The organism is Oceanisphaera arctica (assembly GCF_002936955.1).
Lineage (GTDB): Bacteria > Pseudomonadota > Gammaproteobacteria > Enterobacterales > Aeromonadaceae > Oceanimonas > Oceanimonas arctica.
This window is the reverse complement of record NZ_MPZM01000015.1, coordinates 1-57671: the sequence shown is the minus strand read 5'-3', so window position 1 is coordinate 57671 and position 57671 is coordinate 1. Positions and strand designations below refer to the sequence as shown.

The following is a 57671-nucleotide window of genomic DNA, read 5'->3' as shown; positions in this document are numbered from 1 at the left end:
ACGGCGGCGGCGCAGGAAACCCCCCAGGCGCTGTTGTCACAACTGGCTGATGGCGGGCGCATGGTGATCCCGGTGGGGCAGAGTCAGCAGTCACTGTGGCTCTATCAACGTCATGGTGATCAATTTTCTCGTACCGAGCTGGAATCGGTGCGTTTTGTACCTTTGGTGAAGGGTGATCTTGAGTGAAGATTTTTTCTCGGTTGTATCGGCAGGTCATGATGTGGGCCGTACACCGGCATGCGCCGGTTTATTTGTCTTTGAACAGTTTTGCCGAGTCCATTTTCTGGCCGGTGCCGGTGGATGTGATGCTGGCGCCCATGGCGTTGTCCAAGCCGGAGCGAGCCTGGCATTATGCCGCCCTCGCCACTTTCTTCTCGGTGCTGGGCGCGGCCTTCGGTTACCTGCTGGGTTATGCCCTGTGGGAGCCGGTGGTGCAGCCCTTTATCGCGACCATGGGTTATGAAGGCAAGATGGCGATCGCCCAGCAGTGGTTTGATGACTGGGGCATCTGGGTCATCTTCATTGCCAGCTTTACCCCTATTCCTTACAAGGTCTTTACGGTCACGGCTGGCCTGCTGCAGATGGCCTTCCTTCCCTTTCTGCTGATTTCCCTGGTAGGGCGGGGCCTGCGCTTCTTCCTGGTATCGGGCCTGATGGTCTGGGGCGGAGTCAGAATGGAAGCCAGGCTGATCCGATATATCGATATCCTCGGCTGGCTCTGCCTGGCGGCTGCGGTGGTGGCCTATCTGTTGCTGAAGCAGTGAAGCACTGATGCAACGGCGGAGCGATACATTCAGACTGGCGTGTTTCAACCTGATGTTGATCACCCTGTTGACGGCCTGCTCCGCCTCTCGTCCGGCGCCGGTGGTGGGGGTGCATGCCCGTGGCCAGATCAAGGCCGATGGCCGCCATTATGTGGTAGCCAAGGGCGATACCCTGTATTCCATCGCCTGGCAGGCCGGTACCGATGTGCCGACCCTGGCACGACATAACCGGATTCCGGCACCTTACTCTATTTATCCCGGTCAGACCCTACGGCTGGATGTTCCCGGCGCCACTCGTGTGGTATATCGGGTTCGCCGGGGTGATACCCTCAGTATCATTGCACACAACACCGGCCATTCGGTAGCCGACTTGGCGACGCTGAATGGCCTCAAACCCCCTTATCGTATTTATGTCGGTCAGCCGTTGAACCTGCGCGCGCACAGCGCCACCGCCGATGAAGGGCAAGTTTCATCCTCCGCCGTACCTCGTACGGGACCGGGAAAGACCCGGATAAACCCGAGCAGAACAGCTGGTACGAGCACTCCGGCAAAAGCAACCAAGCCACTTGCACCCGCTCCGGGAAAAGCATACGCTGGGTCTGGAGTACAAAAAAACGCCGCTGTCAATGCAACCATTGGCTGGCAATGGCCAACCGCAGGCCCGGTTATAACCGGGTTTTCGCTGGCCGAAACCGGTAATAAAGGAATTGATATCAGAGGCAGCAGGGGCCAGGCCATCAAGGCGGCCGCTGCGGGCAAGGTTGTTTACGCAGGGAATGCGCTACGTGGTTACGGCAATCTTATCATCATCAAACACAATGATGATTACTTGTCTGCCTACGCTCACAATGAAGTGCTCCGGGTAAAGGAGCAACAATCGGTGAGTGTCGGTCAGCACATAGCGGATATGGGCAGCAGTGATACCACAGATGTGCGATTGCATTTCGAAATCCGGTATCAGGGATCTTCGGTTAATCCGATGAAATATCTGCCAAAGCGATAGATTCCGGGAAACAGGTAGTACCCGGATTAAGGGAGAACTGCCATGAGCCATAGTAAAAAAGCAAGCCACCAGGATGAGGTGGATTTGAATACCGATGCTGAACAGGATGTGATCACCGGTAGCGATGAAAAGGAAAGTATTCAGGAAGAAGAAATCCTCAAGGTACCCAGCGCTCGCACGCTGGATGTTACCCAGCTTTATCTGGGAGAAATCGGCTTTTCCCCCCTGCTGACGGCAGAGGAAGAAGTGCTCTATTCTCGCCGCGCCCTGCGCGGTGATCTGATCGCTCGCAAGCGGATGATTGAGTCCAACCTGCGGCTAGTGGTCAAGATATCCCGCCGTTACAACAACAGGGGCCTGGCGCTGCTGGACTTGATTGAAGAGGGTAACCTCGGCCTGATCCGCGCCGTCGAGAAATTCGATCCCGAGCGGGGTTTCCGTTTCTCGACCTATGCCACCTGGTGGATCCGTCAGACCATAGAGCGGGCCATCATGAACCAGACCCGCACCATTCGTCTGCCCATTCATGTGGTCAAGGAACTCAACGTTTATCTGCGTACCGCCCGTGAGCTGGCCCATCGTCTCGATCATGAACCTACCGCCGAAGAAATAGCCGGAGCCCTCGACAAGCCGGTGGCAGACGTTTCTCGCATGCTCAAGCTGAACGAAAAAATCAGTTCGGTCGACACCCCCATCGGTGGTGATGGCGACAAGGCACTGCTTGATGTGATCACCGACGAAAATGATCTAGATCCGGAAACCGAAATTCAGGACGACGACATTCGTATGAGCCTGGTTCGCTGGCTGGAAGAACTCAATCCCAAGCAGCGGGAAGTGCTGGCCCGTCGTTTCGGCCTACTCGGCTACGAGGCTTCAACGCTGGAAGATGTGGGCAGAGAGATAGGTCTGACCCGGGAGCGGGTACGGCAGATACAGGTGGAAGCCCTGCGTCGGCTGAAGGAAGTGCTCACCCAGCAGGGGCTGTCGATAGACACCCTGTTCTACAGCGATTAATCACCGAAGAGCAGACGTAAGCCTGTCTCTTAGCCACAGATCAATTTGCGGAATAAAGAGGCAACAGGGTTGCCTCCTCCGACACGCTGCAAGCACATCCCTGTGACGCTCAGCAAATACCATCCCTGGCATTTGACGGTCGGCTGAGGCAATCCCTGTAGCCTTTTCTTGACTCCCGAGTTAGCTGTTGGCATCACAAACAGGCGACGTCGGAGCTTCAGGAGGACAAAGGGATCTGCTCAGCCGACCTTCCGTTTCAGGGACGAAACGGAGAGCGTACATGGATGTATTCATAGCGAGTCGGCAGAGCTGGCCCTTTGTCCGAAGTGCAACTGCTTACCGCTCTGTTTGACGCGCCTGTTTCAGTTGATACAGCAGTGCCAGTGCCTGGCGTGGGCTGAGTTCGTCCGGATCCAGTTCATCGAGCATCATCAGTGCAGGATCCGGCTCCGCTTCTGTTTCGAACAGGGGCAGCGACGGCTGCAGGGCTTCGTCATCCGGCTGCCGGGACAGGGCCTTTTTCACCTCTCTTGCCGGTAGCGTCTGCCCGCTTTCCAGCTCGGCCAGTTTCTGGCGGGCCAGGGTCAGTACCGCTTTCGGCACGCCCGCCAGGGCGGCCACCTGCAAGCCGTAAGAGCGGCTGGCCGCGCCTTCCTGTACCGCATGCATGAAGGCGATGGTGTCTTCATGCTCTACCGCATCCAGGTGCACGTTAACCACCTCGGACCACAAGCCCGCCAGCTCGGTCAGCTCGAAGTAATGAGTGGCGAACAGGGTGTAGGCATGCAGCCGATTGGCCAATGCGTCGGCGCAGGACCAGGCCAGGGCCAGACCGTCGTAGGTGCTGGTGCCCCGGCCAATTTCATCCATCAGCACCAGGCTGTGGCGGCTGGCGTTGTTGAGGATATTGGCGGTTTCGGTCATCTCCACCATGAAGGTCGAACGGCCCGAAGCCAGGTCGTCCGAGGCACCGATACGGGTGAAAATACGGTCAACCTTGCCGATACGGGCGCGCTGGGCCGGCACGAAAGAGCCGATGTAAGCCATCAGCACGATCAGCGCCGTTTGCCGCATATAGGTGGATTTACCCCCCATGTTCGGCCCGGTGATCACCAGCATCTTGCGCTGCTCCGACATCAGCAGCGGGTTGGCGATAAAGGGCTCGCTCATTACCTGCTCCACCACCGGATGGCGACCCTCTTCTATGTCGATCACCTCGTCGCCGGTCAGTTGTGGGCGGCAGTAATTCAGGCTTTCGGCCCGCTCGGCCAGGTTGGCGAACACATCCAGCTGGGCCAGGGCGATGGCGCTGTGTTGCAGCGGCTGTAGTTGTTCCAGCAAGCGGTCCAGCAGCGCCTCGTAGAGTTTTTTTTCCAGCGCCAAGCCCTTGCTTTGGGCGTTGAGCACCTTGTCTTCGTATTCCTTCAGCTCGGGAATAATGTAGCGTTCGTTGTTCTTCAGGGTCTGGCGGCGCACATAGTGCATCGGCACCAGATGGGCGCTGGCCCGGCTGACTTCGATATAAAAACCGTGCACCCGGTTGTAGGCCACCTTGAGAGTGCTGATACCGGTAGCGGCTTTTTCCCGGGCTTCCAGCTCCTCCAGATAACGGTGGGCACCGGCGGCCAGCTCGCGAAGCTCGTCCAGCTCTGGGCTGAAGCCATCGCGAATGACGCCGCCGTCGCGGATCAGTACCGGTGGGGTATCGACCACTGCCTGCTCCAGCAGCTCGGCCAGCTCCGGAAATTGGCCGATGCGAGCGGCCAGGGCGTCCAGGCAGGAAGGGGTAGTGTCACCCAGCTGTTGCTGGATCTCGGGCTGCGCTTGCAGCGCGGCGCGCAGCCGGCTCAGATCCCGGGGGCGGCCGAGCGCAGCGCCAGTCGCGCCAGCACCCGCTCCATATCCCCGACCTGACGCAGCAGCGGGCGCACGTCTTCATGGCGGCCCTGCTCCATCAGCAGGGCAATTACATCCTGACGCCGGTTGAGTTCTTCGATATCGCGGCTGGGCTGGTGGATCCAGCGCTTGAGCAGGCGGCTGCCCATGGGGGTGGTGGTGTTGTCCAGCACCTCTGCCAGGGTATTTTCCATGGTGCCGGACAGGTTCAGGGTCAGTTCCAGGTTGCGGCGGGTGGCGGCATCCATGATCACCATGTCCTGACTGCGCTCCAGACTCACGCTGCTTATATGGGGCAGGGCGGTGCGCTGGGTGTCTTTTACATATTGCAGCAGGCAACCGGCGGCGCAAAGTGCCGTGGTCGACTGTTCGACGCCGAAACCCACCAGATCCCGGGTGCCGAACTGCTGGCACAGCAGATGACGGGCGGTGCCCAGATCGAACTCCCATTCCGGCCGGCGACGCAGCCCCTTGCGTTGCTCGATAAGCGGATACCAGTGAAAGCCTTCCGGATACAGCAGTTCGGCGGGCTGGGTGCGCTGTAGCTCGGCGACCAGCGCCTCTTCGGTGTCGAACTGGTTAAGCACGAAGCGGCCGGTACTGACATCTATGATGCCGTAACCGAACTGCTGGCCATCGTGATACACAGCCGCCAGGCAGTTGTCCTGACGGTCGGCCAGCAGCGCCTCGTCTGACAGGGTGCCGGGGGTAATAATACGTACCACCTGGCGCTCCACCGGTCCCTTGCTGGTGGCCGGGTCGCCAATCTGTTCGCAAATGGCCACCGACTCGCCCATCTGTACCAGCCGCGCCAGATAGTTTTCCGCCGCATGATGGGGCACCCCCGCCATGGGAATGGCGTTGCCGCCGGACTTGCCGCGCTTGGTCAGGGAAATATCCAGCAGGCGCGAGGCCTTCCTGGCATCATCAAAGAACAGCTCATAAAAATCGCCCATGCGGTAGAACAGCAGTATGTCCGGATGCTGTGCCTTCAGTGCCAGATATTGCTGCATCATGGGGGTATGTTGGGTGTTGTCTTGATTCATAGCTAAATCAATACCTTATATCTTTATGAGACTGTTTCTGGAAACGGTGAGGCGAGCGAGGGCGGACCCGCTGCCGGGGCGGGATCATACCAGCATATTGCCCTGAACACATGACCCGGGAAGGCGATGGGGACGGATGGCGGTGACACCCCAAGGCATGGCTCAATGAGCTTGAAGGTCGGATTATCAGCTAGATAAAGAGTGACGCTATTGGCGCGGGTGATGAGGGGGGCGTGCTGAATTAGAAAAGGCGGCCCGAACGATGTTTTACCGGCGTTCAGGCTCCCTTCAGGTTTGCTGTTGTCAGATCAGAGCATCAACGAACAAGGGCGATGCTTTCTTTAGATGAAAGCGTAGTCCTTTAGAGCTGGATAAATCAGGGCTGGGCGGCGTAGGCCACGATTTCGCAGAGCATTTCTTCCCGGGCCAGACCGGCGACGATCATTGCCGCGCGGTTGGGGTAGGGGGCTTCAAAGTACTCGGCATAGACCTTGTTGAATACCGGCAGCTGGTCGCGGGCGGTGACGTAGATCAGCACCTGGGTCACGTCCGCCATGGTCAGGCCTGCTGCTTCCACCGTGTGTTTGAAGTTGTTCATGGTCTGGCGGGCCTGGGCCTCGATGCCGCCGTCAACCACCTTGCCTTCGGCATCGATGGGGATCTGGGCGGTATAAAACTGACCATTGGCCATTACGGCCCATTCCAGCGGCGCCTTGGAAGCGAAGAGTTCGGTTTTTACGGCTGTTTTCATCGATTGTTCCTTTACTTGATGCAGTGAAAAAAGAGCGGCTATTGCCGCTCAAAAGAGGTTGCACCGGACAATGCTCGGTGCCGGCAGCGGCTTAGAGCCCCTGTTCCGCCGCCATTTTTTTAATGATTTGCGGCGCCGTCCACAGAGTGGGCAGCAACACCAGCGACACAGGTACCGCCGTGACCACGATGAAGGACTGCAGGGCGGTGATACCGCCGGAGCCAATGGAAATCAGGATGGCGGCGACCACCCCCATCATGATGCCCCAGAACACCCGTACACCCGCATGAGGATGGTCGGAGCCGGTCATTACCATGGATACCGCAAAGGTCATGGAGTCACCGGTGGTGGCGACGAAGATAGTGGTCAGTATCATGAACAGTACCGAGATGATAAAGCCGAAGGGCAGTTGCTCGGTAATGGCCAGCAATGCCGCAGGCAGGTTGAAACCGGTGAAAGGACCGGAGACACTGCCGGGGTTGGACAGCTCGAAGGCCAGGCCGCTACCCCCCATGATGGTGAACCAGAAGCAGGTGATCATGGGTGCTACGAGGGAAATCAGCACTATCACCTGACGTACGGTGCGACCGCGGGAAATACGCGCCACAAACATCGCCATCAGCGGGCCATAACCCAGGAACCAGCCCCAGAAGAATACCGTCCACCAGTCCAGCCATGCAGGATCGGCGCGGAAGGTGGCCATCGGGATGAAGTTGTTCAGATAGATGCCAAAGGCATGCAGGTAGGTATTAACGATAAAGGCGGTCGGACCGAACAACAGGATAAACAGCATCAAAAAGGCGGCCAGCACCACATTGATGTTACTCAGGATCTGAATGCCGCGGGTTACACCACTTACCGCCGACAGGGTATAGATGCAGATCAGACCGACCAGAATGGCGACCTGGGTGCTGTAGACATCGGGAATGCCGAACAGTTTTTCCAGACCGAAGCTGACCTGCAGACCCAAGAAGCCGATGGGGCCCACGGTACCGGCGACCACCGCCAGTACGCAGCAGGCATCGACCAGGGATCCGAACCAGCCTTTCATCACCTTGTCGCCAAACACCGGATACAGCAGGGTGCGCGGCTTCAGCGGCAGTCCCTTGTCGTAATGCAGGTGCATGAACACGATGCCGGTCAGGCCGCCGAGAATGGCCCAGGCCAGAAAGCCCCAGTGCATGAAGCTCTGGGCCATGGCGTTGATGGCCATGTTCATCTTGTCGGTCTCGCCGGCATACATGGGAGGGGGTGACATGAAGTGTGCCATGGGCTCGGCGGCAGCCCAGAAGACCCCGCCTCCGGCCAGCAGGGTACACATGATGATCGACATCCACTGAAAGGTGGACATCTCGGGCTTGCTCAGATTACCCAGGCGAACATGGCCGCCACGGCCCACGGCCATGACCAGGCCTATCAGAAAGGTCATCAGCAGCAGCACCTGCCAGTAGGCGCCGAACAGTCGGGTCGAGACCGCAAAGGCGCTATTGACCCAGGTCGAGACCAGCTCGATGTCATACAGTGCCATTACCACGAACAGCAGCAGGGCGCCGCCGCTGAGCAGAAACACCGGTATATCGAGACCGGTGAAAAAGCCGGATGGGGCTTTGATGTCCTTATCTTTGTCCATGGCCAGGGTTGCCTCTGTTTTATTGCTCATGTTCGCCTCCATTATGGAACATCTGAACGGGGGAGCCATGGCTCCCCCGTCATCCTTATCGAGCGATGGCCTGCGGCTGCAGGCCATCATCCAGGAAGTTGAGCCAGTTCAGGCCCATGATTTTGGCCACGTCTTCCTGGCTGAAGCCCCGGGCAAGCAGACCCTGGGTCAGGTTGGGGAAGTCGCGGCTGTCGCGGAACCAGGACAGCGGGCGCGGCCAGTCGGCATTGGAGCTGGAGCCCTCACCGTAATCCATGGCCTTGGACCAGCGACCGTTGCGCATCCATTCCAGCACCGACAGCGGCTGGTTCTGACACAGGTCGGTGCCAATGCCCAGCCGGTCAACGCCCATCAGCTCGGCGGTGTCGGCAATCATGTCGCAGTACTCTTCCAGGGTACAGTCGGGGCCGTTCTTCAGGTGGAAGGGATAGGCACTGAAACCCAGCAGACCGCCGGACTCGGCCAGTGCCTTCAGCACCGCATCCGACTTGTTGCGCTTGGCGTCGTGAAAGCTCAGAGGGTTGGCGTGAGAGATCACTATGGGACGCTCGGAGATTTCGATCGCCTCCAGGGTGCTGCGCTCGGCGCTGTGGCTCATGTCCACCACCATGCCGACCCGGTTCATTTCCTTGATCACCTGACGACCGAAGCGGGTTACCCCGCTGTCGACCGCTTCGTAGCAGCCGCAGGCCAGCAGGCTCTGGTTATTATAGGTCAGCTGCATGATCATCAGGTTCAGATCACGCATCACCTCGACCATGCCGATATCATCTTCGATAGGGGAGCAGTTCTGCGCCCCGAACATGACACCGACCTTGCCTTCGGCCTTGGCACGCCGAATATCGGCGGCGCTGCGTACCGGCATGATGAGATCGCCGTGCTGCTCGAACTGACGATTCCACTCGGCAACGCGCATCAGGGTTTCGCGAATCTGTTCGTGGTAGACGATGGTGGCGTGCACCATGGTGACCCCGCCTTCGTGCAGCTGTTCGAAAATCTCACGGTTCCAGTTGGAATACTGGAGACCGTCGATCACTATCATGTCGTTATGCAATTCTCTGCTCATGGCCCCGTCCCCGTTACGCGCGGATGTAGGTGGTTTTCACGATGGTGTAGAATTCCTTGGCGTAGGTACCCTGTTCACGAGGGCCGAAGCTGGAATCTTTACGACCGCCGAACGGCACATGGTAATCGGTACCGGCCGTCGGCAGGTTGACCATGACACAGCCGGTCTTGGCGTTGCGTTTGAAGTCGGTGGCGTATTTCAGCGACTCGGTGCAGATGCCGCCGGTCAGGCCGAAGTTGGTGTCGTTCAGGGTCGCCAGTGCTTCGGCGTAATCCTTCACCTTGATGACGCAGGCGATGGGTGCGAAGGCTTCTTCCCGGTTGATGGTCATGTCGTTGGTGGTGTCGGTGAACAGCGCCGGCTGCATGTAGTAGCCTTCGGTGTCTTCGGTGATTACTTCACCGCCATAGACCAGCTTGCCGCCTTCGCTCTTGGCCAGTTCCAGGTATTTCAGGTTGGACTCCATCTGGCGGGCATCGGCCACGGCACCGATGTGCACGCCTTCCTTCAGCGGGTTACCGACTACCAGCTTCTTCATGCGTTCGATTACGGCGGCGACGAAGCGGTCGTGAATGCCTTCGGTGACGATCAGGCGGGAAGATGCAGTACACTTTTGACCGGTGCCGCCGTAGGCGCCGCCCACTGCACACTCGACCGCGTTGTCCAGATCCGCATCATCCAGCACCACCAGGGCGTTCTTGCTGCCCATTTCCAGCTGGCACTTGACCAGATTGACAGCGGTGGCCGCGGCAACCTTGCGACCGGTTTCCAGCGAGCCGGTAAAGGTCAGGGCATTGATATCGCGGGAGTTGATCAGCACATCACCGACCTCTGCACCGGGTCCCATGACCAGGTTGAAGGTACCGGCAGGCAGGTTCTGGCGCGAGATGATCTCGGTCAGCGCCCAGGCAGAGGCGGGCACCTGATTGGCCGGCTTCCACACCACGGCATTGCCGAAGGCCAGGGCCGGGGCAATTTTCCAGGCGCCGGTAGCGGTCGGGAAGTTCCAGGGAGTGATGATGCCGACCACACCGACGGGCTCGCGGCGGGTTTCGATTTCGACGCCGGGGCGCACGGAATCGGCGGTTTCGCCCATCTGGCGCAGCACTTCGGCGGCGTAGTAGTGGAAGAACTGACCGGAACGGTAGACTTCACCGGCGCCTTCGGCCAGGGTCTTGCCTTCTTCACGGGCGAGGATCCGGCCCAATTCGTCTTTGCGGGCGATGAGTTCGTCACCGATGGCCATCAGCACGGCGTAGCGCTGTTCCAGACCGCTTTTCTGCCATTCCAGCTGGCCGTTAACGGCGGCGGCGATGGCGGCTTTGGTCTGGGCGGCATCGGCCTGGGCGTAGTGACCTATTACATCGCTGAGGTCGGAAGGGCTGACGTTGGCAATTGAGCTTGAACCTTCAACCCACTCACCGGCAATGTAGTTGTGAAATACTGAAACAGACATAATAGATCTCCTATACCAAGTTGGATTCATGATAGGAGCTGTGATTTAATAATAAAAATTAATAAATAATATTGATTGATAAGGAAGACTTATCTTGTTGCCGGAGTTCAAGATCACACAGCTGCGTCACTTCGTCTGGGTTGCCGAGTTGAAAGGCTTTCACGTTGCTGCCGAAAAGGCACACCGGACCCAGCCGGCCATCTCTCTTTCTATTCGCGATCTGGAAAACAAGCTGGGCGAGTCGCTGTTCGAGAAACGCAACAGCCGAGCCGCCAAGACCGAACTGACGCCTTTTGGCAAGCATTTTCTGCCCAGGGCCAAAGAGCTGATTGCCCATCATGACCGCATTGCCGAAGACATGACGCTGCTGGCCGAGCACAAGACCGGTCATTTGCGGCTGGCCTCGGTGCCGTCCATCGCCAGTCGCTTTCTACCCGAGCTGTTGATGAACTTTATCGGCGATAGTGAACTGTACGTCAGTGTGTTCGACGATAACTCGGGCGCCGTGCTGAAGATGGTGGAAAACCAGCAGGTAGATTTCGGTATCGCCAGCCTGTTCGACGAGCATGACCAGAGTGAAAAGCACTTTACCCCGGTGTGGGAAGATAAATTAGGCGTGGTGTGTCCCCATGACCACCCATTGGCCAGCCACAGCGAGTTGCATTGGCAGGCGTTGCAGCAATATCGATTAATCAGTAATGGCACTTCTCGTTTGCTGGAGGGCAGTGAGGCGGAGTCGCTATTGGCCCACTCTCAATACTATATTTCCAACATGATCTCGTTGGTTGCCATGTTGGAGGCGGGCTTTGGCGTGACCACGCTACCCTGGTATGCCTTTCCAAAAGACAACTCTCGACTCACCTTTATTCCCCTGCACACTCCGGTGATCACGCGGCGCATCGGTATCATTCGGCTGAATAACAAGTCGTTGACCCCACCGGCTCAGGCGCTGGTCGATTTCATCCTGGCCAGTCGACCAGACTGAATCGCTAATCCCTGCCGGGCTCCCCGCCCTGCCGGGCTCCCCGCCCTGCCGGGCTCCCCGCCCGGCAGGAGAGCATCTTCATAACCAGCCAGCCTCTCATTTTTGTTAATTATTTTCACTGATAAAACAGTCGGCTATTTACATGATCATCAGGATTTATGCGCCCCGTTAGCACCTTGATAAACTTTTCTTATCAATTGATATATCCATTTAACTTGTCTGGTTTTATCGCTTTGTCCGATGATGCGCTCCATGAGGCAGGAAGTAGGCCGATCATTCGAAACAAAAATCCGATGCCGTCTTCTCTTCCAAACCCTGTGTCGTGTCGGGCTGCGTGTCCGATGAATGGCGCAATAAGGACATGTAGCAATAATCGAGGGTAGAAACATGATGAGGTTAGCTGCGATCAAAGCCTCCCTGCGGGGTCCGAATGCACTGCCGCTGCGACCCGTTGATCAGGTGATGGATCTGGAACGGCTGGGCGCTATGCACCAGAGTCGACTGAGTTTCATGCGTATACTGGTGCGTCGCATCATGCTGGAACGCTGGCAGATCGATACCGCCCGTCTGGACTTGTGTGCCGACGGTTACGGCACCGTTATTTATGAAATCAACACCCCCCAGGGTCTGTTCAGCTTCGTCATTTTTTCCGATTACCTGAGCCCGGATGAGCGTAACGACAGGGTGATCGCCAGCAAATGGGATCTGACCATGGCGCTGGTGGAAGGCCGGGTCGAAGACGATTATCTGGCGTTTTTGCGCCAGAATGTACCCCTGCAGGAGGCGGGTCGGGTGGACTCGCGGGTGTTCGTGTTGTCTCGTGCCAATCGCAGCGCCCGCAACTTCGATTATGTGGTCGATCAGCTGGCTAAAGGCGAGCAGCCCGATGTGGCCAAAATAGCCAAAGTCGGTTATCTCTATCGCACCACCGCCGTCTATGGCAGCGGCAAGTTGGGCATGGCCGACTGGGACAAGGTCAGCAGCCGCTATCCGGACTTTGCCCGTCCCTTTGCCGCCGAGATGTTTGCCTGTTTCATGCTGAGAAACTTCAGTCTGCTGCAGGTGGAGCATATCGCCCAAAGCCGCAATCCGCAGCAATACAATCCCATGCAGCCGGACATAAAACGTTACTTCGGCATCGGTAACTCCACCGGTCTCGGCATGGCGCCTTATCTGATCAACCACCCCATGCTGATCAACCGGTGGGTGGAGCTGCGCGAGCTGGCGCTGGCGCTGGTGCGTAGCCTGGGGCATATCGACGAGCCGGTGCGCCGTCAGTTCGATACCCTGCTGGCCCGCTGTGCCCGGCACATGGCTGAAACCCTGACCGAAGATCCCTGGCAGACCGAGAATAACAAAAGGGTGATCGAGGATCTGGTGGCCTTGCAGCAAGAGGCCAGTCGGTCTCTGAGCAACTGGAATGAACTGCTGGCCTGGAGCGAGCAACATTGCTCGCTGCAAGGGCAGGAGCTGCTGATTTCTGTGTTGCTGGAGCTGTACCCGCAACTGGTGGACGGGCTCGATGACTACTATTGCGTGGAAGAGTTTCTCGATCTGGATCCGCTGATGCCGCTGCAGAAGCTGAAAGAGGTGATCGAGCGGCGCTACGACTGGACGCTGAAAATCGACTTCAGCAAGGCGGGAGCCCGGGATATTTTCTGGTATCGCTCGGAAGAAAAAATGGAGCCTCGGCTGGGTGAAAGTGCCCTCGACAGTGGTAAGGAAAAACAGATGGCGCTGGGCGTGGGCTACGCGGTGTACAAGTGTTACGAGCAGCTGTGCCAGTACATTAAGGAATATCCCGAACACACCACGGCCCGCTTCATGGTGGCCCGGCCTAAGCTGCGCGGCATAGTGCGCCGCATCCAGAGCATGGACCGATGCGTGTACGGTGATATTCAGGCCAACCTGCTGGCGCGGGACATACTGCCCATGCACCTGCTGCGCTGCAAGCTGTCATTCTTCGGGGTCAGCAAGTTCGATCCGCGCTCCAAGCTGTGGGTACGCAATACCATGTATCAGGGCGCGCCCTTGCTGGAAGACATCGGCAACATCTATAACGACGACTGGTTTATGCCCCTGGCGCCCGTATCGCAAGGAGAAATCTGATGCAGGTCTCGATGAATGAGCTGAAGGCGGCCCTGCGTCGCTGTTTTGAAGCCTCCGGTTACTTCGTGGGCAATTACGAAGATGCCGCCAACATGGTGTTATGGCTGGAAAAACACGGCCTCAACGGGCTGGAAGAGCTGAAGCGGGCACTGCCCTATATCGGCCTGGATGCCGACAAACCGCTGAGCACTGTGGTCTATGAAGACAGCACCTCGGCCATTATCGACAGCAACGGCCGCAGTGCGCTGAACTGCATCGCCTCTTCGGTCGATCTGGCCCACGCCAAGGCGCTGGAAAGCGGCATCGCCACCATTACCGTGCATAACTGCCATAATCGCATGTTTGCACTCAAGGCCATGACCGACTGTGGCCGGCGCGGTATCAGCGTAACCGCCTACTGGCAGAATGGCAGCAAGACGGTCAAAGAGTATGCGGCGGCCATCAAGGCGGGGGAGCGTTACCCCAGCTTCAGCGAGGCGGCCACCAACCTGGTGTCCAGCCCGGATGAACACCAGGCGCTGACCATCGTCTGCAGCTCGCGAGTGGATCTGGCCGGATCGCTGCAGCGCTCCAAGGGCAACCGCAACGCCCGCTACATGAGCCCCGAGGATCTGGCCGAGAACAAGGAATATATCATCGACAACGGCATCGAGATTGACGAGGCGCTGTGGGCCGAGATCAACCGTCTCGGTGCCGGTATTCTGGTGGAAAACAGCGATCGTTCCCGCCAGGGAGCCGGCAGCAGGTAACAATACCAGGCACTCAGCACTCAGCACTCAGCACTCAGCTTAAAAACAGGCACCTTTCTTTATAGAATAGATTGGTGCCTTTTTCGTTTAAGTCATCCGTTGATACGGCACAGGAACTTGCCCTTTGCCGTCATCCTGACGGAGGTCAGGATCTCGGTTTGGTTTCTTCGATGGCTCGGGGCTGACCTGTGCATCAGATCCGGCGTTGCCGGATTTAGCAGCTGAAGCAGCTACTACATTCGTGCAATATGCAAATTTCGGCGCCGCCTGTGACCGTCTTTCTGGCAGTGAGCCATGTCTTCGGCTTGGTGCCATTATTGCGTGCTAGAATAGCCGCTTTTTACGCAGGATAACGGCATGCTGTATTCTCCCGATGATCTGCTGGCGCTGCTGATCGTGACCGGCGGTATTGTGGTGCAGGCCTGGGTAGGCATCGGCTTTGGCCTGCTGGCCGCGCCCCTGCTGTATCTGATCGATCCCGCCTATGTGCCGGGCCCCGTATTGGTGCTGGGCTGGATGCTGTCTATCGTGGTGGTACTCAAACAGCGGCACTCGCTGAACTGGCGGCGTGTACTGCCCGCCATAGTGGCGCGGCTGCCCGGCTCCTGGTGCGGCGCCCTCTTGCTGGTGAGCATAGCGCCCTGGCAACTGAGCCTGTTTTTTGGCACAGCCCTGTTGTTGGCGGTGTGGTTGAGCCTGCGTCGCTATGGGCTGGCGCTGACCCCGGTCAGCCTGACGGTGGCGGGATTTTTTTCCGGCGTGCTGGGCACCGCGACCTCGGTCGGAGGGCCGCCCATGGCCTTGCTCTATCAACATGAGTCACGATTAACGACCCGCAACGAGATTGCCGCTTTTTTCCTGATAGGGACGCCACTGTCGGTATTGATGTTGTTGCTCAATGGCGGTCTTGACCTGCTTGCTCCCTCGCTGATCCTGAAGATGATTCCCGGCGTGCTGCTGGGATTCTGGCTATCACGGCGGCTTGAAAAGGTCTTTCAGAAAGACAGTGCCCGGCCGGCAATACTGCTGATTTCCGCCCTGTCGGCGCTGGTGGTGTTGTGGCAGGGGGTAACCGGCGGCCTGAACGGATAAAGGTTCACTGACAGGGCGCCGATAGCCGTTGGCGATGCCGACCCGGATCGGCATAATAACCGTCTGTTTTCGGCAATAGATGGAACCGGGGAGGGCGCTTTGAATCTGGCTACACTGGCACAACAACTGGGTGAAGTATTACTGAGTCGAGGGCTGACGGTGACCACGGCCGAATCCTGTACCGGGGGCGGCATTGCCTGTACCATCACCGATATTGCCGGCAGTTCGGCCTGGTTCGAGCGGGGCTTTGTAACCTACTCCAATGCGGCCAAGAGCGAGATGCTGGGCGTCGAGCCGGCTATTATCGAGCGCGATGGTGCAGTCAGCGAGGCGGTGGTGATCGCCATGGCCAGGGGAGCTTGTGCCGCCGCCGGCGACTCGCTCGGGGTAGCGGTCAGCGGTATCGCAGGCCCTGGCGGTGGCAGCCCGGAAAAACCGGTCGGCACCGTCTGGCTGGCCTGTTACCTGGCGGCGGAAGATAAAACCCATTGCCGCCTGCTGCAGCTCGAGGGTGACCGCCTGGCCGTGCGCCGACAAACCATAGCGGCGGCGCTGCAGGATTGTCTGGCCCTGCTGGCCTCTTCTCGCACTTGATACTGTACGAATAACCAGTATACTCAACCTTATATTTTTCGACGCATTAGCTTAATCAGCGGAGTTCCTCATGGATCAGAACAAAGAAAAAGCCTTGGCTGCGGCCCTGGGTCAGATTGAAAAGCAATTTGGCAAAGGCTCTATCATGCGACTGGGCGACAACAAGGCGTTGAATATCGAGTCCATTTCTACCGGCTCCCTGTCGCTGGATATTGCGCTCGGTATCGGCGGCCTGCCCACCGGTCGTATTGTCGAGATCTATGGTCCCGAGTCCTCCGGTAAAACCACCCTGACTCTGCAGGTGATAGCCGAGGCACAGCGTGCCGGCAAGGTCTGTGCCTTCGTGGATGCAGAGCACGCGCTGGATCCGCAGTATGCGGGTAAGCTGGGTGTGAACGTCGACGATTTGCTGGTCTCTCAGCCGGATACCGGTGAGCAGGCGCTGGAAATCTGCGACATGCTGGTGCGTTCCGGTGCCGTCGACGTCATCATCGTCGACTCGGTGGCGGCTCTGACGCCACGTGCCGAAATTGAAGGCGAAATGGGCGACTCCCATGTGGGTCTTCAGGCTCGTCTGATGTCGCAGGCGCTGCGCAAGCTGACCGGTAACATCAAGAGCGCCAACTGCCTGGTGATCTTCATCAACCAAATCCGGATGAAAATCGGGGTCATGTTTGGCAGCCCGGAAACCACCACTGGTGGTAACGCGCTCAAGTTCTACGCCTCGGTGCGCCTGGACATCCGCCGTATCGGCGCGGTCAAGGAAGGTGACGAAGTCATCGGTAACGAAACCCGGGTCAAGGTGGTCAAGAACAAGGTGGCGCCGCCGTTCAAGCAGGCCGAGTTCCAGATAGTGTATGGCGCCGGTATCTCGAAGGAAGGCGAACTGATCGAGCTGGGCGTCAAGCACAAGCTGGTTGAAAAAGCCGGTGCCTGGTATAGCTATAAAGGCAACAAGATCGGTCAGGGCAAGGCGAACTCGATGAAATACCTGTTGGAGCATAAAGACATCTCCAATGAAATCGAGCGTCTGTTGCGCGAAATGCTGTTGCTGGCGCCGGGAACCGCCAAAGACGAGGTAAAAGGCGAGGCGCTGGCCGAGCTGGATAGCCCGGACAACAACGAAGAATTTTAATGAAAAGGCCGGGATTTCCCGGCCTTTGCTTTTATCGGTTTTTGTTTTAGCAGAACATGATGGAATCACCACTTACCCCTCAACAGCTGTGGGATTGCGCCCTCAGGCTGCTCTCCCGCCGGGATCATAGCCGCCGTGAGCTGGCCCAGAAGCTGCGCCAGCGGCAGTTTGATGCCGAGCTTATCGAGCTGGCGCTGGATAAACTGGAACAGCAACAATGGCTGGCCGACAGCCGTTATGCCGCTGTGCAGGTGCGTCAGCATATCTTCAAGAAGCACGGTCCGTTGCGTATTCGTGTCGAGCTGCAGCGCAAGGGCGTAACTCAGGCCGATATCGAGCAGGCGCTGGAAGAGGAAGCCCCCGACTGGTTTGAGCTGGCACTGGCCTGCTACCGGTCCCGCTTCGCCTTTGCAGACCGGCTGGATATCAAGGAAAAAGCCAGGCGCGTGCGTTATCTGCAGAGCCGGGGCTTCACTTCAGACCATGTTCGCTACGCCCTGGAGACACCGCCGGAGTAGCCCTTTCTGCCCCGCCGTTGCAAGGCGCGTTTTACATTAGCCCGGATACCTTTTAAATTATCCGGGTTAACGCCTATGAACCCAGCAATAGAACAGGATTATCCATGCAGATGACCACATCTGAGTTACGCACCGCGTTTCTCGAGTATTTCCGCCAGCAGGGCCACCAGGTGGTGGCATCCAGCTCGCTGGTTCCCCACAACGACCCGACCCTGCTGTTTACCAATGCCGGCATGAACCAGTTCAAGGATCTGTTCCTGGGACTGGAGCAGCGGGCCTACAACCGGGCGACCAGCTCTCAGCGTTGCGTGCGCGCCGGCGGCAAGCACAACGATCTGGAGAATGTGGGTTATACCGCGCGTCACCATACTTTTTTCGAAATGCTGGGTAACTTCAGTTTTGGTGACTACTTCAAGCAGGATGCCATTCGCTTCGCCTGGGAGTTTCTGACCGACGTGGTCAAGTTGCCCACAGACAAACTGTGGGTAACCGTTTACGCCACCGACGACGAAGCCTTCGATATCTGGTCGAAGGAAGTCGGCGTGCCGGTCGAGCGCATCGTGCGTATCGGCGACAACAAGGGCGCCCAGTATGCGTCCGACAACTTCTGGACCATGGGTGATACCGGTCCCTGCGGCCCCTGTACCGAAATTTTCTACGATCACGGTGAACACATCTGGGGCGGCCCTCCCGGCAGCCCGGAAGAAGACGGCGATCGTTATATCGAGATCTGGAACCTGGTGTTCATGCAGTTTAACCGCCAGGCAGACGGCACCATGGAGCCGCTGCCCAAGCCGTCGGTTGACACCGGCATGGGACTGGAGCGTATCGCCACCATTTTGCAGGGCGTGCATTCCAACTACGAAATCGACCTGTTCCAGGCACTGATCAAGGCGGCGGCCCGGGCCGTGGGCACACAAGATCTGGACAACAAGTCACTGCGGGTCATCGCCGATCATATCCGTTCCTGCTCTTTCCTTATCGCCGATGGTGTCATGCCGTCCAACGAAGGCCGGGGCTATGTGTTGCGCCGTATCATTCGCCGTGCCGTGCGCCATGGTCGCAAGCTGGGTGCCGAGCAGTCCTTCTTCTATACCCTTGTGGGCGCCCTGTGCGAGCAGATGGCCGATGCCTACCCGGAGCTGAACACCCAGCGCGCTATTATCGAGAAGGTGCTGCGGCTGGAAGAAGAGCAGTTTGCCCGTACCCTGGGTCGCGGTCTGCAGCTGCTGGAAGATGCCATCGGTGAGCTGGGCGACGCCAAGGTGCTGCCGGGCGAGGTGGTGTTCAAGCTGTACGATACCTACGGTTTTCCGGCGGATCTGACTGCCGACGTGCTGCGCGACCGCGAGCTGAGCATCGATGAAGCCGGTTTCGAAATCCTGATGCAGCAGCAGCGGGAGCGGGCCAAGGAAGCCTCCAACTTCGGTGTGGATTACTCCAAGGTGATCAAGGTGGATGGCGAGACCGACTTTACCGGTTACCAGCACCTGGCCGAGTCGGCCAGGGTGACGGCGCTGTTCAAGGACGGCGAGCAGGTATCGGCGCTGATTGCGGGTGAAGAAGGCGCCGTGGTGCTGGACAAGACCCCCTTCTATGGTGAGTCCGGTGGTCAGGTCGGTGATACCGGTGTGATCAAGCTCGACGACGGCCTCTTCGTGGTCAGAGACACCCAGAAAGCCGGTAAGGGGATACTGCACCTGGGTCAGCTGGAGCTGGGCACCCTGGAAGTGGGAGAGGCGGTCACAGCAGCGGTAGACAGCTATCGTCGTCAGGCCACGGCCCTCAACCACTCGGTCACTCACCTGATGCACGACTGCCTGCGCAAGCTGCTGGGTGACCACGTCATTCAGAAAGGCTCTCTGGTAGGCCCGGATCGTCTGCGCTTCGATTTTTCCCATCTGGAAGCAATGACAGCGCAGGAAATTCGTGAAATCGAAGACATGGTCAACAAGGAGATCCGTGCCAACCACGCGGTTTCTACCCAGCTAATGGATTTGGACTCTGCCAAGGACGCCGGCGCCATGGCGCTGTTCGGCGAGAAATACGACGACGAAGTACGAGTGGTGTCGATGGGCGATGCTTCCACCGAATTGTGTGGTGGTACCCACGTACAGCGTACCGGTGATATCGGCCTGTTCAAAATCCTGTCCGAAAGCGGTATTGCCGCCGGGGTTCGTCGCATCGAAGCCGTCACCGGTGATGCGGCTCAGGCCTATCTGTATCAGCTGAATCAGGAACTGGCCCAGACGGCCAGCCTGGTGAAGGGAGACTTGTTCTCGGTGTCGGACAAGGTCCGGCAGGTACTGGATCGCAGCCGTCAGCTCGAAAAGGAAATCGAGCAGCTCAAGGCCAAGCTGACCGCCCATGCGGGCACGGCGCTGCTGGAGCAGGTTATCGAGGTGAACGGTACCAAGGTACTGGTGGCCAACCTGGAAGGCGTCGACAGCAAGTCGCTGCGCGGCTCTCTGGACGATCTCAAGGTCAAGCTGCAATCCGGTATCGTGGTGCTGGCGACCGTGACCGAGGGTAAGGTCAGCCTGATTGCCGGCGTGACCAAGGATCTGACTGGCAAGGTCAAGGCCGGTGAGCTGGTTAACCTGGTGGCCCAGCAGGTGGGTGGCAAGGGCGGCGGCCGACCGGATATGGCTCAGGCCGGCGGTACCGAACCGGCCCAGCTGCCGGCGGCCCTGGCTTCCGTCACCCCCTGGTTGACAGAACGGCTATAATGTCAAAAGGGTAAAAATACGCCGCTGTGGCAACAAGTGGCAATAAAAGAGGCCTGTCTTCGACAGGCCTCTTGATTTGGAAACGAGGGCACCCCATCTGTTAATAGGGGAAAAGCTAGGTTTTTGAACACCTTTATCGGATAATAAAAAACATTTTCGACTATTACATAACGTATACAGGAGCAGCCAGATGCTGATTTTGACTCGACGAGTAGGGGAAACCCTGATGATTGGTGACGAAGTCACCGTAACCGTACTAGGTGTTAAGGGTAACCAGGTTCGTATCGGTGTAAATGCGCCGAAAGAAGTATCTGTGCACCGTGAAGAGATTTATATGCGGATACAGGCCGAGAAAGGCACCGCAGAAGACAGCCAGTTCTAATCTATTTTGGGGTGTTTTTTGTTCTTGATGGCTGCTTTTAACCCATTGTGTTTAAAGAGTGTTCGAACAAAAGAATCAGGTGAGAAAAGTGTTTGACTTATTTTGGCCTGACGTTAATATACGCCCCGCAAACACGGTGAGGTGGCCGAGAGGCTGAAGGCGCTCCCCTGCTAAGGGAGTATGCGGCTTATACCCGCATCGAGGGTTCGAATCCCTCCTTCACCGCCATTTAAAGCATCCGTAGCTCAGCTGGATAGAGTACTCGGCTACGAACCGAGCGGTCGGAGGTTCGAATCCTCCCGGATGCGCCATATTTAGAAAGCAGTACCAGGTTAGATAAGTTTCAGAAAAGCATCCGTAGCTCAGCTGGATAGAGTACTCGGCTACGAACCGAGCGGTCGGAGGTTCGAATCCTCCCGGATGCGCCATCTGAATCTTACAAGAGTTTAAAATGCATCCGTAGCTCAGCTGGATAGAGTACTCGGCTACGAACCGAGCGGTCGGAGGTTCGAATCCTCCCGGATGCGCCATATTGAAAGGCCGGCTCTGAGCCGGCCTTTCCATTTACATTGTTTGTCTGCAAACACGGTGAGGTGGCCGAGAGGCTGAAGGCGCTCCCCTGCTAAGGGAGTATGCGGCTTATACCCGCATCGAGGGTTCGAATCCCTCCTTCACCGCCATTTAAAGCATCCGTAGCTCAGCTGGATAGAGTACTCGGCTACGAACCGAGCGGTCGGAGGTTCGAATCCTCCCGGATGCGCCATATTGAAAGCCGGCCCAGTGCCGGCTTTTTCATGTCTGTTGTTCTCAATTCCCATCGTATTCTCCTTTCTATTGTTTTCAATTATAGTCGTATTACCATCCATTTTTCAGCACAAGTCCTTTTATTTTTGTATTCAAATTACCTTTTTAGAGTGTTAGTGAATTTTTATGTTTATTTTTTGGTTTTAAATGTGACTTTAATCACCTGAGTGAAATTTTTTTGTAATCTTTACAACACTTTTGAACATGCACCGTTGCCAATGCCTCTGCAAGCTGGGTATGCTCGTGGCCGAATCGCAGACAGCAAGGAGCATGCTGATGAATAATGTATCTTCTCAACTAGTTGAAGCCGCCGGACTGATGGGGCTGGGCATGATGTTTGTCTTTGCCTTTCTCTCACTCACCATTCTGGCCATCAAGATATTGTCGCTGGTCGCCGCCGAACCAGCACCCAGACCGGCTGCCGCCGCAGCCATGCCTGTCGGCAATGGCCTGAGTCCACAAAAAATGGCCGCCATCAGCGCCGCCATCAATCACTATAAAAAAATAAAAAAGACTGAGTCAGCAGTATCGAACGGACTGACCAAAACGGAACTTAACGGAAACTAACGGAACTTAAATGGAGCTCGTCAAATGACCAAACCTCTTGCCATTACCGATGTGGTATTGCGTGACGCCCATCAATCTCTGCTCGCCACCCGTTTACGGCTGGAAGACATGCTACCCATTGCCGAAAAGCTGGATGATATCGGCTACTGGTCGCTGGAAACCTGGGGTGGTGCCACCTTCGATTCCTGTATTCGCTATCTCGGCGAAGATCCCTGGGAACGCCTGCGCGCCCTGAAAAAAGCCATGCCGAAAACCCCCCAGCAGATGCTGCTGCGGGGCCAGAACCTGCTGGGCTACCGTCATTACGCCGATGATCTGGTATACAAATTTGTAGAGCGGGCCCGTACCAACGGCATGGATGTGTTCCGCATCTTCGATGCCATGAACGACGTGCGCAATCTGGAAACCGCTATCAAGGCCACGGTGGCGGTCGAAGGCCATGCCCAGGGCACCATTTCCTATACCACCTCCAAGGTGCACACCCTGGAGATGTGGGTGGACATGGCGAAAAAGCTGGAAGACATGGGCTGTCACTCTATCTGCATCAAGGACATGGCCGGTCTGCTCAAACCCTATGAAGCCGAGAAGCTGATCAAGCGCATCAAGGCCGAGGTCAAGCTGCCGTTGGCATTGCATTGCCATGCCACCACCGGCCTGAGCCTGCCGACCCACATGAAAGCCATCGATGCCGGTATCGACATCCTGGACACATCTATTTCCTCCATGAGCATGACCTACGGTCATTCGCCTACAGAGACCCTGGTGGCCATGGTAGAGGGCTCAGAGCGCGATACCGGCCTGGATCTGCTCAAGCTGGAAGAGATTGCCGCCTATTTTCGCGAGGTGCGCAAGAAATACGCCAAATTCGAAGGCAGCCTCAAGGGGATCGATTCCCGGATTCTGCTGTCTCAGGTGCCGGGTGGCATGCTCACCAATATGGAAGGCCAGCTGAAAGAGCAGGGCGCGGCCGACAGAATGGACGAGGTACTGAAAGAGATTCCCCGGGTGCGTGAAGATCTCGGCTTTATCCCGCTGGTGACCCCGACCTCTCAGATTGTCGGTACTCAGGCGGTGATCAACGTCCTGACCGGTGAACGTTACAAGAGCATCACCAAGGAAACTGCCGGCGTACTGAAAGGCGAATACGGCGCCGCCCCGGCCCCGGTGAATGCCGAGCTGCAACAGCGGGTGCTGGACGGCGCCGAGCCGATAACCTGTCGCCCCGCGGATTTGCTGACCGATGAGCTGGCAAAGCTGACCGGTGAGTTCCAGGCATTGGCGAAAGAAGAAAAGCTGCGGGTCGCCACCGACGAGGTGGACGACGTGCTGACCTACGCCCTGTTCCCGCAGATCGGCCTCAAGTTTATCCGTCATCGCGATGATGCTTCCGCCTTCGAGCCGGCCCCGGGCACCGAGCCCGAGCCGGTAGCGGCACCTGCATCCGTTGCCAGCCAGCCGGCGGGTGGTTCCAAGGTCTATGCGGTCAAGGTCGATGGACAGGTCTATGAAGTGGAAGTGGGTCCTGCCGGCAGCATCAGCGCCGTACACAGTGCCCAGAGTACAACCGCACCGGTTGCTGCAGCCCCGCAAGTCGCCCCTGCGCCCGCCGGCTCCGGTGAGGCTGTTCCGGCTCCGCTGGCCGGTAATATCTTCAAGGTGGTCGCCAAGGCAGGCACTCAGGTAGCTGCCGGTGATGTGCTGCTGATCCTGGAAGCCATGAAGATGGAAACTGAAGTGCGTGCGGCCCGGGCCGGTCAGGTGTTGAATGTGCTGGTGAAAGAGGGCGATGCCGTATCCGTTGGCGACCCTCTGGTCAGCCTGGCCTAAGGAGCTGAAATGGACTCGTTACTGACTCTGTGGCAGGAAACCGGCCTGGCCAACTTTCACTGGAAGCAGCTGGTGATGATAGCGGTGGGCCTGGGCCTCATCTATCTCGCCATCGCCAGGGGCTTCGAGCCCCTGCTGTTGCTGCCCATCGGCTTCGGCGGTGTGCTGGCCAACATTCCCAATGCGGGCATGGCCGATCCGGGCGGGCTGCTGTATTACATCTATGAAGTGGGTATCGGCACCGGCGTCTTTCCGTTGCTGATCTTCATGGGGGTGGGCGCCATGACCGACTTTGGCGCCCTGATTGCCAACCCCAAGACCCTGTTGCTGGGGGCGGCGGCGCAGTTTGGCATCTTTGCCACCCTGTTCGGTGCCATTGCCCTGAACGCGTTGCCCGGCTTTGATTTTACCCTGGCGGATGCGTCGGCTATCGCCATCATAGGGGGGGCGGATGGTCCAACGGCCATCTTCCTGGCCTCCAAGCTGGCGCCGGATCTGCTCGGTGCCATCGCGGTGGCGGCCTATTCCTATATGGCGTTGGTGCCCATTATTCAGCCGCCGATCATGAAGCTGCTGACCACCAAGGCAGAGCGTGAAATCAAGATGGAGCAGCTGCGCCACGTAAGCAAGCGGGAGAAAGTGTTGTTCCCGTTGATGGTGCTGACCCTGACCATACTGTTTCTGCCGGCCGCGGCTCCGCTTATCGGCATGTTCTGTCTGGGTAACCTGATGAAGGAATCCGGGGTGGTGGACAGGTTGTCCAAGACGGCACAGAACGAGCTGATCAACATAGTCACCATCTTTCTCGGTCTGGCGGTGGGTTCCAAGCTGTCGGCGGAAAAGTTCCTGACCATCGACACCCTGGGCATTCTGGCGCTGGGCGCGGTGGCGTTTTCCATCGGCACCGCCGGTGGTGTGCTGATGGCCAAGCTGATGTGCAAGCTGTCCGGTGGCAAGGTCAACCCGCTGATCGGTGCAGCCGGTGTCTCGGCGGTACCCATGGCGGCCCGGGTGGTCAACAAGGTGGGGCTGGAAGCCAACAACCAGAACTTCCTGCTGATGCATGCCATGGGCCCGAACGTGGCCGGTGTGCTGGGGTCGGCCGTTGCCGCCGGTGTACTGCTGGCACTGGTCGGTTAATCCGGCTTTTCCGAACGTTTTTACAGATGTAAACAAGGCGCCTGCGGGCGCCTTTTGTTTTTCTACTGTTTGATAGCAGAGCAAGCGTCGGACAAAGGGCCCGCTCCGCCGACTCGCTATAAATACCTCCATGTACGCTCTCTGTTTCATCCCTGAAACAGAAGGTCGGCGGAGCAGATCCCTTTGCCCTCCTCGATGCATTGGAGTCATCGGGTGGTGCTTTCGGGAAGCTTGGTGCCCAAGAAGAGGCAACAGAGCACGGTTCCCACGACCGTGACATGCCATGGCCGGAAAATGCTCCTGCCGTTCCGGCATTCCCGCCATCCCTGTGTTGCCTCCGGGGGACAGGCAAACATACTGATCAGATGATTAGTGTAATTGGTGTTATGTTTATCCCAAAGACCAACAGAGGAGTGAGCAACCCATGGCGACCCCCCATATCAAGGCCGAACGAGGTGACTTTGCCGATACCGTGCTGATGCCGGGTGATCCGTTGCGGGCGAAGTATATCGCCGATACCTTTCTGTCCGACGTCAGACAGGTAAATCAGGTACGAAACATGCTTGGTTTTACCGGCACCTACAAGGGCCGGGCTATCTCGGTAATGGGCCATGGAATGGGCATTCCGTCGGTGTCCATCTATGCCAAGGAGCTGATCACCGAGTTTGGCGTCAACACCCTGATCCGGGTGGGATCCTGCGGTGCCGTGCGTGATGACGTGGCGCTCAGGGATGTGGTGATCGGCCTGGGCGCCAGTACCGACTCCCGGGTCAATCGCATTCGCTTTATGGAGCACGACTTTGCCGCCCTTGCGGACTTCGAGCTGGTCAGTCAGGCGGTGGCGACGGCGAAGGCCTGCAAGGTGCCGGTCAAGGTGGGAAATATTTTTTCGGCCGATCTGTTCTATTCGCCCCAGCCCGAGCTGTTCGAGCTGATGAAGCGTTACGGCATCCTGGGGGTAGAGATGGAAGCGGCGGGGCTGTATGGCGTGGCCGCCGAATACGGCGCTCGGGCGCTGACCATCTGTACCGTGTCGGATCATATCCTGCGTCACGAGGCGCTGAGTGCCGACGAGCGCCAGACCAGCTTCAACGACATGATGGAGGTGGCGTTGGAGTCGGTGTTACTCGGCGGTGCCTGATTGCTCTTGTGGCGGCGGTGTGTCTGCCGCTGGCTGCTGTCTTTTCCGCCGGCGATTGAGTCCCAGGCCGGCCAGAATACCCAGCAGCGCACACAGCGGTAACAGCCAGCTTAAATGATGCAGCAGTTGTTGCCATATACTGCGTTGCGCTTCCGTTAGCGACGACGGCGCCAACTGCAGGCGCAAGAAGCCGACGGGCCGATTCTCCCGGTATAATGGGCGTATGTAGGGGAGTTCGCCATCGCCGAGGATGCCGGCTTCGGCCAGTAGCTGGCCGCCACCATCGTACAGTTGTGCCGCTACCACCAGCTTGGCGCTGACCAGTTCCTCCACCAGCTGGCGGCGGCTCTCGGCGTCATCGGTCTGCAGGGATTTTATCGCCTGCAGTTCGGCATAATCGGCAAGCGGGGCGGCCAGCGTTCGCTGGGGTAACTGTCGCCAATGATAGCCAAGTTGTGTGACTTGCAGCCACTGCCAGCCGGTGAACGACACCAGTAGCAGGAGCAGGAGCGACAGCAGCGGTTTGTGTATTACAGGGTGTTTTTTCCACATGGCGGCAATATTGTCTCTTGCCTGGCGAAAAAGCAATACGCTACCCTGAGCGCCGGTCTTTGTGAGCATAGGAATAGCGAGTGGCACTGTTAATGGATGTTTTACCCGAGCAAGTCCGTGACTGGACCGATATGCTGTCTTGCGGCGCCTATCTTTGGCAGCCGGGGCAGCAAGGTGAAAAGGAGCAACTGACGCCGGGTCGGCTGGCCGCGCCTGCCGGACATCTGATCCTGCTGGCGGAGAAACTGAATAAATCCGCACTGCAATCCAGCCTGCAAATCCTGGATGAGGCTGGCGTGCAGGTGGAAGTCTCCGGGGTAAAACGCGTGGCCGAACGAGATCTGTTGAGCCTGCGCCTGTCTGCCTGGTCGCCGGCGCTCAAGTCCCGTTTGCAGGCGGTGGCCGATGACTGGGATCTGGCCTGTGTGCCTGCCCTGCCGCAGGCGGACAAGCCAGGTCTGGTGTTGATGGACATGGACTCGACTGCCATCGAGATGGAGTGCATCGATGAAATCGCCCTGTTGGCCGGGGTAGGAGAAGAAGTGGCCGCCGTTACCCGGGCGGCGATGGAAGGCTCCCTGCCGTTTGCCGAAAGCCTGCGCCGACGCGTCAGGGCGCTGGCCGGTGCCGATGCCGCCATTATCGAGCAGGTGATAGCGCGCATGCCGCTGATGCCGGGCCTGATTGTTCTGGTGGAAGGGCTGAAAGCCATGGGCTGGAAAGTGGCGCTGGCTTCCGGTGGTTTTACGCCCTTTACCGGCCATCTGCGGCAGACCCTGGGGCTGGATGCGGACTTTGCCAATACCCTGGAAATCCGGGACGGCCGTTTTACCGGTGAAGTGCTGGGCGACATCGTCGATGCCGAGGCCAAGGCCCGTATTCTGGTCGAGCTGGCCGCCCGCTACGATATTCCCCTCAGCCAGACGGTGGCCATCGGTGATGGTGCCAACGACCTTCTGATGCTGGCTCAGGCCGGGCTGGGGGTTGCCTTGCATGCCAAGCCGCTGGTGCAGGAAAAGGCGCCAGTGTGTCTTAATCTTCTGAGTCTGGAAGGGGTGTTGGCGTTGCTGCAGGCGCGGTGATCGTCTGCTGTCCTTTGACCGTATTGATGATGTCACAGCGCTGGACTCGGGCCGACAGCTCCACCAGTGGTGTGACTCAATAAATGAGTGAGTATGCATGGCCAAGTCCAAAACGGCGTTTGTCTGTGGTGAATGTGGTGCCGAGTTCCCCCGCTGGCAGGGACAGTGCTCCGAATGCAAAGAGTGGAATACCATCACCGAGATACGACTGGCACCGGCCAACGCCGTCAGCCGTAACAGTCGCTTTGTCGGTTATGCCGGCACCCAGGACAACAAGGTACAGACCCTGGATGAGGTTGCGCTGACCGAGATCCCCCGGCTCAACAGTGGTTTCAATGAGCTGGACCGGGTACTGGGTGGTGGCATGGTGGCCGGCTCGGCGATTCTGATCGGCGGTAATCCGGGGGCGGGCAAGAGTACCTTGTTGTTGCAGGTCATGTGTGGCCTGGCTGGCCGGGTGAAAACCCTGTACGTCACCGGTGAAGAGTCACTGCAACAGGTGGCGATGCGGGCGCAGCGGCTAGGGCTGCCTCGTGATCAGCTGCGCATGCTGTCGGAAACCAACGTCGAGCAGATTTGTCATGTAGCCAGGGAAGAGCGACCTGCGGTGATGGTGATCGACTCTATTCAGGTGATGCACGTGCCAGAGGTGCAGTCGGCACCAGGCTCGGTAAGTCAGGTACGGGAGGCGGCGGCCCAGCTGACCCGCTTTGCCAAACAGCAGGGCGTGGTGGTCCTGATGGTGGGACACGTGACCAAAGACGGCGCCCTGGCCGGCCCCAAGGTACTGGAGCATTGCATCGATTGCTCCATCATGCTGGATGGCGCCAGCGACAGTCGTTTTCGAACCCTGCGCAGCCACAAGAACCGCTTCGGCGCGGTGAATGAGCTGGGGGTTTTTGCCATGACCGAAACCGGCATGAAAGAAGTGAGTAACCCCTCGGCCATTTTTCTGAACAGGGGCGAAGAGCAGACTACGGGATCCGTGGTGATGGTGATCTGGGAAGGTACCCGGCCCTTGCTGGTGGAGCTGCAGGCACTGGTGGATTATTCCCAGCTGGGCAACCCGCGGCGGGTGACGGTGGGGCTGGAACACAACCGTCTGGCCATGCTGCTGGCGGTATTGCACCGGCACGGCGGTTTGCAGATGGCGGATCAGGATGTGTACGTCAATGTCGTCGGCGGGGTGCGGGTCGAAGATACCAGTGCCGATCTGGCGCTGCTGCTGGCGCTGGTGTCGAGCTTTCGTGACAAGGCCTTGCCGCAAGAGCTGGTCGTGTTCGGCGAAGTAGGGCTGTCGGGAGAAATCCGGCCGGTGCCCTCAGGTCAGGAGCGACTGATGGAAGCGGCCAAGCACGGCTTTACCCGCGCCATAGTACCTTGGGCGAACAGACCCAAGCAGGCACCAGCCGGCATGGAAGTGATCGCCGTCAAGAAGCTGGACGAGGCGCTCGAGGCGCTATAATCCGTCGCTAATGGGGCTCTTTGCCCCGCCGCTGAGCCAGCCTGCGTTCAGCCATGATTGGCTCCTGTCAGGCGGGCTCGCCGGTATCCAGATGATTCAGCAGCGAGATGGCCGACACTAGTCGGTCTTCCAGCTCGAACCGCTCTTCGAGCATTTCGCCGAGCTGACCGAGATCCTGGTCTAGCTCCAGTTCCAGCAGGGTGTCTTCGTCGACCTGGGCGTACTTGTCATGGAAATTCAGCGCCTCGCCGGCACTTTGCTTGAGGCGCGGATAAATGCGTTCGGCCAGGATGCGGGCGTTGCCCCGGGATGCCTCGTAGGCGGCCATGACATAATCGTAGATCTCGAAATGACCGGCGCAGACATAGTCGACCAGCTGACCACAGAATTCGGACAGCTCTTCCGGTGTCGGCTGGGTCTTTTGGTTGGTGGAAAGGCGGATGTATTCGACCAGCAGGTTCTGGCGGGCATTGATAAAGGCGTCCAGTGCCTGATGCTTGCCGGCCAGTTGTTCTTTGGTTTGTTCCATTTTCCTGAGCATGATTCCCTCCTTGGGCGACCTGAGCAGGTGGCTGCCTCCCATCATTAAAGAAAAGAATAGTCCGGGTCAATAGCATTGCTCACAACTTGTGCATTTTGGCATCATTAGCTGCATGGGGACGGCGGGGACGACGCAGTTTTTCCGATTCCTACATCTGATGTTACAATGCGGGCAATTTGCCACCTGATCTGGAACGACGGGATGAAACCACTCAAGAATGATAGTTACTTACGTGCCCTTTTACGCCAGCCGGTAGACTATACCCCGGTATGGATGATGCGCCAGGCTGGTCGCTATCTGCCCGAGTACAAGGCGACCCGGGCCGAAGCTGGTGATTTTATGTCGCTGTGCAAGAATGCCGATCTGGCCTGTGAAGTGACGCTGCAGCCGCTGCGTCGTTTCCCGCTCGATGCGGCCATCCTGTTTTCCGATATTCTGACCATTCCCGACGCCATGGGGCTGGGCCTGTATTTCGAAACCGGAGAGGGCCCCAAGTTCGAGCGGCCGATCGCCTCCATGGCCGATGTGCAGAAAATCGGCATTCCCGATCCGGAAGGCGAGCTGCAATATGTGATGAATGCGGTACGCACCATTCGTCGCGAGCTGAACGGCGAAGTGCCGCTGATCGGCTTCTCCGGCAGCCCCTGGACTCTGGCCACCTATATGGTTGAAGGCGGCAGTTCCAAGGCCTTCACCAAGATCAAGAAGATGATGTATGCGGAGCCTCAGGCCCTGCACCTGCTGCTCGACAAGCTGGCCGACAGCGTGACCAGCTACCTCAACGCCCAGGTGGCGGCCGGTGCCCAGTCCCTGATGATCTTCGATACCTGGGGTGGCGTACTGACCCCGCGTGACTACAACGACTTCTCGCTGCAGTACATGGCCAGGATTGTCGATGGCCTGACCCGCGAAAACGAAGGTCGTCGGGTGCCGGTAACCCTGTTCACCAAAAACGGTGGCCAGTGGCTGGAAGCGATTGCCGCCACCGGCTGTGATGCGGTGGGTCTGGACTGGACCATCAACATTGCCGACGCCAAGCGTCGCGTCGGCGACAAGGTTGCCCTGCAGGGCAACATGGACCCGTCCATGCTCTATGCGCCGATTCCGCGTATCGAGCAGGAAGTGGCCACCATTCTGGAAGGCTTTGGTGAAGGTCCCGGCCATGTGTTCAACCTGGGCCATGGCATTCATCTGGATGTGGATCCAGAGCACGCCGGCGCCTTTATCGAGTCGGTACACCGTCTGTCACGGCCCTATCACGCCAAGTAACAGTCGTCCTGAATTGCATGCAATAAAAAAGCGCCTTAACGGCGCTTTTTTCATGGGGATGAGTCAGGCGGTTAGCCGGCCATTTCCCGCTTGTATTTTTCTACTGTGGCGAGGAAGGTGCGCTTCTCGTTATCGCCCAGGCCATCGGCCATCGGCAACTTGACCTGCATGGCGTCTACCGCTCTGTTGTTGACGAGGAACTCGTAGTGCAGGTGCGGACCGGTAGAGCGGCCCGTGTTGCCGGACAGCGCAATACGCTGGCCACGGCGTACCGTATCACCCTGTTTCACCAGGAACTTGCTGAGGTGCAGGAAGCGGGTGGTGTACTGGCGGCCATGGCGGATCACCAGATAGTTGCCGGCCAGGCGATGGCGTACGGCCTTGACCACCACACCGTCGCCCGGGGCCAGCACAGGGGTACCGACAGGAACGGCGAAGTCGGTGCCCTTGTGGGGCTGAACCCGGCCGGTAATGGGGTGTTTGCGGTTCAGGTTGAAGTTGGAGCTGAGCCGGGCACGACGTTCCAGCGGAATGCGAATAAAGCCCCGTTCCAGGCTTTCACCCTTTGCATCGTAAAACTTGCCGTCTTCGTAGCGGAAGGCGTGATAGGTGCGGCCTTTGTTGGTAATTTCCACCGCCTGCAGCTCGGACTTGCCGGTACTTTTTCCTTCGACAAACTCACGTTGTACCAGCACCTTGAAGCTGTCGCCCTGACGCAAGTCCCGGGCAAAATTGAGCTGCCACTGAAACAGGTTGGCAATCCGCTGGATCTGGGGGGCAGAGAGGCCGGCATCCCGGGCACTGATATAGAAACTGCCGTTGATAACTCCGCTCAGGGCGCGCCTTTCCCAGTTGCTTTCTTCCGTTCTGAGGCGACTTTGATAGCCATCTCCGTCGCGGGTAAAGATGCGGGTGTGCAGCAGATCCCGCTGGATCTTGAATTCCTGCAGCAGGTTGTCCTGATCGATCAGCAACGACAGGGTCTGGCCTGGCTTGAGGCCGTCCAGCACCTTGCTCTTGTCGGCCTCCAGCATCTTGTACATGGTGGCCAGCGGCAGCCCCAGGCCGTTGAAAATGGTGCTCAGGGTATCGCCGTTTTGCACCACGTATTCCTGCCATTCGGGTTCGGTGGCGGCGATTTCATCCAGGGCGTCGACAGGCTCTACTTCATCGCTGGGCAGGGTGTAGAACTCGGTGTTGTCTACTTGCTCTTTGGCGGCTTTTTGCGGCAGATTCAGGCTGGCAGGGATGCTGATTTTGAGCGGCTGCTTGATGAGGTCGGGCGAGGGCAGCATCACCGCGGTTGTCAGCGTCAGGCCGCCGAGAAGGATGATGCCATACAGGTGTCGCTTGGGTAACTGCGCCGGCATACCTTGCAGTTTTGATTGTATCGGGCGGAGAGGATTCATCCGGATTACCTATGCCTGTTGATGACGAAATAATGAATGCAAAAACCGCTTTATCTATCCAGGCATAGATCCAAAGATAATAAAGCGGTTAATATTTCTTACTAAATAGCCCTTATACGGACAACTCAAGTTAGAACATGCGTTGATAGTAAAGTTCCGCATTGTACCGGATTTTATTGCAAATATTTAGGTCTCGTTGAGCAGGCATCCGGCCATGGCGTCTGCCAGTTGGTGCATAAAGGCAAAGTAGCCTCGGGGGCCCACTTCAATATCGGCTCCCAAAGGGTCCAGTATGCCGATGCGAGCCTTTGTATCACGTACTACGGCCTTCACCACGGCAGGCCTGAACTGGGGTTCGGCAAAGACGCATTGTGCCTGAGATTCCTTCAATGCCTGATGGATTCGTGACACCGTTCTGGCGCCGGGAGAGCGTTCCGGGTTAACGGTAAAATACCCGAGTGACGGTAACTGGTAATGATCTTCCCAGTAGCCGTAGGCATCGTGGAACACGAAGTAACCGATGCCGGCGGTCGGAGCCAGACGTTCGACCACCTGTTGGTCGGCCTCGGTCAAGCCAGCCCGAAAGGCGGCCAGATTACGTTGATATCGATCAGTATTGGCAGGGTCCAGCTGACTCAGACGCTCGGCCAGCAGGCTGGCAATTTTTTCTGCGTGATGAGGATCCAGCCAGATGTGGGTATCCTGCTCACCATGCTGATGGCCGTGTCCGTCATCGTCGTCTCCGACGGTGATTTTATCGGAATAATGTTCGTCATGATGGCGATTCGGGTGATCATCATGGTCTGCATGGTCTGCATGGTCTGCATGGTCTGCATGGTCTGCATGGTCTGCATGGTCTGCATGGTCTGCATGGTCTGCATGGTCTGCATGGTCATGACCTGGTTGTGGGTGATGTTCCTCGGTATCGATCTGGGCCATCAGCGGCAGGCTGCCGGGATGCTTGTCGAGCAGCGACGTCAGAAAGCCCTCCAGCTCGGGGCCGACCCAGAGCACCAAATCTGCCTTTTTTATCCGGCGCACATCCGACGGGCGCAGGGCATAGTCGTGGGGTGAAGTGCCCGGTGTCAGCAACAACTCGGGAGCCTCGCCACCTTCGGTAATGGCACTGGCAATCAGTTGCAGTGGCTTGATGGTGGTCAGTACTTCCAGCGCGCGGGCCTGGCCGCTCAGCAGCAGGGTCAACGTCAGCAACAACAGGGCTCTCATGATGGATTTCGTCCGGATTGGTGATAGAGTTCGGCAAGCAGGCAATGTTATAATATTACAAATTGAGATGTAAAGGCGTAAAGCGAATGACCAAGCTGGTTGAACTGACCGACGTCGGACTGGAAATCGAGGGCAATATCATTCTCGAACGAATTTCACTGACTCTGCACAGCAGCGAAATACTGACCATAGTCGGACCGAATGGAGCCGGCAAGAGCTCGCTGATGAAACTGGTACTACGCCTGAACGAGGGCAATACCGGCCAGTTGTGGCGAAAGCCGGGGCTTCGCATCGGCTATGTGCCGCAAAAATTGCACCTTGACCCGGTACTACCACTGACCGTGGCCCGTTTCATGAGCCTGTCTCATGGTCGTCGGTTGACTGTGGCTCAGTCACTGGCCCGAGTGGGGGCCGAACGGCTGGCGGACCGGGCCATGCAGGCCTTGTCCGGCGGCGAAATGCAGCGCATCTTGCTGGCGCGGGCCCTGATGATGGAGCCGGAGTTACTGATTCTGGACGAACCGGCACAAGGCGTGGACGTGCATGGGCAGACCGAGCTCTACACCCTGATCAAGCAGCTCAGCGACGAGTTGCAATGCGGGGTACTGATGGTGTCTCACGATCTGCACCTGGTGATGGCCAGCACCCACAGGGTGATTTGCCTGAATCAGCATATCTGTTGCCATGGCGAGCCGGAGCATGTGGCGCGTCATCCGGAGTTTGCCCGTCTGTTCGGCCGGCCCGAACTGGCTCAGCTGGCGGTGTACACCCACCACCATGATTGTGACGACGACCACCACGGAGACGTACGCCATGTGGGATAGTTTTCTGCTTTATGCGCTGCTGGCCGGCCTCGGCATCGCCCTGCTGGCGGGCCCGCTCGGCAGCTTTGTGGTCTGGCGGCGCATGGCCTATTTCGGTGATACCCTGGCCCATTCTTCCCTGCTGGGGGTCGCGCTCGGCCTCTTGTTGCAAATCGATCTGACGCTGGCGGTGCTGGTGGCCTGTTTATGCCTTGGTATCCTGCTGGCGGCGCTGCAACGATCCAGCTGGCTGGCGACCGACACCCTGCTCGGCATTCTGGCCCATACCTCCCTGTCGCTGGGGCTGGTGGCTCTGGCCTTTATGGATAATGTCCGCGTCGATTTAATGGCTTATCTATTCGGTGATCTGCTGGCGATCCAGTTGGTGGACTTGTACTGGATCTACGGTGGCGGCCTGGTGTTACTGTTGATACTGCGTCATTACTGGAGTCAGCTGTTGTCGATCACCGTGAGTGAAGAGCTGGCGCGGGTGGAGGGGATCCGGGTCGAGCCGCTGAAACTCTTGCTGCTGATGATGATAAGCGTCCTGATAGCGGTGGCGATGAAGTTTGTGGGGGCCCTGATCATCACCTCTCTGCTGATCATTCCCGCCGCCACCGCTCGGCGTTTCAGCCGCACACCGGAACAAATGGCCCTGTATGCCAGTGGCCTGGGCATGATCGCCGTTGTTGGCGGTCTGCAACTGTCGATCAGTCACGATACCCCCGCCGGCCCCTCGGTGGTAGTGGTGGCCGCCAGTCTGTTTATGTTGTCTCATTTGGTGCCTAAGCGGGGCTGAAAATAGCAGCCAAAAATAGCTGTCAGCGATAAGCTTTAAGCTGTCAGAAAAACACAGAGCCAAGCTAAAGAAGGTGTCTATCTTTAGCTGATCGCTTATAGCTGACGGCTTATACCAAACAGATTAAAGAACTGATCTATTTGGTTGCTCTGCAAAGGTCGGACAAATGGCCCGCTCCGCCGACACGCCGTGAATACCTCCATGTAGGCTCCGCCGCGCCCTCCTTGGCGCGGAGGGTCGGCGGAGCAGATCCCTTTATCCTCCCTGATGCCAGGGAGTTGCCTGTTGGCATCGTCTACAGACAACTCGGTGCTCGAGAAGAGGCAACAGAGATCGACTACCACGACCGTGAAATGCCATGGACGGCATTTCCCGAGCCCTCAGGGATGAGTTTATGGCGAGTCGTGGGAGGTGGCTGTGTTGCCTCTGGAGCCTAAATCTAAAAGGTGAGCAGATCTTTACTGGGATTGGTATTACAGCTCTAACACTTGATGTACCCGAGCCCGCAATGCCGGTAGTTCTTCCTGCTCGAACCAGGGGTTCTGGCTCAGCCAGCGACGATTACGCGGAGAGGGATGGGGCAGGGGCAGTCGGTCGGGCGCAAAGTCTCGCCAGTGACGTACCGTTTCGGTCAGGGAGCGATACTGGTTGCCCAGGTAATAACGCTGGGCATACTGGCCAATCAGCAGGGTGAGTCGGATATGGGGCAGGGCGGCCAGTAGTTGCTCATGCCAGGCGGGCGCGCATTCTGGGCGGGGCGGCAGATCGCCACTCTTGCCCCGGCCCGGATAGCAGAAACCCATGGGCATGATGGCGATGACATTCGGGTCGTAGAATTGCTCCCGGCTCAGCTGCAGCCAGCGGCGCAGGGTGTCGCCACTGGGGTCGTTCCAGGGAACCCCCGTCTCGTGGACGCGGGTGCCCGGCGCCTGACCGATGATCATGATGCGGGCCTGTGGCGCCATTTGCACAACAGGGCGAGGCCCTAGCGGCAGCAGGGCTTCACACAATCGGCAGACCCGAACCTGCTGCAGCAGCCGTTCGCACTCGGCGTCCATCAGTATCCCAGATTGAAATTCACCAGGCCTTCCATCGGTTTGCCCTCTATGTATTTCAGGTAGTTACGGCTAAAGCGAGTGACAATCTGATCCGGAAAGCTGTAGCCGGCGTTGTGGGGGGTTATCACCACGTTGGGCATGTCCCACAAGGGGCTGGCGGCGGGCAGCGGCTCGGTGGCAAACACATCCAGCACAGCCGCCCCTACGTTGCCGTGACGCAGTGCCTGGATCAGGGCGCTTTCATCCACCACATCGCCCCGGCCCACGTTGAAGAAGATGGCGCCGGGCTTGAAAAATTCCATGCGTTCGCTGTTGAACAGGCCCCGGGTCTGGGGCGTAGAGGGCAGTACGCTCACCACCACATCGGCCCTGGGCAGCACCTTGTTCAATGCGGGTAGCTGATAGATATGATCAAAGCCGGGAGCTTCTCGCCCGGAACGGCTGATGCCCAGCACGGTCAGCCCGAAGTTAGCCGCTGTACTGGCCACATGCTGGCCTATGCTGCCGGTGCCGATGATCAGCATCGTCTTGCCGCGAATGCTGTGATAGGGCAGCGGTTGCCAGTTGTGTAACCGCTGCTGTTCCCGGTAGTGGCCCAGATGGCGGGTCAGTGATAGCAGATGAGCAAAGACATATTCACTGATCAGGGGGCCGAAGATCCCTCTGATATTGGTGAGCTGATAATCCTGGCGGCAGTCGGAGCTGAGCAGCAGATCGACCCCGGCATAGGTGGACTGAGCCCACTTGAGGGAGCGCGCTTCCTTCAGTCGGGCGCGAAGCCGGGCCGGTTCGCCCAGCAGGATGTCGGCCCTAGCCAGTGCCGCCTGAATATCCGCTTCCTGCTCGGGCGCCAGAATAGTCAGCCCGGGCAGGTAGGCCTGCTGCAACAGCGCCTGATATTCGGCGTTATCCTGACTGAGCAGTAACAGGGTATGATTGGCCATACCTTCTCTCCTCAACATGCTTTTTGTATCAGCGTTTTATGAGACAATGGCACAAGCAAAAACTTATACCAGTGTTTCCCGCATAAAATGTGAGCCTTGGCCGCAAACGGTCATATTGGCCACAAGGCGGCAGCCCCAACCACAAGGAAATATCCGTGTTCGGTGATAAATTTTATAAAAAAATCAACAAGCTGGCCCCATGGCAGCAAACGGTGTTTGCGCTGGCGCTGGCCGAGCGGATGTATCCCAATTATCAACTTTTTTCCGATACATCCGGGTTCGGTAACGGAGATCGCTTGCGCTCGACACTGGACACACTCTGGACCTATCTGACGGTCAAGGGATCCCGGGTGGATCTGACCTCCGAGCTGGAATCATTCGAATCATTCATCCCCGATCCTACTCGCTTTGAAAGTTACGGCGCCTACCCGGCACTGGATGCCTGCGTCGCCCTGGGAGCCGCCTATAATTCGGTGATTTGTCGTATCGGTGAAGAAGCCATCGAAGCCAGCAGTGCCTCGCTCGGTACCGTGGCCGGTTTTGCCGAACTGCTGGCAGAGCGGGATCTGAGTGAAGAAGAGCTGTACGAAGATGAGCTGATGATGGCGGAGATGGAATTTCAGGTAGAGCTGCTGGAGCGAGTAGGCCAACAGAGAGAGGCCGAAACCATTCTGGCTATTCGGGATTTCGCCGCTCAGGGCGGTGTTTCCAATATCGGCATTAGTTTGGAATAGTAAGGCGTAAGGCGTAAAGATAAGTGGCTAAACCTAAAGTCTAAAACCCGCGAGGAAGTTGTTGTGCCGAGCTTGTCCCGGCATATTTTTCTAACAAAACACCGAGCCTATTGATTCGGTGTTTTACGCTTCACTCTTCACGCCTAACCCCTCACATCACCTCATTCGTGCAGCAGGCTGCCGACCTGCAGCAGCGGGGCCACGTCCAGAGCGTCGGCGTTCATCATCGACGAAATCCGCTGTACCGAAGACAGCAGCAGGTTCTGCTCCCAGGCTTCCAGTGACTGAAAACGCTGGAGAAAGCTTTCCTGCAACGGCCGTGGTGCCGTTTTGAGCTTGGTTTTGCCATCCTCGGTCAGCACGGCGTGTACCTTGCGCTTGTCGGTCTGACTGCGTTCCCGCCGTACCAGCTGCTTCTGCTCCAGCCTGTCGATAATGGTGGTGGCGGTGGCCTGGCTCATGTGCGTGGCCTGGGCCAGCTTGCGCATGGTGATGTCGCCATGCTCGCTGATGGACTGCAACAGCAACAGCTGAGGGCCGGTCAGGCCGGAGGCCTTGCTGAGCTGACGGGAGTGAAGGTCGATGGCACGGATGATCTGGCGCAGCGCCACCAGCACTTCTTCATGTTTTTCCAAGGTATTCCTGCCGATGGCTGACTGAATTTGCGCGCACCATAGCGTAAATCGATGGTTGTTTAAAGCCCTGGTGGGATCCGGTTCATGGTTTAACCCAGCTTGTATGTGACTCACTGGCAATTGTATGTACAATTAAAATTGTTACAGGAGGCTACGTGACCCAATCCATTCCCCTTTATCAGCAGATCAAACAGCATATCCTGGTTCGAATCGAGTCGGGGGAGTATCCGCTGCATCAGCAGATACCACCCGAGCAGGAGCTGGCCGGGCAATTCAAGGTCAGCCGGATGACGGCTCACAAGGCGATTCGGGATCTGGTACAGGAAGGCTACCTGATGCGTCGGGCCGGGCTGGGTACCTTCGTAACCGAGCCCAAGGCCGAATCACCCTTGGCGGATATCAGCAATATTGCCGACGAGGTGCGAAGCCGAGGCCACGAATACAGTAATAGCGTCATCGTGCTGGAAGCGATGCGTGCCAACGAGGAAGTGGCCTTGCATATGGGCATGCGGCTCAACTCCCGGGTGTTTCATTCGGTGATGGTGCACAAGGAGAACGGTGCTCCCATCCAGGTGGAAGAACGCTTCGTGCATCCGACGCTGGCGCCCGGCTATCTGCAGTGCGATTTCGGCCAGCAGACCCCCAACGCCTATCTGGTAGAGCATTGCCCGCTGTCGGATCTGGAGCATATCGTCGAGGCCCGTATGGCGCCCGCCAACATTGGCGACTGGCTGCAGATATCGCCAGATTCCCCCTGCCTGCTGGTAACCCGGCGCACCTGGTCTTTGCATCAGCTGGTCAGTTTTGCCCGGCTCTGGCATCCGGGCGATAAATACAAGCTGCGCTCTACCCTCAAGCTGGGATAAGCAGACCGGCGAGTTCGCCGGTCATTGCCAAGGTGGGGCGGAACGGCGATTCTGTCCGCATCAAGCCTCATACCAACCCCATTAAGTATCTGATCATATTGAAGCATCAGGTATTAGAGGCAACACAGCCGCCTCCCACGACACGCTATGAACCCTCCCTGGAGGCTCGGGAAATGCCGTCCATGGCATTTCACGGTCGTGGTAGTCGATCTCTGTTGCCTCTTCTTGAACACCGAGTTGCCTGCAGACAGCGCCAATAGGCAACGCCGGAGCATCAGGAGGACAAAGGGATCTGCTTCACCTACCAGCACATGACAGGGATGTCATGTGCTGAGCGTCACAGGGAGGTGCTTGAGCGGGGCGGAGAAGCGGGCCCTTTGTCCGGGATTGATATGACAGTCAAAAAGATCGAATATTTAATCCGATGGGTAACACGTCTCAGCGCCACTGATCGAGCATCAAATCCAGACTGTGTTCACCGTCGGTGAGCTGCACTTCACTTTCCTGCAGGGTGGCAAACAGGTCGATGCTGCGAGCACATAGCTCGGACAGCTGCGCCGGTTGGGGGTCGGCCAGGTGATAAATCTGCAGCCGGGGCAACAGGCCCAGCTCGGTCTGATGCTTGTTCCACCATTCCTGGGCGCTGCGCCCGCCGTAGCTGTAAACCACCACCTGTTCTGCCCGAGACAGCGCCTGCTTGATGCGCTTAACGCTGGGCTCACCCAACTCCACCCATAGCAGGATGCGACCATCCGGCGATTTCTGCCATAGCTCCGGCTCGTCGTCGGTGCTCAGGCCCTTGGTAAAGCTCAAATCTTCATCTGCGTGGCGCATAAAGGCCAGCAGGCGCACCATCAGCCGGGTGTTTGTTTCGGACGGATGCTGAGCCACAGTAAGGCTGTGTTCTTGATAGTAGTGTCGGTGCAAGTCGCTGATATTCATGCGGACTTTATGCAGGGTGGCAGTCAGGGCCATGAGGTCGTCTCGTGTAAAAGGCGACATCTTAACGGTAAGCTGCAGTTGGAGCCAGCCCGGCACGCCGCAGCGGCCGGGCGGAAAGGAGAGGTGAGGGCTTAAGGGGCGATCAGCATGGCTACGGGTATGGCCAGCAGCAAGCTTAGAAAGGCGCGGATAAACCACACCAGCACCAGGGTACCCACTTTCAGCGGGAGTCGGGTCGCCAGAATGCAGGGGATGGACGCCGAGAAGAAGAGTATCGACGACACGCACACCACACCGGCGGCGAAGCGGGCGACAAAGTCGGCTTCTGCCATCAGCAAGGCCGGCAGAAACATTTCCGCCAGTCCCGAGGCGGTCGCCTTGGACAGCAGCATGCCGTCTTCCACACCCCACAGCCAGGTCACCGGGTAGAACAGATAACCCAGCCAGTCGAACATCGGCGTGTACTTGGCCACCAGCAGACCAATCAGCCCCACCGACATGATGGATGGCAGTATGCTGATGGTCATCACCAGGCCATCTTTGAAATTGTCGACGACGTTCCTGCCGAGACTTGGCGCCTTTTCGGCAATCTCCAGACCATTCTGCCAGGCAATACCCAAGCGGTTGCCGTCTTCACAGGCCGGCTCTCTGTGCTCAGCCTGGTTATCCAGCCGTGACAGTGGGGGTAGCCGCACCGTGATGGCGGTGACTACGAAGGTGATCAGCAGGGTCAGCCAGAAGTACTGGTTCCAGATTTCCATCAGCCCCAGGGTCTTGGCCACGATAATCATGAAGGTGGCGGACACGGTGGAAAAGCCGGTGGCGATAATGGCCGCTTCCCGAGCCGAGTAATGACCGGACACATAGACCCGGTTGGTGATCAGCAGGCCGATGGAGTAGCTGCCGACGAAGGAGGCTACCGCATCGATGGCGGAGCGGCCCGGCGTGCGCCAGATAGGCTGCATCAGTTTCTGTACCAGAATACCGATGGCTTCCAGCAGGCCGTACCCCACCAGAAAGGCCAGAAACACCGAACCGATGGGCACGATCAGCCCAACCGAAATCACCAGTTTGTTGAACAGAAACGGCAGCATGTCCGGCGTCTGCAGGGCGGCGGGGCCGGCGCCGGTGAGCGCCAGCACGCCGGCGATGACGCCCAGCCACTTCAGCACCAGAAAAATTTGGTCGGTCAGGCTCTGCTTCCAGCGGCCGGTGATCAGCGGATAGAGGGCACCCGCCAGGATCATCACCATGGCATACCAGCCAGCGCCGGTTTCACCCAAGGCGGCGCGCAGCCAGCCGACCATATGATCCAGCGGTATGCTGGTCTTGCCCTGCTGGCTGATGGGAATAAAAAAGATAAATATGCCGACAGCGCTTAACCCGAGCAGCCGGCCGATGGCCTTGCCGGGGGCTTGTGATTGCTCCGTAACCTGATTCATGAGTACTCCTTGTAACTGGCGATGTGTAAGCCGTGATGGTGATTAGTGGTCAATGTATATACAAAATAAGTAAAAGTTAATGGTGTGTATACTTTTAATGTGGTTTTGGTCAAATATTTTGGTGAATTTAGTTTAAAGGGGTTGCCAGAGAAAAAAATAGGTTTAAATGTATATACAAATATCGCATCAAGGACGCTTTCATGAATCAGTCATCACCTCTTCTCTGGGTAAACGCCTCTCTGTTTGATGGCCTGAACGGTGCCGCCGAGCCGATGGCAGTTGCGGTGAAAGAGGGCCGGATTGCCTGGCTCAAGCCGATGAGCGAACTGAAAGCCGACGACAAGTCCGGCTTCGAGTGCATCGATGTGAAGGGTGCCCTGATGACCCCCGGACTGATTGACTGCCATACCCATCTGGTGTTTGGCGGCAACCGCTCTGGCGAGTTTGAAGCCCGGCTGGAAGGTGCGAGCTACGAAGAAATCGCCCGTGCCGGCGGCGGCATCATCAGCACGGTGCGCGCTACCCGCGCCGCCTGTGAAGACGAACTGTTCGAGAGCGCCAAGCCCCGCCTGCAGGCACTGATGGCCGACGGCGTGACCACAGTTGAAATCAAGTCCGGTTACGGCCTGGATCTGGAAAACGAATTGAAGATGCTGCGGGTGGCGCGTCGGCTTGGCCGCGAGCTGCCGGTTCGGGTGGTGACCACCCTGCTCGGCGCCCATGCTTTGCCGCCGGAATATAAAAACGATGCCGACGGCTACATCAGTCTGGTGTGCAGCAAGATGATTCCGGCTGCGGCCGCCGAAGGGCTTGCCGACGCGGTAGATGTGTTCTGTGAAAACATCGCCTTCTCGGTCGAACAGTGCGAGCGGGTCTATGCCGCTGCCAAAGCCCATGGCCTGGCCATCAAGGGTCACACCGAACAGTTGTCCAATCTGGGGGGCAGCGCTGCCGCCGCCCGGGCCGGCGCGCTTTCGGTGGATCATATCGAATATCTGGACGAAGCCGGGGTCAAGGCCCTGGCCGAGGCCGGCACAGTAGCCACCCTGTTGCCCGGCGCCTTTTTCATATTGCGCGAGACCAAGGTGCCGCCCATCGAGCTGCTGCGTCGTTACCAGGTGCCGATGGCGCTGGCCACCGATGCCAACCCGGGCACTTCGCCGATCTTCAGCCTGAAACTGATGCTGAATATGGCCTGCACCCTATTTCGCCTGACCCCCATTGAGGCCCTGCGCGGTGTCACCGCCCACGGTGCCCAGGCGCTGGGATTACAGGCAGAAGTGGGTCGCATCGCGCCCGGACTGCAGGCGGACTTCTGCCTGTGGGATACCAATAATCCGGCGGAGCTGGCCTACAGCGTGGGTCTGCCCCGGTTAACGCACCGTGTAGTTGCAGGAATGGTTGCCGACAAAATGTCAGGAGGTGCAGCATGAAGCCGGACATGAATATCTGGAGCGGCCGAGTCGATCCCGAGGTGAATACCGCCCGCTGGCACCAGCAGGTACAGCCGTTTACCACGGCGGCCGAGCCGGGTACGACCCTGATTGGTTTTTGCAGCGACGAAGGCGTACGCCGCAACAAGGGACGAGTGGGGGCAGCCCTTGGGCCTGCTGCCATGCGCAAGTCGCTGGCGAGCCTGGCCTGGCACCAGTCGGGCCCGGTTTATGACGCCGGCGATGTGGTCTGTGAAGGCGAAGATCTTGAAGCGGCGCACAGCGCCCTGGCCGACCAGGTCGCCGAATGTCTGGCACACCGACAGTTGCCCATCGTGATGGGTGGCGGCCACGAGGTGGCCTTCGGCTCCTGGAGTGGTCTGGCGCAACATTTTATGACACAAGAGGCGACGCAAGAACAGCACCCGCGCATCGGCATTATCAATTTTGATGCCCACTTCGATCTGCGCGACCCGGGCGTGGTGGTGTCTTCCGGCACTCCCTTCGCCCAGATAGCCCAGGTTTGCGAGCAACAGAATTGGCCTTTTCAGTACGCCTGTCTGGGCGTTAGCCGGGCTTCCAATACCCGGGCATTGTTCGACAAAGCCGAACAGTTGCAAACACTGGTATGGGAAGACAGAGCCATGACCCAGGGCCGGTTGGCCGAGATGCAGAGCGAGTTAAACGCCTTTATCGGTCGCTGCGACCACCTGTACCTGACCATAGATATTGATGTGTTTCCCGCAGCTCAGGCACCCGGTGTAAGCGCACCGGCCGCCCGGGGGGTAGCACTGGATGTGATTGAACCATTGATTGAACAGATTACCGCGAGTGGCAAGTTACGACTTGCCGATCTGGCAGAGCTTAATCCCGAGTATGACGTTGATGGCCATACGGCCCGACTGGCGGCTCGGTTAATTCATACTTTGACACTGTAAGAGGGACATACCATGTCACAACAAGACAAGCGTCACGCACCAGGCCGTGTTACCAAATCACCGACCGGCGTTAACAAAATCTGTAAAAGCTGGCTGACCGAAGCCGCCTACCGCATGCTGCACAATAACCTGCACCCAGACGTGGCCGAGCGGCCCGAAGATCTGGTGGTGTACGGTGGTATCGGCCGCGCGGCCCGAGACTGGAACTGTTTCGACCGCATCGCAGAAGTACTGACTCGCCTGGAAGACGACGAGACCCTGCTGATACAATCCGGCAAGCCGGTTGGTGTGTTCAAGACCCACGCCGACGCCCCGCGAGTGCTGCTTGCCAACTCCAACCTGGTTCCCCATTGGGCCAACTGGGAACACTTTAACGAGCTGGATAAGAAAGGCCTGATGATGTACGGCCAGATGACTGCCGGCTCCTGGATCTACATCGGCTCTCAGGGCATAGTGCAGGGCACCTACGAAACCTTCGTCGCCGTGGCCAAGCAGCACTTCAACGGTGAAGCCAAGGGGCGCTGGGTACTGACCGGTGGTCTGGGTGGCATGGGTGGCGCTCAGCCGCTGGCCGCCACCATGGCCGGTTTCAACTGTATTACCGTTGAATGTGACGAAACCCGTATCGACTTCCGTATGCGCACTCGTTACGTCGACAAGAAGGCCTACAGCCTGGACGAAGCGCTGGGTATGCTCGATGAAGCGAAAGCCAAGGGCGACGTGATTTCCGTCGGCCTGCTGGGTAACGCCGCCGACGTATTCAAGGAGCTGGTCGCGCGTAATATCACGCCGGACGTGGTCACCGACCAGACATCCGCCCACGATCCGCTGAATGGCTACCTGCCCCAGGGCTGGACCATGGAACACGCTGCCGACATGCGCAAGCAGGACGAGGCCGCCGTGGTCAAGGCCGCCAAGCAGTCGATGGCGGTACAGGTACAAGCGATGCTGGATCTGCAGGATCGTGGTGCCGCTACCCTCGATTACGGTAACAACATCCGCCAGATGGCGCTGGAAGAAGGCGTGAAGAATGCCTTTGATTTCCCCGGCTTCGTACCCGCCTATGTGCGTCCGCTGTTCTGCGAAGGCATAGGTCCTTTCCGCTGGGTGGCACTGAGTGGCGATCCGGAAGACATCTACAAGACCGACGCCAAGGTGAAGGAACTGATCCCCGACAACCCGCACCTGCATAACTGGCTGGACATGGCGCGTGAGCGTATCGCCTTCCAGGGTCTGCCTGCCCGTATCTGCTGGGTCGGCCTGAAAGACCGCGCCCGTCTGGCGCTGGCCTTCAACGAAATGGTCAAGAGCGGCGAACTGAAAGCGCCCATCGTGATCGGTCGTGACCACCTGGACTCCGGCTCCGTCGCCAGCCCCAATCGTGAAACCGAAGCCATGCTCGACGGCTCCGATGCCGTTTCCGACTGGCCGCTGCTGAACGCCCTGCTGAACACCGCAGGCGGCGCGACCTGGGTTTCTCTGCACCACGGTGGTGGTGTGGGCATGGGCTTCAGCCAGCACTCGGGTGTGGTGATCGTGGCCGACGGCACCGATGCCGCCGCCGCCCGCCTGGGGCGTGTACTGCGCAACGACCCGGGTACCGGAGTCATGCGTCACGCCGATGCCGGTTATGATATCGCTATCGATTGTGCCCGTGAACAGGGTCTGGATCTGCCAATGGTTAACAAGGATTAATGTGATGACAACGCTGACTATCAACCCCGGAAAAATGACCCTGGCCGAGATGCGCAAGGTCTACGAACAGCCGGTCCAGCTCAAGCTGGCCCCCAGCTGCCACGACGCGATTCAGGCATCAGTTGACTGCGTTAACCGCATGGTCGCCGAAGATCGCACCGTATACGGCATCAATACCGGTTTTGGCCTGCTGGCCAGCACCCGTATCAAACCGGAAGATCTGGAAACCCTGCAGCGCTCTTTGGTGCTGTCCCACGCCACCGGCCTGGGCGAACTGATCAGCGACGAGCTGGTACGACTGATTATGGTGCTGAAGATCAACGGCCTGGCCCGTGGCTTCTCCGGCATCCGTCTGCAGGTACTGGAAGCGCTGATGACCCTGGTCAATCACGAAGTGTATCCCTGCATCCCGGGCAAGGGCTCCGTCGGCGCCTCCGGCGACCTGGCGCCGCTGGCCCACATGAGCTGTGTGCTGCTGGGCGAAGGTACTGCCCGTTATAAAGGTGAAGTAATCAGTGCCGGCCAGGCACTGGAAATTGCCGGCCTCAAGCCGATGGCACTGGCACCGAAAGAGGGCCTGGCCCTGCTGAACGGCACCCAGGTGTCCACCGCCTTCGCCCTGCGCGGCCTGTTTGAAGCGGAAGACCTGTTCGCCAGCGCCATCGTGATCGGCGGCCTGACCGTCGAAGCCACCCTGAGCTCGCGCCGTCCGTTCGACCCGCGCATCCATGAAGTACGTGGCCAGCAGGGACAAATCGACGCCGCCGCCGGTTACCGTCATGTGCTGGGTGAGTCCAGCGCAGTCAGCCAGTCTCACAGCAACTGCTCCAAAGTGCAGGACCCGTACTCTCTGCGCTGTCAGCCCCAGGTGATGGGTGCCTGTCTGACTCAGTTGCGCCAGGTCGCCGACGTGCTGTTGGTGGAAGGCAACGCCGTGTCCGACAACCCGCTGGTGTTTGCCGAAGACAACGACGTGATTTCCGGCGGCAACTTCCACGCCGAACCGGTGGCCATGGCGGCGGATAACCTGGCGCTGGCGATTGCCGAAATCGGCTCCTTGAGCGAACGCCGAGTGTCCCTGATGATGGATACCCACATGTCCGGTCTGCCTCCTTTCCTGGTGGAAAACGGTGGCGTCAACTCCGGCTTCATGATCGCCCAGGTTACTGCCGCGGCGCTGGCTTCCGACAACAAGGCATTGTCGCACCCGCACTCGGTCGACTCGCTGCCGACGTCAGCCAACCAGGAAGACCATGTGTCCATGGCCCCCAACGGTGGACGTCGTCTGTGGCCGATGGCGGAAAACAGCCGCGGCGTGCTGGCCATCGAATGGCTGGCCGCCTGTCAGGGGCTGGACTTCCGCGGTGGCCTCAATACCACCGAAACGCTGGAGCAGGCGCGTCAGACCCTGCGTGAAGTTGTTACTTATTACGATAAAGACCGCTTCTTCGCCCCGGATATCGAAAAGGCCGATGCCCTGCTCAAGTCCAATACCTTGAGCCATCTGGTACAGCCGGGCCTGTTGCCCAGCCATTGAACATGAGTTGATTGTTTGGGGATTTTCAGGGGTTGCTTCGGCAACCCCTTTTTTGTCGGCGAAATCCGGTGAGCAAGCCCCTGTGTCTTCCTTCAAGTATCTATATCTTCGGTGTGTACTGTCAGCCGTCATCCCGGGTGTAGGGCGAGGCCGGGCCTGACCCGCATGGTATGGATGCCGGAGATAGCTCTACACTCTAATGAGTAACGGTGAAGGCGGACGACGGGGGCATGAGTGACACCAAACCAGGACAACAAGCAGGATGCCAATACCGGTGTGGTGGTCTCGGTGCGCGGTAGCGTGGTGGATATCCGTTTCGATGAGCGGCTGCCGCCGATCTATTCGCTGCTGCGGACGGGGGAGCAACAGCACATTCAGATTGAAGTGCTGGCCCAGCGTGATGCGTGTCATGTGCGCGGTATTGCCCTGACACCCACCCGGGGCCTGGCCCGTGGCATGGTGGTCACCGACACCGGCGGCCCACTGACCGCGCCGGTGGGCAAGGGGATTATGTCTCGCATGTTCGACGTGTTCGGCAACACCATCGACCGCGAAGGCGACTTGTCCGATGTGCAATGGCGCTCGATACACCAGGCGCCCCCCCCATTGGCGCGGCGTTCTACCAGTGCCGAGATTTTTGAGACCGGTATCAAGGTCATCGATGTGTTGCTGCCGCTGGAGCGGGGAGGCAAGGCGGGCCTGTTTGGCGGTGCCGGGGTCGGCAAGACGGTGCTGCTCACCGAAATGATCCACAACATGATCGGCCACCAGGAGGGCATCAGTATTTTTTGCGGTATCGGCGAGCGCTGTCGTGAAGGCGAAGAATTGTATCGCGAAATGAAGCAGGCCGGCGTGCTGCCGAGCATGGTGATGATTTTCGGCCAGATGAACGAGCCGCCGGGCAGCCGTTTTCGGGTGGGGCATGCAGCACTGACCATGGCCGAGTATTTTCGCGACGACGAGCACAAAGATGTACTACTGCTGATTGATAATATTTTCCGTTTCATTCAGGCGGGCATGGAAGTGTCCGGCTTGATGGGGCAGATGCCGTCACGGCTGGGGTATCAGCCGACCATGGGCACCGAGTTGTCGCAACTCGAAGAGCGTATTGCCAATACCGACACCGGTGCCATTACCTCGATTCAGGCGGTGTATGTGCCTGCCGATGATTTTACCGATCCGGCGGCGGTACATACCTTCTCCCACCTTTCTGCCTCCATCGTGCTGTCGCGCAAAAGAGCCGGCGAAGGGCTGTTTCCGGCCATCGATCCGCTGCAGTCCAGCTCCAAAATGGCCACCCCGGGTATTGTCGGCGAACGACATTACCAGCTTGCACAGGAGATTCGGCGCACCCTGGCGCAATATGCCGAGCTCAAGGACATTATTGCCATGTTGGGGCTGGAGCAGCTGTCTGCAGAAGATCGCAAGGTGGTTGCCCGGGCCCGGCGGCTGGAGCGTTTTCTGACCCAACCCTTTTTTACCACCGAGCAGTTCACCGGGCTGACCGGCAAGCTGGTTAGCCTGGAGCAGTCACTGGACGGTTGTGAGCGCATTCTCGACGATGAGTTCGAGGACTATCCGGAGAGTGCGCTGTACATGATAGGCGCGGTGGACGAGGCGAAACAAAAAACGGACGCCGACGATTCGGCCCCCGATATTTCTGCTGCCACGGAGGCGAAGCATGTCACCGATAACGATGAAACTTAAGATCCTGTTGCCTCATGGCATCTTCGCCGAACAAAGCGGGGTGTTGCGCATGGTGGCCGAAACGACGACCGGCGCCGTTGGGCTCTGGCCCCGTCGTCTGGACTGCGTGGCGGCCTTGATGCCGGGCATTTTTACCTACGAAACCGAGGCCGGGGGCGAAGTCTTTGTGGCGGTGGATGAAGGTGTACTGGTAAAGACCGGTAGTGAGGTACGGCTGTCGGTGCGCCAGGCCCTGGGCGGTGCCAGTCTGGCACAACTGCGCCAGCAGGTAGAGCAGGAATTCCTGTCCCGGGATGAGAATGAGCAAAACCTGCGCTCGGTGATGACCCGGCTGGAAAGCGGGATTCTGCGCCGGCTGGTGAGCGTCAAACATGGCTGACGATCCCGAAAAAAAGCCGGACTTTTCCAGCCAGGTTGGCGCCAAGGCCACGCGCAAGCTCAGGGCCCGTCGGCATCGAACCCCCGGCTTGTGGTTTGGTCTGGGCATGATGGGATTGATTGGCTGGTCGGTAGTGGTGCCCACGCTGCTGGGGGCCGCCATCGGCTACTGGCTCGATAAGCATGAACCGGGCCAGTATTCCTGGACACTGGCACTGCTGATGGCCGGGTTGATGCTCGGTTGTTTCAATGCCTGGTTCTGGGTGTCGAGGGAAGATGAAGCCATGCGTGACGAGCAGGAGGACAAGGATGAGTAACACGCTGATGTGGGCATGGTCCGGGGGCGCGGGGCTGGCGCTGGGGCTGTTTTTTTTTGGCGGCCTGTGGTGGACGGTTCGACGAGGTGTGTCGTCGGCGCATCCCGCCTTGCTGTTTCTCGCCAGCCTGCTGCTGCGCACCAGTATCCTTCTGGCGGGCTTTTATCTGGTTGCCGACAGCGATTGGCGGCGATGGCTGGCGTGTCTGGTTGGGTTTGTTATCGGGCGCTTGCTGCTGATACGGCTGATCGGCCCGCCGGGTACTCGCCCGATACCATCCGACACGCCGAGCGCACAAAAGGATAAGGGCCATGCACCTTAGTCCCGATGAAGTCCTGTTCTGGCAATATGGCTTCTTGCAGCTGAATGCCACCATAGTGTTCACCTGGGGAGTGATGCTGGTGTTGGTGGTGGGGGCTAAGCTTATCACCCGTAATCTGTCCACCGGGCAGGCGCGTTCTCGCTGGCAAAACCTGCTGGAAATCATCGTCATCACCATCGTCAGTCAGATGAAAGAGGTCGGTTTGCATCATCCCCGTACCTATCTCGGTTTTCTGGGCACCCTGTTCCTGTTTGTGGCCATCTCCAGTCTGCTGACCATAGTGCCCGGCTTCGAGCCGCCTACCGGCTCATTATCTACCACGGTGGCGTTGGCGCTGTGTGTGCTGGTGGCGGTACCGCTGTTCGGTATTGAAGAGCAGGGGCTGCGCGGCTACCTCGCCTCCTATGTGCAGCCGACCGTCGTAATGTTGCCGTTCAATCTGATCGGCGAGCTGTCGCGCACCCTGGCCCTGGCCGTGCGTTTGTTCGGCAACATGATGAGCGGGGCTATGATTGTCGCGATTTTGCTGAGCATCACGCCCTTTATTTTTCCCGTGGTGATGACGGTGCTCGGTCTGCTGACCGGCATGGTGCAGGCTTATATTTTCAGTATTCTGGCTGCGGTTTACATCGCGGCCGCCACCCGGGTCCGTAAAGGGACTTCGGCTCAGGAAACAGAACCCGATTCGTGACACCCCGACCGGGTAAGCCAAGGAGAACATATGGACAGCATGACCCTGATTGCGATGACTTCCATTTTCATTGCCGGCCTGACCACCGGCTTTGGCACCATGGGGCCGGCACTGGCTGAAGGCCGGGCGGTTGCCACGGCGCTGACGTCGCTGGCACAACAACCCGACGCTTCGGCCACCATTACCCGCACCCTGTTTGTCGGCCTGGCAATGATTGAGTCCACCGCCATCTATTGCTTTGTGGTATCGATGATCGTGATTTTTGCCAACCCGTTCTGGAATTACGCGGTGGCCCAGGCTGCAGGACAGTAATCCATGCTGATCAACTGGTTTACCGTCGGCGCCCAGATACTCAACTTTCTGATTCTGGTGTGGCTGATGAAGCGATTTTTGTACCAGCCGATTCTGGATGCCATCGATGCGCGGGAAAAACGGATTGCCGCCAAGCTGGCCGACGCCGCGGAAAAACAGGCCAGTGCCTTACAGGAACGCGACGAATTTCGCCATAAGAACAGTGAATTCGAGCAGCAACGAGCCGAGCAACTGGAACAGGTAGCTGCTGAAGCCACGGCCGAGCGGCGACGACTGCTTGAGGAAGCGAAGCAGGCGGCCGATGCCCAGAGCGCACAACGACAGCAGGCGCTGCAGCGCGAACAGAAAAACCTGAACGAGGCGCTGGTTCGTCACACCCGGGAGGAAGTGTTTGCCATTGCGCGCAAGACACTGACAGATCTGGCCGACATCAGCCTGGAGCAGCGCATGGCCGAGGTACTGGTGGAGCGCCTGCAAACGCTGAGCCCGGAGCAACGCGCGCAACTTGATCCGGCGCTTGCCTCTGCGACCGTGCAGGTACGCAGTGCCTTTGCGTTGCCGGAGCCGCAGCGTCGCGAGATCCAGACCGTGCTGAGTGAGGTGTTCTCGGCTGATATTCAGCCGACGTTCGAGACCGCTCCGCAGCTGATCAGCGGCATCGAGCTTGGTGCCAATGGCTGCAAGGTCGCCTGGAGCATTGATGAATACCTGACGGCGATGGAAAAGCACATCGGTGAGCGGCTGGCAGAGCCGCCGCCGGCAGAGACCGATGTGGATTCGGCGGCACCACCACAACCGGAGCCGCGCGAATGAGTGAGACCGAGAATCCGTTGCAGCGGGTGTTTGATAGCGCTTTTGCCGGTTTGAATCGGGAGCGGGAAAGCTTCACGCCGACGTTAAGCTCCCGCGAGGTGGGCGTGATCGCCAGCCTGTCGACCAGTATCGCCCGGGTCCACGGTTTGCCCGGGGTGGGTGCCGATGAACTGCTCGTTTTTCCGGGAAAGGTATTCGGTATCGCCTTCAACGTGGATGAGCAGGACATCGGGGTGGTGCTGCTCGGCGAATACTGGCGTCTGCAGGTGGGGGACGAGGTCGAACGCACCGGCCGGGTGATGGATGTGGCGGTGGGCGAGGGCCTGTTAGGGCGGGTGATCGACCCGCTGGGGCGACCGCTGGACGGCAAGGGCCCGGTGCACAGTAGTGAGCGGCTGCCTATTGAACAGCCAGCGGCGCCGATCATGGACCGGGCGCCGGTCACGGTGCCGCTGCAGACCGGCCTGAAAGTGGTGGATGCCCTTATTCCCATCGGCCGCGGCCAGCGTGAATTGATCCTCGGGGATCGGCAAACCGGTAAAACCGCCCTGGCTATCGACACTATTCTCAATCAGCGCGGCAAGAATGTGCTTTGTGTGTACTGCGCCATTGGCCAGCGCGCCTCTGCGGTGGCCAAGGTGGTGGCGACCCTGCGAGAAAAGGGCGCCATGGAATACAGCGTGGTGGTGCTGACCGAGGGTAATGATCCGCCGGGGCTGGCCTATATAGCGCCTTATGCCGCCACCAGTATTGCCGAGTATTTTATGACGAAGGGGCGGGATCTGTTGATCGTGTACGACGATCTGACCCACCACGCCCGGGCCTATCGCGAGCTGTCCCTGCTGCTGCGTCGCCCGCCCGGTCGCGAAGCTTTTCCCGGTGATATCTTCTACATTCATGCACGGCTGCTTGAACGGGCCACCCGGCTGCGGGCGGAATGCGGCGGCGGCTCGCTGACCGCGCTGCCGATTATCGAAACCGAAGCGCAGAATATCTCTGCCTATATTCCCACCAACCTGATTTCCATTACCGATGGGCAAATCTACCTGTCGCCGTCGCTGTTCGAGCTGGGGGTGCTGCCGGCGGTGGATGTGGGCAAGTCGGTGTCGCGGGTAGGGGGCAAGGCACAACGAGCGGCTTACCGGGCGGTGGCGGGCGATCTCAAACTGGCCTATGCCCAGTTTGAAGAGCTTGAAACCTTTGCCCGCTTCGGTGCCCGGCTGGATGAACATACCCGCAAGATCATCGCTCACGGGCGCCGGATCCGCGCCTGTCTCAAGCAATCCGAATCGGCACCGGTTGCCATGCCCGCCCAAATCACCGTGCTGCTGGCGCTCACCTCGGCGCTGTTCGCCCCGGTCCCGTTGGCGAACATGGCCGAGGCCGAAGCGGCGGTACGCGATGCCGCCGCTCAGCTCCTGGATGCCCTATGCGAGCGGCTGAATGGCACCGAGGCGTTAACGGAGCAGGATAGCGAGACCATTATCAGCACCGCCCGTGAGGCCCTGTCCCCTTTCTGTGATATTCCCCCTCCAGCAGCAAAAGCCTCGGCTGGTGATGACCCGAGCTCGCCCGAGGCGCCGTCATGAGCAATACCACCGCCAGCCTGGGTCGCCAAATCGACAGCGCCGTCGAGCTGCAATCGGTGGTGCGCACCATGAAGGCGCTGGCGGCGTCGAGCATCGGTCAGTACGAGCAGGCGGTACGTGCGCTGGCCGATTATGCCGACAGCGTGGAGCTGGGGCTCAGCGTCTGCATTCGCAGTGCCGCCGCTGCGCATCTGATCACGGCCGACTCGGCAACACCGGTAGAAGGTGCCATTGGTGCCCTGGTGTTCGGCTCGGATCAGGGTCTGGTCGGTCAGTTTAATGATGTGGTTGCCGATCATGCGGGTGAAGCACTGGCTGGTCTGTCGCCGCCGCCGATGATCTGGGCAGTGGGCGAGCGGGTTCAGGCTCGTCTGGCCGATGCGGGTCTGTCGCTGACGGGAAGCTTTGCGGTGCCGCAGTCCGTTACCGGGATCACGGCGCTGGTGGCGAACATTCTTATGGCGAGCGAAGCGCATATCAGTGCGGGCGACATCGGCGGGCTTTATCTGTTTTACAACCAGCTCAGCCCCGAGGGAGGGTACGGGCCGGTCAGCCATCGCGTGCTGCCACTGGATGGATGCTGGCGTCGAAAGCTGGCGGAACGCACCTGGCCAACGGACAAGCTGCCGGAGGTGATAGGCACCAGCACGGCCACGCTGCAGGCGCTGATCCGGGAATATCTGTTTGTCTCCCTGTTTCGGGCCTGTGCCGAGTCGCTGGCCAGCGAAAACGCCAGTCGGCTGGCGGCCATGCAGCGTGCCGACAGCAACATCGACCAGCTACTGGAAGAGTTCAGGGTCACTTTTCATCGCGTGCGCCAGGCCGAGATTGACGAAGAGCTGTTTGATGTCATTGCCGGCTTTGAGGCGCTGCCCAGGGAGTTTTAATATCGGACCTTGTCAGAGTGAGGTCCGGAGCAGATGAACAAAGCCCCGGGATTTGCGACGTATCGGCCTGAAATCTGACCGCTATCTGCGACCAGAATAGCGATAATCAGCCCTGTGGTTGGTCACCAAGGAAAATCTGCTCCGGCGCCGGGTGCATCAGAAAGTGCTGGTGGGAGATATTCCAGGCGTAGGCACCCGCATGGCGGAATACCAGCCAGTCGCCGATGGCCAGCTCGCGGATAGGCTGGTTGCGCGCCAGTACATCCTTGGGGGTGCATAGCTGGCCCACCAGAGTGACGCTGGCGTCCTGCAGCCGAGAGGGTTGCCTGCCGCGCAACACATAAAAGGGATGGTCATGGCTCTGGGCGGCCGGGGTACGAAAGTGGTGGGTGCCGCCGCGGGCGATGGCAAACCATTCCCCGAGATTGCGTTTGATATCCAGCACTTCCATCACATAGTAGCCGCATCCTGCGCTGATAAAGCGACCACATTCGAAGCGCAGGCGGGTCCCGGTCATCTGCTCGGCGGCGATCAATGCCTCCAGATCCCGACAGAATTCGGGCCAGTCGAACAGCCGGTCCGGATGCTGGTAGTCGACACCGATACCGCCGCCCACATTCAGCACCTTCACCTTTAGCCCGTATTGCCTCTGCCAGCCCTTGACGGTGCGAAAGTAATGTCGCATCAGCTCAATGTGCGCCTGGCGGTCTAGCTGGTGGGACATCAGATGAAAGTGAAAGCCCAGCAACGCGAGGCGGGGCTGCTCGGCCACCCGCGCCAGCGCCTCGGGCAGATCGAGCGGATCCAGGCCGAAAGGGGTAGGCTTGCCGCCCATGGCGAGTCGGGTGCTGGGCAGTCCGTCGAGCGGGATATTCATGCGCAGCATGATGCTTGCGGTGCAGCCGAGCCTGGCACAGAGGCTGGCCAGCCGCTCCAGCTCGGTCAGGCTTTCCACATGAATGCATTCCACTCCCAGCCGCAGGGCGGCCTCCAGTTCGGACTCCAGCTTGCCGGGGCCGCCGAACAGCAGTCGCTGACGGGGATGCCGCTCGGCCAGCCAGGTCAGCTCGCCGCCCGATGCGGCCTCGAAGCCGTCGACGATGGGCGCCAGGGTAGCGAGGATCGGCGCCATGGGATTGGCCTTGGCGGCGTAGAACAGTTCACAGTTGGCGGGCAGGGCCTCGCGCATCTGCCGGGCGTGGGCGGCCAGGGCGTTCAGATCGTAGAGGTAGGCGCAGAAAGGCTCGGGGGCCGTTTGTTGCAGCTGCAGCAGTTTTTGCTCAATCAAAGGGGTCATAGGGAAGCTCTTATTGGGTGGGGGAGCATCGGGTGGGGAAGCAGGGTGTAGTCGGCCAGGCGATCCGCCTTTTGCAGCAGCCGGGTCTTGAGGTTGTTCTTGGATGGCAGTGGGCCGCCTGCCAGCAGTTCGGCAATCTCTGCCGGGCGGCCGTTGGCGCTGGCCCAGCTCTGCAAGGTTGACGCCAATTGCTGCCAGGCAGTCAGCTCCAGATCGGCATCGCCGTCGGCCAGATGGAAGATGGCTTCCGATATGTTGTTGACCAGCAGACAGTAGCCGATGCGGTTCCAGCCCTGGTCTCTGGAATAGTGGACGGAGGCCCGGGCCCGCTCCGATAACCCCTGCAGGCGCTGTGCTGGCCAGTGCTCCGGGAGCAGCTTGGTGCCTTCGAGATCTCGGATCCAGACCCGGTTCGGAAGGCCATGTTCGAAGCCTATCAGGGTGTTTTGCAGATGCGGCTCGAACACCACCCCATGGTTGAAGCAGGCGTCCAGCACTCCGGGCACCAAGGCGTTCAGGTAGGCGCTGAACCAGTTCAGGGCGGCGTCTTGATAACTCCAGCTTCGCTCCCGGGCAAGATCGTTCAGCCGCTGCACCAGCTGGCTCTGGCCGAAGCGACCCCAGGCGAACAAGGCGCCGGCCAGGGTCGGCTCGCAAGATGACTGTTCGCTCTGAGACAGGTTGTGGCGATAGAGCAGGCCGAAGCACTCCTGCAGGTGGCGTACCTGCTCCTGCTCTTCAGGCTCGGCCAGTGAAGAAAAATCCAGGCTGGTGGCCGCCGGTTCGCGCATCAGGGCAAAGCCCGGGTTGGCCTGTTCCAGACTGTTCAGCACCGGAGTCAGGCATTCGCTCATGAAGACGGCACTTTCCAGCTCGTACCAGGCGTTCTTGCGCACGCAGTTAGTCAGGCGCACATGAATGGAGCACTTGAGGAAGTAGGGCAAGTCGGCCCGATACAGGGTGCGCACCGATGAGGTGGGGTACATCGGCAGGCCCCGGGGGCCCAGATAGGCGATTAGCCCGCTTTGTTCCGCCTTGTGGTAGAGCGGTGAAGCCAGGATATGGCGAACCTCCCAGGGGTGACAGGGGTAGAGGCCAGGAGCCTCGGCCAGCTGCTCCAGCATGGTGAGGGCTGCGGATTCGCCTCTGTGTTGCCACAGGGCCTCATCGACCCGGAACCAGCAGAGCGGGAAACTGGCCCCCACTTCCGGTGAGCAGGCCAGCAGTTCGTCCATGGGCACGCCATGGCGGCTCTTGGGGCTGGGATGCATGGGGTGTCCCCAAAGCAGGGCCTGTTCGCTTTCCAGCAGACTGTCGGCCTGGGCGGTGCGGGCCTGGGCCAGAAAGGCACGGGTGATGCCGGTGCTGTTGGCTATCTGGTCGTCGAGCTCCCGGTTGTAGGGGGTGCCGGTCTGCAGCGCCATCTCCTGCAGCAGCAGGCGACAGGCCTCCATGGCCGACAGAAGGCGCCAGGGCTGGCCGAAGCGTTTGATAAAGGGCGCGGAGCTAAACCTGGCCCGACCCAGCAGGCTGATGCGGTCCGCCTTCAGGGCCAGCTT

52 protein-coding genes, 6 tRNA genes and 1 pseudogene (1 of these 59 running past the window's edge) are annotated in these 57671 nt (G+C 58.8%); 43 read left to right on the top strand and 16 right to left on the bottom strand.

The annotated features are described in order from the left end of the window. The 4 genes in view from UN63_RS08915 to rpoS are tightly spaced (at most 42 nt apart) and all read left to right on the top strand, a layout consistent with a single transcriptional unit that may run on beyond the window. Positions 1-186, top strand: the 3' portion of a protein-coding gene (locus UN63_RS08915) for a protein-L-isoaspartate(D-aspartate) O-methyltransferase (RefSeq protein WP_104486417.1). Its footprint begins 441 nt before the window's first position; only the last 186 of its 627 coding nucleotides appear in the window; its start codon lies off the left edge, out of view; the stop codon is at positions 184-186. Continuing rightward, a complete protein-coding gene (locus UN63_RS08910; protein ID WP_104486416.1) occupies positions 183-764 on the top strand; it encodes a YqaA family protein in 582 nt (193 codons plus the stop codon). Before UN63_RS08915 ends, UN63_RS08910 begins: the two co-directional genes overlap by 4 nt. Before the next feature lie 7 nt (positions 765-771). Further along, a complete protein-coding gene (locus UN63_RS08905) occupies positions 772-1767 on the top strand; it encodes a peptidoglycan DD-metalloendopeptidase family protein (RefSeq protein ID WP_104486415.1) in 996 nt (331 codons plus the stop codon). A 42-nt stretch (positions 1768-1809) separates the two neighbouring features. Beyond that, positions 1810-2781 (top strand): RNA polymerase sigma factor RpoS, encoded by a 972-nt coding sequence (rpoS, locus tag UN63_RS08900; protein WP_104486414.1) that lies wholly within the window; start codon positions 1810-1812, stop codon positions 2779-2781. 336 nt (positions 2782-3117) lie between these two features. On the opposite strand, the pseudogene mutS reads toward rpoS, so the two are convergent. From mutS to UN63_RS08875, 5 genes and pseudogenes are all read right to left on the bottom strand, one after another. Further along, positions 3118-5723, bottom strand: a pseudogene (gene mutS, locus UN63_RS08895) (DNA mismatch repair protein MutS). Positions 5724-6099: 376 nt separating this feature from the next. Then, positions 6100-6474 (bottom strand): RidA family protein, encoded by a 375-nt coding sequence (locus UN63_RS08890; RefSeq protein WP_104486413.1) that lies wholly within the window; start codon positions 6472-6474, stop codon positions 6100-6102. A gap of 91 nt (positions 6475-6565) precedes the next feature. After that, positions 6566-8134 carry a BCCT family transporter gene (locus UN63_RS08885; RefSeq protein WP_181068214.1) on the bottom strand — a complete coding sequence of 523 codons (1569 nt, stop codon included), beginning with the start codon at positions 8132-8134 and terminating at the stop codon, positions 6566-6568. 55 nt (positions 8135-8189) lie between these two features. After that, the gene (locus UN63_RS08880; protein ID WP_219821106.1) at positions 8190-9200 is read right to left on the bottom strand and encodes a dipeptidase; all 1011 of its coding nucleotides are present in this window, start codon (positions 9198-9200) and stop codon (positions 8190-8192) included. A 13-nt stretch (positions 9201-9213) separates the two neighbouring features. Then, entirely contained in the window at positions 9214-10656 is a 1443-nt protein-coding gene (locus tag UN63_RS08875; protein WP_104486412.1) for an aldehyde dehydrogenase family protein, read from the bottom strand. Between the two features lie 94 nt (positions 10657-10750). On the opposite strand from UN63_RS08875, the gene UN63_RS08870 reads away from it, so the two are divergent. From UN63_RS08870 to deoD, 19 genes are all read left to right on the top strand, one after another. Next, a complete protein-coding gene (locus UN63_RS08870; protein WP_104486411.1) occupies positions 10751-11641 on the top strand; it encodes a LysR family transcriptional regulator in 891 nt (296 codons plus the stop codon). Positions 11642-12028: 387 nt separating this feature from the next. Beyond that, positions 12029-13750, top strand: a complete 1722-nt coding sequence (locus UN63_RS08865; RefSeq protein ID WP_104486410.1) for a hypothetical protein — start codon at positions 12029-12031, stop codon at positions 13748-13750. Next, complete coding sequence (locus tag UN63_RS08860) at positions 13750-14499, top strand: DUF3726 domain-containing protein (protein ID WP_104486409.1); 750 nt, start codon at positions 13750-13752, stop codon at positions 14497-14499. Before UN63_RS08865 ends, UN63_RS08860 begins: the two co-directional genes overlap by 1 nt. 357 nt (positions 14500-14856) lie before the next feature. Then, on the top strand, positions 14857-15591 hold the full coding sequence (locus UN63_RS08855; RefSeq protein ID WP_104486408.1) for a sulfite exporter TauE/SafE family protein: 735 nt from the start codon (positions 14857-14859) through the stop codon (positions 15589-15591). Positions 15592-15690: 99 nt separating this feature from the next. After that, positions 15691-16185 carry a CinA family protein gene (locus tag UN63_RS08850; RefSeq protein WP_104486407.1) on the top strand — a complete coding sequence of 165 codons (495 nt, stop codon included), beginning with the start codon at positions 15691-15693 and terminating at the stop codon, positions 16183-16185. A 70-nt stretch (positions 16186-16255) separates the two neighbouring features. Further along, a complete protein-coding gene (recA, locus tag UN63_RS08845; protein ID WP_104486406.1) occupies positions 16256-17320 on the top strand; it encodes a recombinase RecA in 1065 nt (354 codons plus the stop codon). Positions 17321-17379: 59 nt separating this feature from the next. Further along, on the top strand, positions 17380-17838 hold the full coding sequence (locus tag UN63_RS08840) for a regulatory protein RecX (RefSeq protein ID WP_229793416.1): 459 nt from the start codon (positions 17380-17382) through the stop codon (positions 17836-17838). A 104-nt stretch (positions 17839-17942) separates the two neighbouring features. Continuing rightward, positions 17943-20567 carry an alanine--tRNA ligase gene (gene alaS / locus UN63_RS08835; protein ID WP_104486404.1) on the top strand — a complete coding sequence of 875 codons (2625 nt, stop codon included), beginning with the start codon at positions 17943-17945 and terminating at the stop codon, positions 20565-20567. A gap of 190 nt (positions 20568-20757) precedes the next feature. After that, the gene (gene csrA, locus UN63_RS08830; RefSeq protein WP_104486403.1) at positions 20758-20949 is read left to right on the top strand and encodes a carbon storage regulator CsrA; all 192 of its coding nucleotides are present in this window, start codon (positions 20758-20760) and stop codon (positions 20947-20949) included. Positions 20950-21084: 135 nt separating this feature from the next. Further along, positions 21085-21177 (top strand) — tRNA-Ser (locus tag UN63_RS08825). Between the two features lie 6 nt (positions 21178-21183). After that, positions 21184-21260, top strand: a tRNA-Arg gene (locus UN63_RS08820). Positions 21261-21300: 40 nt separating this feature from the next. Next, a tRNA-Arg gene (locus UN63_RS08815) sits at positions 21301-21377 on the top strand. Positions 21378-21402: 25 nt separating this feature from the next. Continuing rightward, positions 21403-21479, top strand: a tRNA-Arg gene (locus UN63_RS08810). 57 nt (positions 21480-21536) lie between these two features. Continuing rightward, positions 21537-21629: transfer RNA gene (locus UN63_RS08805), tRNA-Ser, on the top strand. Positions 21630-21635: 6 nt separating this feature from the next. Further along, positions 21636-21712, top strand: a tRNA-Arg gene (locus UN63_RS08800). 311 nt (positions 21713-22023) lie between these two features. After that, positions 22024-22320, top strand: coding sequence for an OadG family protein (locus UN63_RS08795; RefSeq protein WP_181068213.1), 297 nt, complete (start codon positions 22024-22026; stop codon positions 22318-22320). Positions 22321-22344: 24 nt separating this feature from the next. Continuing rightward, on the top strand, positions 22345-24147 hold the full coding sequence (gene oadA, locus UN63_RS08790; protein WP_104486401.1) for a sodium-extruding oxaloacetate decarboxylase subunit alpha: 1803 nt from the start codon (positions 22345-22347) through the stop codon (positions 24145-24147). Between the two features lie 9 nt (positions 24148-24156). Beyond that, positions 24157-25287 carry a sodium ion-translocating decarboxylase subunit beta gene (locus tag UN63_RS08785; protein ID WP_104486400.1) on the top strand — a complete coding sequence of 377 codons (1131 nt, stop codon included), beginning with the start codon at positions 24157-24159 and terminating at the stop codon, positions 25285-25287. A gap of 424 nt (positions 25288-25711) precedes the next feature. After that, the gene (deoD, locus tag UN63_RS08780; protein WP_104486399.1) at positions 25712-26428 is read left to right on the top strand and encodes a purine-nucleoside phosphorylase; all 717 of its coding nucleotides are present in this window, start codon (positions 25712-25714) and stop codon (positions 26426-26428) included. Here the strand turns inward: deoD and UN63_RS08775 are convergent. Next, a complete protein-coding gene (locus UN63_RS08775; RefSeq protein ID WP_146084730.1) occupies positions 26411-27049 on the bottom strand; it encodes a hypothetical protein in 639 nt (212 codons plus the stop codon). The genes deoD and UN63_RS08775 overlap by 18 nt on opposite strands. An 11-nt stretch (positions 27050-27060) precedes the next feature. Here UN63_RS08775 and serB point away from each other — a divergent pair, with 11 nt between their 5' ends. Then, entirely contained in the window at positions 27061-28062 is a 1002-nt protein-coding gene (gene serB, locus UN63_RS08770; protein ID WP_104486397.1) for a phosphoserine phosphatase SerB, read from the top strand. Positions 28063-28159: 97 nt separating this feature from the next. After that, on the top strand, positions 28160-29527 hold the full coding sequence (gene radA / locus UN63_RS08765) for a DNA repair protein RadA (protein ID WP_104486396.1): 1368 nt from the start codon (positions 28160-28162) through the stop codon (positions 29525-29527). 67 nt (positions 29528-29594) lie between these two features. Here the strand turns inward: radA and rsd are convergent, their stop codons facing one another. Further along, positions 29595-30068, bottom strand: a complete 474-nt coding sequence (gene rsd / locus UN63_RS08760) for a sigma D regulator (protein ID WP_104486395.1) — start codon at positions 30066-30068, stop codon at positions 29595-29597. A gap of 201 nt (positions 30069-30269) precedes the next feature. On the opposite strand from rsd, the gene hemE reads away from it, so the two are divergent. Next, positions 30270-31337 (top strand): uroporphyrinogen decarboxylase, encoded by a 1068-nt coding sequence (gene hemE, locus UN63_RS08755; RefSeq protein ID WP_104486394.1) that lies wholly within the window; start codon positions 30270-30272, stop codon positions 31335-31337. A 71-nt stretch (positions 31338-31408) separates the two neighbouring features. On the opposite strand, the gene mepM is transcribed toward hemE, so the two are convergent. Together mepM and znuA are read right to left on the bottom strand one after the other, a co-directional pair. Beyond that, positions 31409-32746: a murein DD-endopeptidase MepM gene (mepM, locus tag UN63_RS08750; protein WP_104486393.1), complete on the bottom strand. Its 1338-nt coding sequence runs from the start codon at positions 32744-32746 to the stop codon at positions 31409-31411. A 186-nt stretch (positions 32747-32932) separates the two neighbouring features. Then, a complete protein-coding gene (gene znuA, locus UN63_RS08745; protein ID WP_104486392.1) occupies positions 32933-33973 on the bottom strand; it encodes a zinc ABC transporter substrate-binding protein ZnuA in 1041 nt (346 codons plus the stop codon). Positions 33974-34059: 86 nt separating this feature from the next. Between znuA and znuC the strand changes: the two genes are divergently transcribed. After that, positions 34060-34797: a zinc ABC transporter ATP-binding protein ZnuC gene (gene znuC, locus UN63_RS08740; protein WP_104486391.1), complete on the top strand. Its 738-nt coding sequence runs from the start codon at positions 34060-34062 to the stop codon at positions 34795-34797. After that, entirely contained in the window at positions 34787-35575 is a 789-nt protein-coding gene (gene znuB, locus UN63_RS08735; RefSeq protein ID WP_104486390.1) for a zinc ABC transporter permease subunit ZnuB, read from the top strand. Before znuC ends, znuB begins: the two co-directional genes overlap by 11 nt. Positions 35576-36048: 473 nt before the next feature. Here the strand turns inward: znuB and UN63_RS08730 are convergent, their stop codons facing one another. Together UN63_RS08730 and UN63_RS08725 are read right to left on the bottom strand one after the other, a co-directional pair. Further along, positions 36049-36633, bottom strand: a complete 585-nt coding sequence (locus UN63_RS08730; RefSeq protein WP_104486389.1) for a uracil-DNA glycosylase family protein — start codon at positions 36631-36633, stop codon at positions 36049-36051. Continuing rightward, a complete protein-coding gene (locus UN63_RS08725) occupies positions 36633-37577 on the bottom strand; it encodes a D-2-hydroxyacid dehydrogenase (RefSeq protein WP_104486388.1) in 945 nt (314 codons plus the stop codon). Before UN63_RS08725 ends, UN63_RS08730 begins: the two co-directional genes overlap by 1 nt. 155 nt (positions 37578-37732) lie before the next feature. On the opposite strand from UN63_RS08725, the gene UN63_RS08720 reads away from it, so the two are divergent. Further along, positions 37733-38311, top strand: coding sequence for a YjaG family protein (locus UN63_RS08720; RefSeq protein ID WP_104486387.1), 579 nt, complete (start codon positions 37733-37735; stop codon positions 38309-38311). 161 nt (positions 38312-38472) lie between these two features. On the opposite strand, the gene UN63_RS08715 is transcribed toward UN63_RS08720, so the two are convergent. Then, positions 38473-38946 carry a MarR family winged helix-turn-helix transcriptional regulator gene (locus UN63_RS08715; RefSeq protein WP_104486386.1) on the bottom strand — a complete coding sequence of 158 codons (474 nt, stop codon included), beginning with the start codon at positions 38944-38946 and terminating at the stop codon, positions 38473-38475. A gap of 155 nt (positions 38947-39101) precedes the next feature. Between UN63_RS08715 and hutC the strand changes: the two genes are divergently transcribed. Further along, a complete protein-coding gene (gene hutC / locus UN63_RS08710; RefSeq protein ID WP_104486385.1) occupies positions 39102-39812 on the top strand; it encodes a histidine utilization transcriptional repressor HutC in 711 nt (236 codons plus the stop codon). Between the two features lie 438 nt (positions 39813-40250). Here hutC and UN63_RS08705 read toward each other — a convergent pair whose 3' ends face one another. Both UN63_RS08705 and UN63_RS08700 read right to left on the bottom strand, forming a co-directional pair. Beyond that, a complete protein-coding gene (locus UN63_RS08705) occupies positions 40251-40787 on the bottom strand; it encodes a YaeQ family protein (RefSeq protein ID WP_104486384.1) in 537 nt (178 codons plus the stop codon). A 98-nt stretch (positions 40788-40885) separates the two neighbouring features. Beyond that, a complete protein-coding gene (locus tag UN63_RS08700) occupies positions 40886-42196 on the bottom strand; it encodes a YjiH family protein (protein ID WP_104486383.1) in 1311 nt (436 codons plus the stop codon). Between the two features lie 200 nt (positions 42197-42396). Between UN63_RS08700 and hutI the strand changes: the two genes are divergently transcribed. From hutI to UN63_RS08635, 13 genes are all read left to right on the top strand, one after another. Then, positions 42397-43629 carry an imidazolonepropionase gene (gene hutI / locus UN63_RS08695; protein WP_104486382.1) on the top strand — a complete coding sequence of 411 codons (1233 nt, stop codon included), beginning with the start codon at positions 42397-42399 and terminating at the stop codon, positions 43627-43629. After that, complete coding sequence (gene hutG / locus UN63_RS08690) at positions 43626-44567, top strand: formimidoylglutamase (RefSeq protein WP_104486381.1); 942 nt, start codon at positions 43626-43628, stop codon at positions 44565-44567. Before hutI ends, hutG begins: the two co-directional genes overlap by 4 nt. 12 nt (positions 44568-44579) lie before the next feature. Further along, positions 44580-46262 (top strand): urocanate hydratase, encoded by a 1683-nt coding sequence (gene hutU / locus UN63_RS08685; RefSeq protein WP_104486380.1) that lies wholly within the window; start codon positions 44580-44582, stop codon positions 46260-46262. A gap of 4 nt (positions 46263-46266) precedes the next feature. Continuing rightward, the gene (gene hutH / locus UN63_RS08680; protein WP_104486379.1) at positions 46267-47799 is read left to right on the top strand and encodes a histidine ammonia-lyase; all 1533 of its coding nucleotides are present in this window, start codon (positions 46267-46269) and stop codon (positions 47797-47799) included. A 234-nt stretch (positions 47800-48033) separates the two neighbouring features. Further along, the gene (gene atpD, locus UN63_RS08675) at positions 48034-49506 is read left to right on the top strand and encodes a F0F1 ATP synthase subunit beta (RefSeq protein ID WP_104486378.1); all 1473 of its coding nucleotides are present in this window, start codon (positions 48034-48036) and stop codon (positions 49504-49506) included. Beyond that, positions 49496-49885 carry a F0F1 ATP synthase subunit epsilon gene (locus UN63_RS08670; RefSeq protein ID WP_104486377.1) on the top strand — a complete coding sequence of 130 codons (390 nt, stop codon included), beginning with the start codon at positions 49496-49498 and terminating at the stop codon, positions 49883-49885. Before atpD ends, UN63_RS08670 begins: the two co-directional genes overlap by 11 nt. Then, positions 49878-50201, top strand: a complete 324-nt coding sequence (locus tag UN63_RS08665) for an AtpZ/AtpI family protein (RefSeq protein ID WP_104486376.1) — start codon at positions 49878-49880, stop codon at positions 50199-50201. Before UN63_RS08670 ends, UN63_RS08665 begins: the two co-directional genes overlap by 8 nt. Continuing rightward, positions 50194-50523 carry an ATP synthase subunit I gene (locus UN63_RS08660; RefSeq protein WP_104486375.1) on the top strand — a complete coding sequence of 110 codons (330 nt, stop codon included), beginning with the start codon at positions 50194-50196 and terminating at the stop codon, positions 50521-50523. The genes UN63_RS08665 and UN63_RS08660 overlap by 8 nt, the downstream gene beginning before the upstream one ends. Continuing rightward, positions 50513-51214, top strand: coding sequence for a F0F1 ATP synthase subunit A (locus UN63_RS08655; RefSeq protein ID WP_104486374.1), 702 nt, complete (start codon positions 50513-50515; stop codon positions 51212-51214). Before UN63_RS08660 ends, UN63_RS08655 begins: the two co-directional genes overlap by 11 nt. A 30-nt stretch (positions 51215-51244) precedes the next feature. After that, positions 51245-51526, top strand: coding sequence for a F0F1 ATP synthase subunit C (locus tag UN63_RS08650; protein WP_104486373.1), 282 nt, complete (start codon positions 51245-51247; stop codon positions 51524-51526). A gap of 3 nt (positions 51527-51529) precedes the next feature. Beyond that, entirely contained in the window at positions 51530-52339 is an 810-nt protein-coding gene (locus UN63_RS08645; protein WP_104486372.1) for a F0F1 ATP synthase subunit delta, read from the top strand. After that, complete coding sequence (locus tag UN63_RS08640; RefSeq protein WP_104486371.1) at positions 52336-53928, top strand: alternate F1F0 ATPase, F1 subunit alpha; 1593 nt, start codon at positions 52336-52338, stop codon at positions 53926-53928. Before UN63_RS08645 ends, UN63_RS08640 begins: the two co-directional genes overlap by 4 nt. Further along, entirely contained in the window at positions 53925-54815 is an 891-nt protein-coding gene (locus UN63_RS08635; protein ID WP_104486370.1) for a F0F1 ATP synthase subunit gamma, read from the top strand. Before UN63_RS08640 ends, UN63_RS08635 begins: the two co-directional genes overlap by 4 nt. Before the next feature lie 106 nt (positions 54816-54921). Here UN63_RS08635 and UN63_RS08630 read toward each other — a convergent pair whose 3' ends face one another. Both UN63_RS08630 and UN63_RS08625 read right to left on the bottom strand, forming a co-directional pair. Beyond that, on the bottom strand, positions 54922-56112 hold the full coding sequence (locus UN63_RS08630; protein WP_104486369.1) for a type III PLP-dependent enzyme: 1191 nt from the start codon (positions 56110-56112) through the stop codon (positions 54922-54924). Continuing rightward, a partial coding sequence (locus UN63_RS08625; RefSeq protein ID WP_104486368.1) for an IucA/IucC family protein occupies positions 56109-57671 on the bottom strand: 1563 nt, incomplete at its 5' end. The genes UN63_RS08630 and UN63_RS08625, both read right to left, overlap by 4 nt.

Excerpts from the sequence above, each read along its gene's own strand:
- UN63_RS08795 (WP_181068213.1), top strand. The coding sequence starts at position 22,024 with ATGCTGATGAATAATGTATCTTCTCAACTAGTTGAAGCCGCCGGACTG.
- hutG (WP_104486381.1), top strand. The coding sequence starts at position 43,626 with ATGAAGCCGGACATGAATATCTGGAGCGGCCGAGTCGATCCCGAGGTG.
- UN63_RS08880 (WP_219821106.1), bottom strand. The coding sequence starts at position 9,200 with ATGAGCAGAGAATTGCATAACGACATGATAGTGATCGACGGTCTCCAG.
- UN63_RS08775 (WP_146084730.1), bottom strand. The coding sequence starts at position 27,049 with ATGCTCACAAAGACCGGCGCTCAGGGTAGCGTATTGCTTTTTCGCCAG.
- radA (WP_104486396.1), top strand. The coding sequence starts at position 28,160 with ATGGCCAAGTCCAAAACGGCGTTTGTCTGTGGTGAATGTGGTGCCGAG.
- znuB (WP_104486390.1), top strand. The coding sequence starts at position 34,787 with ATGTGGGATAGTTTTCTGCTTTATGCGCTGCTGGCCGGCCTCGGCATC.
- rpoS (WP_104486414.1), top strand. The coding sequence starts at position 1,810 with ATGAGCCATAGTAAAAAAGCAAGCCACCAGGATGAGGTGGATTTGAAT.
- UN63_RS08650 (WP_104486373.1), top strand. The coding sequence starts at position 51,245 with ATGGACAGCATGACCCTGATTGCGATGACTTCCATTTTCATTGCCGGC.
- UN63_RS08860 (WP_104486409.1), top strand. The coding sequence starts at position 13,750 with ATGCAGGTCTCGATGAATGAGCTGAAGGCGGCCCTGCGTCGCTGTTTT.
- UN63_RS08875 (WP_104486412.1), bottom strand. The coding sequence starts at position 10,656 with ATGTCTGTTTCAGTATTTCACAACTACATTGCCGGTGAGTGGGTTGAA.
- hutU (WP_104486380.1), top strand. The coding sequence starts at position 44,580 with ATGTCACAACAAGACAAGCGTCACGCACCAGGCCGTGTTACCAAATCA.
- UN63_RS08655 (WP_104486374.1), top strand. The coding sequence starts at position 50,513 with ATGCACCTTAGTCCCGATGAAGTCCTGTTCTGGCAATATGGCTTCTTG.
- UN63_RS08840 (WP_229793416.1), top strand. The coding sequence starts at position 17,380 with ATGGAATCACCACTTACCCCTCAACAGCTGTGGGATTGCGCCCTCAGG.
- alaS (WP_104486404.1), top strand. The coding sequence starts at position 17,943 with ATGCAGATGACCACATCTGAGTTACGCACCGCGTTTCTCGAGTATTTC.
- oadA (WP_104486401.1), top strand. The coding sequence starts at position 22,345 with ATGACCAAACCTCTTGCCATTACCGATGTGGTATTGCGTGACGCCCAT.
- UN63_RS08730 (WP_104486389.1), bottom strand. The coding sequence starts at position 36,633 with ATGGACGCCGAGTGCGAACGGCTGCTGCAGCAGGTTCGGGTCTGCCGA.
- UN63_RS08670 (WP_104486377.1), top strand. The coding sequence starts at position 49,496 with ATGAAACTTAAGATCCTGTTGCCTCATGGCATCTTCGCCGAACAAAGC.
- UN63_RS08660 (WP_104486375.1), top strand. The coding sequence starts at position 50,194 with ATGAGTAACACGCTGATGTGGGCATGGTCCGGGGGCGCGGGGCTGGCG.
- csrA (WP_104486403.1), top strand. The coding sequence starts at position 20,758 with ATGCTGATTTTGACTCGACGAGTAGGGGAAACCCTGATGATTGGTGAC.
- UN63_RS08640 (WP_104486371.1), top strand. The coding sequence starts at position 52,336 with ATGAGTGAGACCGAGAATCCGTTGCAGCGGGTGTTTGATAGCGCTTTT.
- UN63_RS08855 (WP_104486408.1), top strand. The coding sequence starts at position 14,857 with ATGCTGTATTCTCCCGATGATCTGCTGGCGCTGCTGATCGTGACCGGC.
- znuA (WP_104486392.1), bottom strand. The coding sequence starts at position 33,973 with ATGAGAGCCCTGTTGTTGCTGACGTTGACCCTGCTGCTGAGCGGCCAG.
- recA (WP_104486406.1), top strand. The coding sequence starts at position 16,256 with ATGGATCAGAACAAAGAAAAAGCCTTGGCTGCGGCCCTGGGTCAGATT.
- UN63_RS08905 (WP_104486415.1), top strand. The coding sequence starts at position 772 with ATGCAACGGCGGAGCGATACATTCAGACTGGCGTGTTTCAACCTGATG.
- hutI (WP_104486382.1), top strand. The coding sequence starts at position 42,397 with ATGAATCAGTCATCACCTCTTCTCTGGGTAAACGCCTCTCTGTTTGAT.
- deoD (WP_104486399.1), top strand. The coding sequence starts at position 25,712 with ATGGCGACCCCCCATATCAAGGCCGAACGAGGTGACTTTGCCGATACC.
- rsd (WP_104486395.1), bottom strand. The coding sequence starts at position 30,068 with ATGCTCAGGAAAATGGAACAAACCAAAGAACAACTGGCCGGCAAGCAT.
- UN63_RS08700 (WP_104486383.1), bottom strand. The coding sequence starts at position 42,196 with ATGAATCAGGTTACGGAGCAATCACAAGCCCCCGGCAAGGCCATCGGC.
- hemE (WP_104486394.1), top strand. The coding sequence starts at position 30,270 with ATGAAACCACTCAAGAATGATAGTTACTTACGTGCCCTTTTACGCCAG.
- UN63_RS08885 (WP_181068214.1), bottom strand. The coding sequence starts at position 8,134 with ATGAGCAATAAAACAGAGGCAACCCTGGCCATGGACAAAGATAAGGAC.
- UN63_RS08665 (WP_104486376.1), top strand. The coding sequence starts at position 49,878 with ATGGCTGACGATCCCGAAAAAAAGCCGGACTTTTCCAGCCAGGTTGGC.
- UN63_RS08865 (WP_104486410.1), top strand. The coding sequence starts at position 12,029 with ATGATGAGGTTAGCTGCGATCAAAGCCTCCCTGCGGGGTCCGAATGCA.
- hutH (WP_104486379.1), top strand. The coding sequence starts at position 46,267 with ATGACAACGCTGACTATCAACCCCGGAAAAATGACCCTGGCCGAGATG.
- UN63_RS08705 (WP_104486384.1), bottom strand. The coding sequence starts at position 40,787 with ATGGCCCTGACTGCCACCCTGCATAAAGTCCGCATGAATATCAGCGAC.
- UN63_RS08630 (WP_104486369.1), bottom strand. The coding sequence starts at position 56,112 with ATGACCCCTTTGATTGAGCAAAAACTGCTGCAGCTGCAACAAACGGCC.
- UN63_RS08890 (WP_104486413.1), bottom strand. The coding sequence starts at position 6,474 with ATGAAAACAGCCGTAAAAACCGAACTCTTCGCTTCCAAGGCGCCGCTG.
- UN63_RS08645 (WP_104486372.1), top strand. The coding sequence starts at position 51,530 with ATGCTGATCAACTGGTTTACCGTCGGCGCCCAGATACTCAACTTTCTG.
- mepM (WP_104486393.1), bottom strand. The coding sequence starts at position 32,746 with ATGAATCCTCTCCGCCCGATACAATCAAAACTGCAAGGTATGCCGGCG.
- UN63_RS08635 (WP_104486370.1), top strand. The coding sequence starts at position 53,925 with ATGAGCAATACCACCGCCAGCCTGGGTCGCCAAATCGACAGCGCCGTC.
- UN63_RS08725 (WP_104486388.1), bottom strand. The coding sequence starts at position 37,577 with ATGGCCAATCATACCCTGTTACTGCTCAGTCAGGATAACGCCGAATAT.
- znuC (WP_104486391.1), top strand. The coding sequence starts at position 34,060 with ATGACCAAGCTGGTTGAACTGACCGACGTCGGACTGGAAATCGAGGGC.
- UN63_RS08785 (WP_104486400.1), top strand. The coding sequence starts at position 24,157 with ATGGACTCGTTACTGACTCTGTGGCAGGAAACCGGCCTGGCCAACTTT.